The organism is Rugamonas fusca (assembly GCF_014042365.1).
Taxonomy (GTDB): domain Bacteria; phylum Pseudomonadota; class Gammaproteobacteria; order Burkholderiales; family Burkholderiaceae_D; genus Rugamonas; species Rugamonas fusca.
Map to the genome: position 1 here is coordinate 57,672 of NZ_JACEZS010000012.1, position 57,671 is coordinate 115,342.

At 67.5% G+C, this 57,671-nt stretch carries 47 protein-coding genes (2 of these 47 cut by a window edge); 20 read left to right on the forward strand and 27 right to left on the reverse strand.

All coding sequences use genetic code 11. The annotated features are described in order from the left end of the window. Positions 1 to 340: the 5' end (the start) of a glycerol-3-phosphate dehydrogenase gene (gene glpD, locus H3H36_RS14925; protein WP_182218885.1), read on the reverse strand. The gene continues 1,199 nt to the left of window position 1, outside the view; only the first 340 of its 1,539 coding nucleotides appear in the window; it begins with the start codon at positions 338 to 340; the stop codon falls past the left edge of the window. Between the two features lie 151 nt (positions 341 to 491). On the opposite strand from glpD, the gene H3H36_RS14930 reads away from it, so the two are divergent. Then, complete coding sequence (locus H3H36_RS14930; RefSeq protein ID WP_229219926.1) at positions 492 to 2,828, forward strand: penicillin-binding protein 1A; 2,337 nt, start codon at positions 492 to 494, stop codon at positions 2,826 to 2,828. A gap of 64 nt (positions 2,829 to 2,892) precedes the next feature. On the opposite strand, the gene H3H36_RS14935 is transcribed toward H3H36_RS14930, so the two are convergent. Continuing rightward, a complete protein-coding gene (locus tag H3H36_RS14935; RefSeq protein ID WP_182218886.1) occupies positions 2,893 to 3,549 on the reverse strand; it encodes a TetR/AcrR family transcriptional regulator in 657 nt (218 codons plus the stop codon). A 303-nt stretch (positions 3,550 to 3,852) separates the two neighbouring features. Here H3H36_RS14935 and H3H36_RS14940 point away from each other — a divergent pair, with 303 nt between their 5' ends. The 6 genes from H3H36_RS14940 (at position 3,853) to H3H36_RS14965 (ending at position 10,230) form a co-directional block, all read left to right on the forward strand. After that, the gene (locus H3H36_RS14940; protein WP_182218887.1) at positions 3,853 to 4,767 is read left to right on the forward strand and encodes a lipase family alpha/beta hydrolase; all 915 of its coding nucleotides are present in this window, start codon (positions 3,853 to 3,855) and stop codon (positions 4,765 to 4,767) included. Between the two features lie 10 nt (positions 4,768 to 4,777). Further along, a complete protein-coding gene (locus H3H36_RS14945; protein WP_182218888.1) occupies positions 4,778 to 5,704 on the forward strand; it encodes a lipase secretion chaperone in 927 nt (308 codons plus the stop codon). Between the two features lie 131 nt (positions 5,705 to 5,835). Beyond that, on the forward strand, positions 5,836 to 6,537 hold the full coding sequence (locus H3H36_RS14950; protein ID WP_182218889.1) for a hypothetical protein: 702 nt from the start codon (positions 5,836 to 5,838) through the stop codon (positions 6,535 to 6,537). Continuing rightward, the gene (locus tag H3H36_RS14955) at positions 6,534 to 8,540 is read left to right on the forward strand and encodes an MFS transporter (RefSeq protein WP_182218890.1); all 2,007 of its coding nucleotides are present in this window, start codon (positions 6,534 to 6,536) and stop codon (positions 8,538 to 8,540) included. The genes H3H36_RS14950 and H3H36_RS14955 overlap by 4 nt, the downstream gene beginning before the upstream one ends. After that, positions 8,537 to 9,571, forward strand: coding sequence for an ABC transporter substrate-binding protein (locus H3H36_RS14960; protein WP_182218891.1), 1,035 nt, complete (start codon positions 8,537 to 8,539; stop codon positions 9,569 to 9,571). The genes H3H36_RS14955 and H3H36_RS14960 overlap by 4 nt, the downstream gene beginning before the upstream one ends. Beyond that, positions 9,568 to 10,230, forward strand: a complete 663-nt coding sequence (locus tag H3H36_RS14965; RefSeq protein ID WP_182218892.1) for a hypothetical protein — start codon at positions 9,568 to 9,570, stop codon at positions 10,228 to 10,230. The genes H3H36_RS14960 and H3H36_RS14965 overlap by 4 nt, the downstream gene beginning before the upstream one ends. A 28-nt stretch (positions 10,231 to 10,258) precedes the next feature. Here the strand turns inward: H3H36_RS14965 and H3H36_RS14970 are convergent, their stop codons facing one another. Beyond that, complete coding sequence (locus H3H36_RS14970) at positions 10,259 to 12,970, reverse strand: serine/threonine protein kinase (protein ID WP_182218893.1); 2,712 nt, start codon at positions 12,968 to 12,970, stop codon at positions 10,259 to 10,261. 121 nt (positions 12,971 to 13,091) lie between these two features. Here H3H36_RS14970 and H3H36_RS14975 point away from each other — a divergent pair, with 121 nt between their 5' ends. Next, complete coding sequence (locus H3H36_RS14975; RefSeq protein ID WP_220459746.1) at positions 13,092 to 13,964, forward strand: PP2C family protein-serine/threonine phosphatase; 873 nt, start codon at positions 13,092 to 13,094, stop codon at positions 13,962 to 13,964. Here H3H36_RS14975 and tagF read toward each other — a convergent pair. The 5 genes from tagF to H3H36_RS15000 are packed head-to-tail and all read right to left on the reverse strand — an operon-like array spanning position 13,948 to position 20,068. Beyond that, on the reverse strand, positions 13,948 to 14,670 hold the full coding sequence (gene tagF / locus H3H36_RS14980) for a type VI secretion system-associated protein TagF (protein ID WP_182218895.1): 723 nt from the start codon (positions 14,668 to 14,670) through the stop codon (positions 13,948 to 13,950). The two genes, H3H36_RS14975 and tagF, sit on opposite strands and share 17 nt — an antisense overlap. 12 nt (positions 14,671 to 14,682) lie before the next feature. Further along, complete coding sequence (gene tssK, locus H3H36_RS14985; RefSeq protein WP_182218896.1) at positions 14,683 to 16,014, reverse strand: type VI secretion system baseplate subunit TssK; 1,332 nt, start codon at positions 16,012 to 16,014, stop codon at positions 14,683 to 14,685. Positions 16,015 to 16,046: 32 nt separating this feature from the next. After that, positions 16,047 to 17,654 (reverse strand): type VI secretion system-associated FHA domain protein TagH, encoded by a 1,608-nt coding sequence (gene tagH, locus H3H36_RS14990; protein WP_182218897.1) that lies wholly within the window; start codon positions 17,652 to 17,654, stop codon positions 16,047 to 16,049. A gap of 28 nt (positions 17,655 to 17,682) precedes the next feature. After that, a complete protein-coding gene (locus tag H3H36_RS14995; RefSeq protein WP_182218898.1) occupies positions 17,683 to 19,629 on the reverse strand; it encodes a type VI secretion system Vgr family protein in 1,947 nt (648 codons plus the stop codon). A gap of 49 nt (positions 19,630 to 19,678) precedes the next feature. Further along, positions 19,679 to 20,068, reverse strand: coding sequence for a DUF4280 domain-containing protein (locus H3H36_RS15000; RefSeq protein ID WP_182218899.1), 390 nt, complete (start codon positions 20,066 to 20,068; stop codon positions 19,679 to 19,681). 167 nt (positions 20,069 to 20,235) lie between these two features. On the opposite strand from H3H36_RS15000, the gene H3H36_RS15005 reads away from it, so the two are divergent. The 3 genes from H3H36_RS15005 (at position 20,236) to H3H36_RS15015 (ending at position 23,764) form a co-directional block, all read left to right on the forward strand. Next, complete coding sequence (locus H3H36_RS15005) at positions 20,236 to 21,711, forward strand: type VI secretion system contractile sheath domain-containing protein (RefSeq protein ID WP_182218900.1); 1,476 nt, start codon at positions 20,236 to 20,238, stop codon at positions 21,709 to 21,711. 72 nt (positions 21,712 to 21,783) lie between these two features. Further along, complete coding sequence (locus H3H36_RS15010; RefSeq protein WP_182218901.1) at positions 21,784 to 22,371, forward strand: DUF4337 domain-containing protein; 588 nt, start codon at positions 21,784 to 21,786, stop codon at positions 22,369 to 22,371. A 22-nt stretch (positions 22,372 to 22,393) separates the two neighbouring features. Next, positions 22,394 to 23,764 carry a tetratricopeptide repeat protein gene (locus H3H36_RS15015; protein WP_182218902.1) on the forward strand — a complete coding sequence of 457 codons (1,371 nt, stop codon included), beginning with the start codon at positions 22,394 to 22,396 and terminating at the stop codon, positions 23,762 to 23,764. Here H3H36_RS15015 and H3H36_RS15020 read toward each other — a convergent pair. The 12 genes from H3H36_RS15020 to H3H36_RS15075 form a co-directional block, all read right to left on the reverse strand. Then, entirely contained in the window at positions 23,761 to 24,903 is a 1,143-nt protein-coding gene (locus tag H3H36_RS15020) for a GGDEF domain-containing protein (protein ID WP_182218903.1), read from the reverse strand. The genes H3H36_RS15015 and H3H36_RS15020 overlap by 4 nt on opposite strands. Positions 24,904 to 25,133: 230 nt before the next feature. Next, positions 25,134 to 26,105 carry a choice-of-anchor A family protein gene (locus tag H3H36_RS15025; RefSeq protein WP_182218904.1) on the reverse strand — a complete coding sequence of 324 codons (972 nt, stop codon included), beginning with the start codon at positions 26,103 to 26,105 and terminating at the stop codon, positions 25,134 to 25,136. A gap of 185 nt (positions 26,106 to 26,290) precedes the next feature. After that, positions 26,291 to 29,014: a type VI secretion system ATPase TssH gene (gene tssH / locus H3H36_RS15030; RefSeq protein WP_182218905.1), complete on the reverse strand. Its 2,724-nt coding sequence runs from the start codon at positions 29,012 to 29,014 to the stop codon at positions 26,291 to 26,293. A gap of 9 nt (positions 29,015 to 29,023) precedes the next feature. Beyond that, on the reverse strand, positions 29,024 to 30,040 hold the full coding sequence (gene tssG / locus H3H36_RS15035; protein WP_182218906.1) for a type VI secretion system baseplate subunit TssG: 1,017 nt from the start codon (positions 30,038 to 30,040) through the stop codon (positions 29,024 to 29,026). Next, entirely contained in the window at positions 30,025 to 31,917 is a 1,893-nt protein-coding gene (gene tssF, locus H3H36_RS15040) for a type VI secretion system baseplate subunit TssF (protein ID WP_182218907.1), read from the reverse strand. The genes tssG and tssF overlap by 16 nt, the downstream gene beginning before the upstream one ends. After that, positions 31,914 to 32,417, reverse strand: a complete 504-nt coding sequence (gene tssE, locus H3H36_RS15045) for a type VI secretion system baseplate subunit TssE (RefSeq protein ID WP_182218908.1) — start codon at positions 32,415 to 32,417, stop codon at positions 31,914 to 31,916. The genes tssF and tssE overlap by 4 nt, the downstream gene beginning before the upstream one ends. Beyond that, positions 32,410 to 33,243, reverse strand: a complete 834-nt coding sequence (locus H3H36_RS15050) for a type VI secretion system accessory protein TagJ (RefSeq protein ID WP_182218909.1) — start codon at positions 33,241 to 33,243, stop codon at positions 32,410 to 32,412. Before H3H36_RS15050 ends, tssE begins: the two co-directional genes overlap by 8 nt. A gap of 81 nt (positions 33,244 to 33,324) precedes the next feature. After that, positions 33,325 to 33,816, reverse strand: a complete 492-nt coding sequence (locus H3H36_RS15055; RefSeq protein ID WP_182218910.1) for an Hcp family type VI secretion system effector — start codon at positions 33,814 to 33,816, stop codon at positions 33,325 to 33,327. A 104-nt stretch (positions 33,817 to 33,920) separates the two neighbouring features. Then, entirely contained in the window at positions 33,921 to 35,414 is a 1,494-nt protein-coding gene (tssC, locus tag H3H36_RS15060; RefSeq protein WP_182164040.1) for a type VI secretion system contractile sheath large subunit, read from the reverse strand. Positions 35,415 to 35,434: 20 nt separating this feature from the next. Then, positions 35,435 to 35,935: a type VI secretion system contractile sheath small subunit gene (gene tssB, locus H3H36_RS15065; RefSeq protein ID WP_182153339.1), complete on the reverse strand. Its 501-nt coding sequence runs from the start codon at positions 35,933 to 35,935 to the stop codon at positions 35,435 to 35,437. Between the two features lie 90 nt (positions 35,936 to 36,025). Beyond that, positions 36,026 to 37,078 carry a type VI secretion system protein TssA gene (tssA, locus tag H3H36_RS15070; protein WP_229219927.1) on the reverse strand — a complete coding sequence of 351 codons (1,053 nt, stop codon included), beginning with the start codon at positions 37,076 to 37,078 and terminating at the stop codon, positions 36,026 to 36,028. Positions 37,079 to 37,420: 342 nt separating this feature from the next. Beyond that, on the reverse strand, positions 37,421 to 38,221 hold the full coding sequence (locus tag H3H36_RS15075; RefSeq protein WP_182218912.1) for a serine/threonine-protein kinase: 801 nt from the start codon (positions 38,219 to 38,221) through the stop codon (positions 37,421 to 37,423). A 54-nt stretch (positions 38,222 to 38,275) separates the two neighbouring features. Between H3H36_RS15075 and H3H36_RS15080 the strand changes: the two genes are divergently transcribed. From H3H36_RS15080 to H3H36_RS15105, 6 genes are all read left to right on the forward strand, one after another. Further along, a complete protein-coding gene (locus H3H36_RS15080; protein WP_182218913.1) occupies positions 38,276 to 39,214 on the forward strand; it encodes a 5'-nucleotidase in 939 nt (312 codons plus the stop codon). 120 nt (positions 39,215 to 39,334) lie between these two features. Next, complete coding sequence (mfd, locus tag H3H36_RS15085; protein ID WP_182218914.1) at positions 39,335 to 42,778, forward strand: transcription-repair coupling factor; 3,444 nt, start codon at positions 39,335 to 39,337, stop codon at positions 42,776 to 42,778. Positions 42,779 to 42,841: 63 nt separating this feature from the next. Then, positions 42,842 to 43,684, forward strand: coding sequence for a phosphoserine phosphatase SerB (gene serB, locus H3H36_RS15090; RefSeq protein WP_182219001.1), 843 nt, complete (start codon positions 42,842 to 42,844; stop codon positions 43,682 to 43,684). Between the two features lie 135 nt (positions 43,685 to 43,819). Further along, the gene (locus H3H36_RS15095) at positions 43,820 to 45,940 is read left to right on the forward strand and encodes a cellulase family glycosylhydrolase (protein ID WP_182218915.1); all 2,121 of its coding nucleotides are present in this window, start codon (positions 43,820 to 43,822) and stop codon (positions 45,938 to 45,940) included. An 85-nt stretch (positions 45,941 to 46,025) separates the two neighbouring features. After that, positions 46,026 to 46,388: a DUF4870 family protein gene (locus tag H3H36_RS15100; protein ID WP_182218916.1), complete on the forward strand. Its 363-nt coding sequence runs from the start codon at positions 46,026 to 46,028 to the stop codon at positions 46,386 to 46,388. Between the two features lie 103 nt (positions 46,389 to 46,491). Beyond that, positions 46,492 to 47,472, forward strand: coding sequence for an AraC family transcriptional regulator (locus H3H36_RS15105; protein ID WP_220459747.1), 981 nt, complete (start codon positions 46,492 to 46,494; stop codon positions 47,470 to 47,472). Positions 47,473 to 47,493: 21 nt separating this feature from the next. On the opposite strand, the gene H3H36_RS15110 is transcribed toward H3H36_RS15105, so the two are convergent. Together H3H36_RS15110 and H3H36_RS15115 are read right to left on the reverse strand one after the other, a co-directional pair. Beyond that, entirely contained in the window at positions 47,494 to 48,660 is a 1,167-nt protein-coding gene (locus H3H36_RS15110; protein WP_182218917.1) for a cystathionine beta-lyase, read from the reverse strand. A gap of 136 nt (positions 48,661 to 48,796) precedes the next feature. Beyond that, positions 48,797 to 49,237, reverse strand: a complete 441-nt coding sequence (locus H3H36_RS15115; protein WP_182218918.1) for a cupin domain-containing protein — start codon at positions 49,235 to 49,237, stop codon at positions 48,797 to 48,799. Positions 49,238 to 49,426: 189 nt separating this feature from the next. Here H3H36_RS15115 and H3H36_RS15120 point away from each other — a divergent pair, with 189 nt between their 5' ends. Then, on the forward strand, positions 49,427 to 50,713 hold the full coding sequence (locus H3H36_RS15120; RefSeq protein ID WP_229219928.1) for a hypothetical protein: 1,287 nt from the start codon (positions 49,427 to 49,429) through the stop codon (positions 50,711 to 50,713). A 68-nt stretch (positions 50,714 to 50,781) separates the two neighbouring features. On the opposite strand, the gene rimO is transcribed toward H3H36_RS15120, so the two are convergent. Then, positions 50,782 to 52,191, reverse strand: coding sequence for a 30S ribosomal protein S12 methylthiotransferase RimO (gene rimO, locus H3H36_RS15125; protein ID WP_182218919.1), 1,410 nt, complete (start codon positions 52,189 to 52,191; stop codon positions 50,782 to 50,784). Between the two features lie 209 nt (positions 52,192 to 52,400). Between rimO and H3H36_RS15130 the strand changes: the two genes are divergently transcribed. Further along, a complete protein-coding gene (locus tag H3H36_RS15130) occupies positions 52,401 to 53,606 on the forward strand; it encodes a cyanophycinase (protein ID WP_182218920.1) in 1,206 nt (401 codons plus the stop codon). On the opposite strand, the gene H3H36_RS15135 is transcribed toward H3H36_RS15130, so the two are convergent. The 3 genes from H3H36_RS15135 to phaC all read right to left on the reverse strand — a co-directional run bounded on the left by H3H36_RS15135 (position 53,607) and on the right by phaC (position 56,684). Then, positions 53,607 to 53,954, reverse strand: a complete 348-nt coding sequence (locus tag H3H36_RS15135; RefSeq protein WP_182218921.1) for a PilZ domain-containing protein — start codon at positions 53,952 to 53,954, stop codon at positions 53,607 to 53,609. 103 nt (positions 53,955 to 54,057) lie between these two features. Next, a complete protein-coding gene (gene phaR / locus H3H36_RS15140; RefSeq protein WP_182218922.1) occupies positions 54,058 to 54,609 on the reverse strand; it encodes a polyhydroxyalkanoate synthesis repressor PhaR in 552 nt (183 codons plus the stop codon). Between the two features lie 332 nt (positions 54,610 to 54,941). Continuing rightward, the gene (gene phaC / locus H3H36_RS15145) at positions 54,942 to 56,684 is read right to left on the reverse strand and encodes a class I poly(R)-hydroxyalkanoic acid synthase (RefSeq protein WP_182218923.1); all 1,743 of its coding nucleotides are present in this window, start codon (positions 56,682 to 56,684) and stop codon (positions 54,942 to 54,944) included. A 45-nt stretch (positions 56,685 to 56,729) separates the two neighbouring features. On the opposite strand from phaC, the gene H3H36_RS15150 reads away from it, so the two are divergent. Then, positions 56,730 to 56,966 (forward strand): hypothetical protein, encoded by a 237-nt coding sequence (locus H3H36_RS15150; protein ID WP_182218924.1) that lies wholly within the window; start codon positions 56,730 to 56,732, stop codon positions 56,964 to 56,966. A 17-nt stretch (positions 56,967 to 56,983) separates the two neighbouring features. Here the strand turns inward: H3H36_RS15150 and pgeF are convergent, their stop codons facing one another. Beyond that, a protein-coding gene (gene pgeF / locus H3H36_RS15155) for a peptidoglycan editing factor PgeF (protein ID WP_182218925.1) crosses the window boundary here: on the reverse strand, positions 56,984 to 57,671 show its 3' portion. It continues 128 nt past the right edge of the window; 688 of the gene's 816 nt are visible here — the last part of the coding sequence; its start codon lies beyond the right edge, outside the window; it ends in the stop codon at positions 56,984 to 56,986.

Sequence of the window (57,671 nt, forward strand, 5' to 3'; positions counted from 1 at the left end):
ACAGCAGCAGGCCGGCCCGTATCATCCACGCCGGCCGCTGGCCCCGCGCGTGCGGCATCACGAAACGCAAGGGCCGCATGATGTGGGGCGCGCTGCGCAACAGCACCTCGCGCTCCAGCAGCGCCTTGCGCACCAGGCCAAATTCATAATATTCGAGGTAGCGCAGGCCGCCGTGGATCAACTTGGTGGAAGCCGATGAGGTGTGCGCGGCCAGGTCGTCCCGCTCGCACAGCACGACGGACAGTCCGCGCCCGGCCGCGTCACGCGCGATGCCGGCGCCGTTGATGCCCCCACCCACCACGAGGACATCGCAATCTATCGTGTGCCGCGGTTCTGTCATAAGGTTCCCGCCTGGTCGATCGCCGTTATCGCCGCCGCCATGGCGGCCCTTGAACCATTATAAGTACATCCCGCGCGCCACCACCAGTATCACGGTGCGGCGGGGCGATTGGTCTATAATTCCCCCACTTCGCAACCACGAGAATTCCGTCTTGAGTGCTTCCCTGCCCGCCGCATCCTCCCTGTTCAAGCGCCGCAACGTCGTGCGCGGCCTGATCGCCATCGTACTGGCCGGCCTGATCGCCGCCGGCCTGCTGGTAGCCTACCTGTTGCTGGTCATCGCGCCCAACCTGCCGTCGCTGGACACGATCACGGACTACCGTCCCAAGATCCCGCTGCGCATCTACACGGCCGACAAGGTGCTGATCGGCGAATTCGGCGAGGAACACCGCGACTTCATCCCCATCAAGGACATGCCGGAGATGATGAAGAAGGCCATCCTGGCCGTCGAGGATGCGCGCTTCTACGAGCACGGCGGCATCGACTGGCTGCGCGTGCCGGGCGCGATCCGCTCCAACCTGGGCGGCGGCTTCCGCCAGGGCGGCTCCACCATCACCATGCAGGTGGCCCGCAACTTCTTCCTCACGCGCGACAAGGTCATCGCCCGCAAGCTCAACGAAGTCATGCTGGCCTATAAGATCGAGGCGGCACTCAGCAAGGACCAGATCCTGGAGCTGTACATGAACCAGATCTACCTGGGCCAGCGCTCGTTCGGCTTTGGCAGCGCGGCCCAGGTCTACTACGGCAAGCCGCTGAAGGACCTGAGCATCGGCGAGATGGCCATGCTGGCCGGCCTGCCCAAGAACCCGGCCCACCACAACCCGGCCGTCAATCCCAAGCGCGCCAGGCAGCGCCAGCACGTGGTACTCAAGCGCATGCGTGAACTGGACTACATCACGGAAGAGCAGTACCAGAAAGCCCTGCACGAACCGCTGCGCGTGAACAACCGCGGCCAGGAGTTCGACACCCACGCCGAATACGTGGCCGAACTGGCGCGCCAGGTGGTGTACGCCAAGTTCAAGGATGAGGCGTACAACAAGGGCATCAGCGTCTATACGACCATCCTCAAGGCCGACCAGGACGCGGCCTACGAGTCCGTGCGCCGCAACGTGCTGGCCTACGACCAGCGCCACGGCTACCGTGGTCCGGAAGCGTACATCGAGCTGCCAGCCGGCGACGAGGAACGCGACGACGCCATCGAGGAAGCGCTGCAGAAGCGCCCCGGCAGCGACCGCCTGATCCCGGCCGTGGTGCTCGATGCGGGCCCGAAGAACGTGAAGGTGCAGGACCCGTTCGGCCAGGAGATCACCATCACCGGCGACGGCCTGCGCCTGGCCGCGCCCGCGCTGGCCGCCGGCGCCAGGGACGGCTTCAGGCTGCGCCCCGGCGCCATAGTGCGCATCATGCGCGGCGAGAAGAACGCCTGGGTCATCACCCAGGTACCGCAGGTGGCGGCCGCCTTCGTGTCGATCGACGCCGTCACGGGCGCCTACCACGCGCTGGTGGGCGGCTTCGACTACAACCTGCAGAAGTTCAACCACGTGACGCAGGCGTGGCGCCAGCCCGGCTCCTCGATCAAGCCCTTCATCTACTCGGCGGCGCTGGAAAAAGGCTTCTCGCCAGCCACCATCATCAACGACGTGCCGATCGAGCTGACGGGCGCCGAGACGGGCAACGAGACCTGGCGTCCCGGCAATGACGACGGCGTGTACGACGGCCCGATTACCATGCGCACGGCGCTGGCCAAGTCCAAGAACGTCGCTTCGGTGCGGATCCTGCGCAACATCACGGTCCCCTACGCGCACGACTACCTGGGCAAGTTCGGCTTCGACCTGGGCCGCCAGCCCAAGAACCTGACGCTGGCGCTGGGCACGGGCGCCGTCACGCCGCTACAACTGGCCGGCGCCTACGCCGTGTTCGCCAACGGCGGCTACCAGATCGAGCCCTATCTGATCTCGCGCATCGTGGATGGCAACGGCGCCGTGATCTCGGAAACCAAGCCGCCCGCCAGCCTGCAGGAAAATGCCCGCGTGATCGACGTGCGCAATGCCTTCGTCACCGACTCCATGCTGCGCGAAGTAACGCGCACCGGCACCGGCGCCGCGGCGGCCAGGCTGGGCCGCCCCGACATCGCCGGCAAGACCGGCACCACCAGCGACGCCATGGACGGCTGGTTCTCCGGCTACGGCGGCGGCATCGTGGCCGTGTCGTGGATGGGCTACGACGATCCCAAGTCGCTGGGCGGACGCGAATTCGGCGCCACGGTGGCCATGCCGATCTGGATGGACTACATGCGCGTGGCCCTGCAACAGCGCCCGCCGCAGGAGCGCGCCGTGCCGGCCGGCCTGACCCAGGTCGATGGCGAATGGCTGTACGATGAATTCATGGGCGACGCGGCCGTCCACTCGCTCGACATGGGCGACGCGGCGCCGGCACTGGACGCGCCCGCGGCCAACCAGGCCCCGGCCGAGAAACCGGCGATCAACTAGGCGGGCGTCCTGCGGGCGGCCCTGCAGGTGGCCGCCCATACACGGGAACCGGAGCGCGATCAGCTCACGCCGTGCGCGCCGCCGCCAGGTGGCTGCGCACGAAGCGCACCGTGCTTTCCGCGAACTGGTCGGGCGTGACCCTGGCGGCGCGGTACTTCCAGCGCTTGACGTACCAGTCCTGGAACATGGCCATGCAATGGGCCGCCAGCAGCGGCGCGGCGCCCTCCGGGCGTGGTTGCACGCGGTCGACCAGGCCCGTGATCAGCGCCTGCACATACAGCTCCGACTCCTTGGCCATGGCGCGCTGCTGGGGCGGCAGCGCGCGCGAGTCCATGAACACGAAATAAAACCACGGCTGCAGGATCTCGGACAGGAAAATGGAGGCGCGGATCAGCGCCTCGAGCCGGTCCAGCGGATCGTCCACGTGGGCGAACATGCGCGGCACTTCCTGGGTGGCGTGGCGCACCACGTCCTCGATCATTTCGGCCAGCTGGTCCTTGCCGCTGATGTAGCCGTACAAGCCACCCATCGACAAGCCCGTCTCGCGGCACAGGTCGCGCAAGTTCATGGCCCGGAACCCGACCTCGTTGGCCAGGCGGAAGGTGGCGTTGAAGATTTTTTCCAGGTTCTCCAGCGCCGGCTTGCGGCGCTTGACGCCGATGCGGTCGGCGTAACGGTCGAGCAGGAAGGCCCAGATATTGGCGCCATCGAGCGGCGTCATGCGCTGGAATTGCTGAAAAGTGAAGTGGACAGGCAAGGTCACCCCAAAGATTGATTTCGGGAACGATTATAACGCAGGAAAACAACTGTCCCGGCCGATTTTCCAATTTCGGGGCCTGAATTCGACCATCCCGGAAAGATTAATCTAACAACAATGTTACAGTCCAAAAACCGAGCGAGCGCTCGTTTTATTTTCACCGGAGAGTGGAAAGGAACGCGGGCCGCCGGGGCACGACGGCCGCCGCCCTGGCGCGTCGTGCGCGGCATGACGGCCGTCCCTACTCGATAACTTTACGGAGACAACATGAAACATCGCTTCTGGAAGACCCTGTCACTCTTGCTGATCGCGCTCACGGCGCTGCCCGCCCCCTCGTGGGCCACCGGCTACACCCAGACCAAATACCCCATCGTGCTGGTGCACGGCCTGTTAGGCTTCGACAGCCTGGGGCCGGTCGATTACTTCTACGGCATCGCGTCCGCCCTGCAAAGCGGCGGCGCCAAGGTCTACGTCACCACCGTGTCGGCCGCCAACAGCACGGAAGTGCGCGGCGAACAGTTGCTGACCCAGGTCCAGCAAATCCTGGCCGCCACCGGCGCCGCCAAGGTCAACCTGATCGGCCATAGCCACGGCGGCCCCACCTCCCGCTACGTGGCCTCCGTGCGGCCCGACCTGGTCGCTTCCGTCAGCAGCGTCGGCGGCGTGAACAAGGGGTCGGCCGTGGCCGACGTGCTGATCGGCGCCGTGCCCGACGTCACCTACACGGTGGCCAACGCTGTCGCCGGCCTGATCTCCTTCCTGTCCGGCAGCCCCACCCTGCCGCAGGATTCCGTGGCCGCCGCCCAGTCGCTCAGCACGGCCGGCACGGCCGCCTTCAACAGCCGGCATCCGGAAGGCGTGCCCACCACGGCCTGCGGCGAAGGCGACTACCAGGTCAACGGCGTGTACTACTTCTCGTGGAGCGGCGCCCAGCCCTACACCAACTTCTTCGACATCAGCGACCCCGTGCTGGCGCTCACCTCGCTGGCATTCAACGGCGCCAAGAACGATGGCCTGGTCAGCAGCTGCTCGAGCCACCTGGGCCACGTGATCCGCGACGACTACGCCATGAACCACCTGGACGAGGTGAACCAGATGATCGGCATCACCAACCTGTTCGAAACGAGCCCCGTCACCATCTTCCGCCAGCAGGCCAACCGCCTGCAAGGCCTGGGCCTGTAAGGGAGCGGCCATGAACGCACGCGCAAAACTGTTGCGGGCCGGCGCGCTGGCGCTGGCCGCCGGCGCCCTGTACTTCTCGCTGCACCAGCCGGAAGCGCCGGCGCAAGCGGCCAATTCCGACCCCAACTACTTCGCGTTCGTGCGTTCCATGGATGGCACCGCGCCCGATGGCGCGGTGCGCCAGGACAGCGCCGACAAGCTGGTGGTCGACGCCGAGCTGGCGCACCTGTTCGATTACTACCTGGCGGGCCTGGGCGAGCGTTCGCTCGACGCCATCCGCACCGAGATCGGGCGCGAGCTCGACCGGCGCCTGAAACCGGCGGCGGCCGCCGCAGCGCGCCGCCTGCTGGACCAATACCTCGACTACAAGCGCGCCCTGGTGGACGTGGAAAAGAGCTTGCCCAAGCCGGCCAGCCTGACCGATGGCGCGCGCGCCCGGCTGGCAGCCATGCAGCAGCTGCGCCACCGCTATTTCAGCCAGGACGAGATCGATGGCCTGTTCGGCGCCAGCGACACCTACGACACGGACGCCATCGCCCGCATGGAAATCAACGCCGACAGCACGCTGACCCCGGCCCAGCGCCAGCAAAAGCTGGCCGCGCTGGACGCCAGGCTGCCCGCCGCCCTGCGCGAGGAGCGCGAGGCGCCCACCCGCGTGCTGCGGCTGGAGGACGAGGTGCAGCAACGCCGCGCGCAAGGGGCGGGCGACAACGAGATCTACCAGCTGCGCGCGGCCACGCTGTCGCCGGCGGCGGCCGACCGGCTGGCGGAGCTGGACCGCGAGCAGGCTGATTGGCAGCACCGCATCGCCGCCTACCAGCAGCAGCGCCGCCAGTTGCTGGCGCGTGCCGCGCCGCCCAGCGCGGCCGAACTGCAGCAACTGCGCGACGCCGGCTTCACGCCGCTGGAGCAAAAGCGGCTGCCCGCCTACGAATAACCAGCCCATTTTTTGCGGCGCCTCAAGCTTGATGCGGCTGGCCGGCCACACCGGCCCCGCGCCGCGCCGCGCCTCGGAATTTCAATGCTACAATTCTTGCATATCGAACATCTTCCGGGTGCGGCATGGCGATGTCACGGCTCAGCGTCACCATCAGCGCGCCCATCATCCTGATCGGCGCGCTGGCCCTCGGCCTGAACGCCTATCTCAGCGTCGGCAAGCTCGATCGCACCCTCAGTGAGCTGGAGCAGTCGCGCCTGCACCTGATCCTCGACGACCTGCGCGACAGCCTGGAAACGGGCCTGGACCTGGGCCTGCCCTTGAAGGGTCTGGGCAACGCGCAGGCCGCCATCGATCGGGAAGCGCGCCAGGACGGCGCCATCGTCGGCATCCGCGTGCTGGACGCCCAGGGCGCCCCCGTGTTCAGCACAGGCGACTCCGCGCACGGCCTCGCGCTGCGCGCGCCCCTGTCCAGCAACCTGGGCGTGGCCATGGGCGCCATCGAACTGCGCTACGCGCGCCAGGCGCAGGACTTGTCGATCGCCGCCTACGCCAGCCAGCTGACGCGGGCCGCCGCATGGATCGCCGCCGCCGGCGCGCTGCTGGCGCTGGCCGCGATCCGGCTCTGGATGCGCCGCATCACCCGCACCATGGACAGCATCGCCTCCACGCTCGACCATCGGCCACCGCCGCCCCACCCCGATACGGAGGCGGCCGCGCTGGCTGGCCGCGCCCGTGAACGGGCCGACGCCGCGCTGCGGGAACTGGAACAGGCCAGGCGCGCGCTCGGCAATCCCGGCGACGCCCGCGGCCCGGCCGGAGAGCGCACATGACGCCGGACCAGCGCCTGACGGCGCGCCCGGTGCGCCAGTTGTTCGCGTTCGCGCTGGCGCTGCTGCTGGCCACCCAGCTGGCCCTGTCGTATTACGCCTGGAGCCGGGCCGAGGAACGCCTGCTGCCGGAACTTGGCAACAAGGCCCACACGGCCGCCCTGTCGCTGGCGGCCAGGCTGGAACGGGCGCTGGGCTACGGCATCCCGCTGCCCCGGCTGGTGGGCGTGCCCGAGTACTTCGCCGACGTGCTCCGGCAAAATCCCGACCTGGCCTACGTGCGCGTGAGCGGCACCGATGGCGCCCCCCTGTTTGGCAGCGGCGACGACGGCGGCCCGCCATCGGGCTACCTGGACCAGCCGCTGCCCCTGCGGCTGCATGGCGCCATCGTCGGCCAGCTGCACGTGGGCGTACACCGCGACTACCTGGCCGCGCGCGTGCGCGAACTGCGCTACGACGTCGGCATCGTGCTGCTGGCCAGCCTGCTGATCGCCTTCGAAGTGCTGTGGTTCGTCGTCACCCTCAATTTCACGGCACCCATGCGCCAGATCGCGGCCATGATGACGCGGCTGGCCGCCGGCGACTTCCGCCGCGCCCACCTGCGTGAAGGCAGCGAGCCGCTGGCCGTGCGCCTGGGCGCGATCGCTGCCGCCGTCAACCACGGCTACGAGAAGCTGGCGGCGCTTGCCTCCAGCGCCCGGCAAAGCCACGCCAGCGCCGCCTTGCTGGGCCAACTGCAGCGCGAGTACGCATTTGGCGATGCCGGCGCCGATGCCGACCTGACGCAGCAGCGCCTGGTGCTGGTGCGCGCCCTCAGCTTCCTGTTCATGTTCGCGGAAATGCTGTCGCGCCCCTTCCTGCCCGTATATGCGGCCGCGCTACCCATGCCGGGCCTGGCCCTGTCCGAGGGCCTGCGCGCCAGCCTGCCCGTGACGGCCTTCCTGCTGGCCGTGGCGCTGAGCATGCCCGCCGCCGGCCACTGGTCCGACCGCGTGGGGCGGCGCACCAGCTACATGGCTGGCGCCGTGCTGGTGATCGCGGGGCTGGCCGCCACCGCCCTGGTGCCGCACTATTGGGTGCTGCTGGCCGCGCGCGCCGTCACCGGCCTGGGCTACGCCCTCATGTTCATGGCTTGCCAGGGCTATGTCTTCGACAGCACCGACGGCGCCAACCGGGGCCGGGGCATGGCGCTGTTCGTGGGCGCCATCATGGTGGCCGAGATCTGCGCCCCGGCCGTGGGCGGGATCCTGGCCGACCGCCTTGGCTACCGGCCCGTGTTCGCCCTGGGCGCCGGGACAGGACTGCTGGCCGCCTGCATCGCCGGCGCGGTGCTGGACAACCGCAGCGCCACGCCCGGCGCCGGTCCGCCGGCACCGCTGCACAAGCTGGTGCCCAGGCTGCTGCATAACCGGCGCTTCGTCGCGCTGACCGTCTTGTCCGGGATACCGGCCAAGTTCCTCTACTCCGGCTTCCTGATCTTCCTGGTCCCCTTGTTGTTGCATGGCCTGGGCGCGTCCAAGTCCGACATCGGCCGCTACACCATGCTGTACGGCTTGAGCTGCCTGCTGCTGGCGCCCCTGTTCGCCCACCTGGCCGACCGCTACAACGCCTACGCCGCCATGGTGGCCGGCGGCGGCCTGCTGACGGCGCTGGCCATGCTGCCCGTGCTGCGCGGCGCCAGCCCGCCGCTGGTCTTGCTGGCTATCGCGGGGCTGGGCCTGGGCCAGGCCATGAGCATCTCGGCCCAACTGGTGCTGGTGGCGCGCGCCACCCGCGACGAAACGCTCGATACCGGCAGCGGCCCCGTGATGGGCGTGTTCCGGCTGATCGAGCGCCTGGGCGCGGCCGCCGGCCCCATCGTCACGGGCGCACTGGTGGCGCGCCACGGCGCCGCCGGCGCCATGCTGATCCTGGGTGCGGCGGGTCTGGTGACGTCGCTGCTGTTCACGGCCACGCTGTGGCCACACCGGCGCCGGCATGCGCGCGGCGCGGTAGGCCAGCCATGAACGGCGCCCGTCCGCCCGCCCCGCAGGCACAGGGCCGGCGCGCCGTGCTGGGTGCCGCCTGCGCCGCCGGCGCCTGGCTGGCCACGCCGGCCCTGCGCGCGGCCACGCGCCCCTACCGCATCTACATGATGCTGTACCGCGGCCAGAGCGCCGTCGAACAAGGCTTCCGCGACTACTTCGCCGTCAACGGCATCGCCGTGGAGATGGTCATGCGCGACGTGGCGCAGGATATCGGCAAGGTACCGCAACTGGTGGCCGAAGCGCGCGCCCTGCAGGCGGACCTGATCTACACCTGGGGCACGCCCGTCACCCTGGCCGTGGCCGGACGGGCTGGCGCCGTTGATCCGGCCGTCCACGTGACGGATATCCCGGTCGTGTTCACCATGGTCGCCTCGCCGCTGGGCTCGGGGCTGGTCACCTCGCTGGCCTCGTCGGGCCGCAACGTGACGGGCGCCTGCCATGTGGTGCCGCTGGCACAGCAACTGAGCGCCATCCGCGCCTACCGCCGCTTCGACCGGATCGCCATCATCTACAACCCGGCCGAGCCGAACTCCGTGCAGAACGTGGCCGAGTGGCGCGCCCTGGCCGCGGCCCATCAATTGCGGCTGGTGGAAAAGCCCGTGCCCCTGGACGCCAAGGGGCAGCCCGATGCGGCCGCCCTGCCCGGCCTGGTGGCCAGCCTGGCCAGCGCGGCCACGCAGTTGCTCTACATCGGCCCGGACAGCTTCCTGGCCGCCAACCGGCAAGCCCTGACGGCGGCCGCGCTGGCGCAGCGCCTGCCCACGTTCGCCGCCACGGAAGTCTACCTGCGCGACGGCAAAGCCCTGTTCGGGCTGGTGTCAGGCTACGACACCGTGGGACGGCTGACGGCCCACAAGGCGGCCCAGATCCTCGTCCACCGCATGGCGCCGGCCGCCATCCCCATCGAAACGCTGGCCCGTTTTTCCTACCTGGTCAACATGGCGGCGGCGGACCAGCTGCGCTTGTACCCACCGCTCAAGGTGATCAACTACGCGGAGCTGCTGCGATGAACGAGGACAGCCCGTTCCGCTGGCGCCCCTTGCGCCCGGACGAAGCCCACATGGCCTGGGCACTGCACGCGCAGGTGTACGCCGCCACGCCGGCCGGCATGGTGCGGCCGGACCAGCCTGACCATTTCGAACAGCACATCGAGGCGCTGGGCCGGATCCTGGGCTGCTTCATGGGCGACCAACTGGTGGCCTATGGCGTGCTGGGCCTCGACTCCGAGACGGTCGCGCACCTGGCAGGGCTGCTGGCGCTGGCGCCGGCCGACCGCCAGCGGGCCTGCGTGCTGGACGGCGCCGCCTCGCTGCCCCCGTGGCGCGGCCATAACCTGCACCGGGTGGCCATCGACGCGCGTGGCGCACTGGCGCAGTCACTGGGCCGCACGCTGATGCTGGCCACGGTGGCGCCGGAAAACATGCGCAGCCTGCGCGGCCTGCTGTTGCAAGGCTATGCCGTGCATGGCTACGCGACCGTCTACGGTGGCCTGCCGCGGCTGCTCATGGCGCGCGACCTGCTGCGCCCACCCAGGCAATGGCGCCTGGCGCGCCAGGTGCCGGCCCCCGATCACACCGGCCATCAACTGGCGCTGGCCGCCGGATTGCGCGGCTATGGCTGCCAGCAGGACGCCGCCAAGGCGTGGCACATCGAATATGGCGAGCCATAGGGACCACTCCCGGTGTCTGCCCCTGGCGCTACTGGCCGCGCCGCCGCCCCAGCCCGCCCCGCCGCTGCTCGCGCTCGCGCTGGCGCAGCACGTCGATCATCACGTTGAAGGTGCGGGCCAGCTGGCCGATCTCGTCGCCCGTGGTGACCTTGACCTGGACATTGGCGCGCTCATAATCGCCTTCCTTGAGCGCGTTGGCCGCATCCGTCAGGCGCCGGACCGGCCGCACGATGCCGCGCGCGAACCATAACGCCAGCAGCAGGAACACCAGGCCCACCACGCCCACGCTGTAGAGCACATTGTCGAACAGTTGCCGCAGCGGCGCCTCGAAGCGCTGGCGCGATTCCGTCACGGCCACCACCCAGTCATGGCCGGCCACGGGGGCGAAGCCGGCATACTCGTCCACGTCCGTCAGCGTGGAGTGGTAGCGGATGCTGCCCGGCGCGCGCGCGCCGACCATGGCCCGCGCCAGCGTCGGCATGTCCAGGCTCTCGATGCGCTGGCGCCGGAAGCGCTGGTCGGCCACGATGCGCGCCAGCGCCTCGCGCGGCAGCGGCATCAGGCTGCGGTACAACATGCGTTCATCGGGATACTGGACCAGCACGCCATCGCCGTCGATCATCAGCGGTTGCCGCGAACCGTGGGCGCGCACCTGGTTCAGGATCGCCGTGATCGTCGAACCCTTGATGCGCAAGACCACCACCCCGATCACGGCGTGGCGGGCGTCGAACACGGGATAAGCGTAGTACACACCGGGCTTGCCTTCCGTGGACCCGACGATCACGCCCGTCATGAACGGATGGCCGCCCATGGCCTGCTGGAAGTACTGGCGGAACTTGAAATTGAGCCCCGCCACGCCCGGCTCGCTCGACACCAGCGCATCGCCTTGCGCATTCATGAGAAACATCAGGTGCACGTCGGGATTGGATCGGACCACGCTGAGCAGCCGCGCATGGACGGCCTCGCGGCCTGCCGTGCCGGGCGCACGCAAGTAATTGATGAACACCGGATCGGCCGCCAGGTAGGCAGCCAGGTGGCGGCTGTCCCCCAGCAGCTGCGCCACCCGCCCGGCCGTGCTCCGGGCCAGGCTTTCCAGGTTGCGCAGTTCGCTGGCCGACACGGTGGCCACGCTGGCGCGCAGGTTGTAATAGGCCGTGATGGTCATCGGCAGCAGCGCCGCCAGCACCAGGGCCAGCGTCAGCTTCACGCCCAGCGGCCAGGAGGCGGGCCGCCACATGGCCCGGCCCAGGCGGCGCACGCCCTTGGACAGCCGCCGTTGCGCCTCCAGTTCGCCCACCCGCAGCGCATCCTGCAAGCCCAGGCTGCCGGCATGGGCCGCGAACAGGCCGTGGGCGAAGTCGGCCACCGTTTGCGGGCGCTGCGCGGGATCGAGCATCAGCGCCTGGTCGATCGCCTGCAGGAACGCCTCGCTGTAGCGGCCGGCCGCGGCCTCGCGCGCCGGCACGTGTTGCGCCACGCCGTGCTGGCGCTCGGGCGCGGGCGCGGGCTTGGCGCCGGTGACCATCCAGTACAGCGTGGCGCCCAGCGCGTAGATGTCGGTCCATGGCCCCTGCGGCCCGCCCGCGTATTGTTCCGGCGGCGCATAGCCGGGCGTGACCACGTCGGCCATGGCCTGCGCGCCGCCGGCCGTTTGCCGGGCGGCGCCAAAGTCGAGCAGCACCAGGCTGCCATCGTCCTTGCGCACGTAGATGTTGTCCGGCTTGATGTCGCGGTGCAGATAGCCCGATTCGTGCACCAGCGCCAGCCCGTCGAGCAGCGGATGCAGCAGCGACAGCAACTGCGCCTCCGGCATCGCCTTGCGCTTTTCCCACCACTGCTTGAGCGGCTTGCCGCGCTCATACTCCAGCACCATGTAGGCGGTGCGGTGGGCCTCGAAAAAGCGGGCCACGCGCACGATGTTCGGATGGCGGAAGGTGGCAAGCGTGCGCGCCTCGACCAGGAAGCTTTCCAGTCCACTCAGGTAAAAATCATTGTCCTCGGCCCAGCGCGGCGACACGGAATGGTCCGACGCCCGGGTCGCGTAATCGCCCGGCAGGTACTCCTTGATCGCCACCTTCGCGTTCAGGTTGACGTCCGTGGCAAGGTAGGTGATGCCAAAGCCACCCTGCCCCAGCACGGCATCGATGCGGTATTCGAACAGCTGGAAGCCGGGACTGAGCGCCAGCGGCAGTTCCTCGCCGGGAGCGGCGCGGGCCGGGGGCGGTGCGGCCGGCAGCACGCTGCGTGGCGGCGCGCTCGGCGCGGCAGGCGAAGCGGGCCCTGTGCCCGGACTGCCGGCGTTCGCGGCCAGGCGCAGCGCCGCCAGCGAGACGCTGGGGATCGCCGCCATCGGGCTGCCTGCGATGCGCGTCGCATCGTCGGCCGGCACCGGCATGGTGATGCGGGTGGCGTCATCGTCGGCCGCGGCGGGCGCGAGGCGGGTCGCATCCTCGTCGGCCGGCGCGGCCGGGGCCAGCAGCGTGGCGTCCTCATCGCGTTGCGCCGGCTGCCGGGCCGCAAGCTGGCCCATGCGCGCCTCCAGCGCCGCCAGCTGGCCTTGCGCGTTGCGGGCCGCGTCCGCGTGCACTGCGCGCAGCCGGCGTTCCAGCACCACCACCTGCTCCAGCGCGGCCACCCGCCGCGCCAGCCCGGCCTCGCGCGCCGCCGCGCCAGCCGCGGCGCCGGCGGCATCGCTGGCCTTGGCCTCATCTGGCTGGGGAAGATCGTCGCTGCGGTCCATGCGGCTCCACTTTTTTGGGGAATTTACATCGAACTAATGCGTGGCTCATGCTAGCATGGGATACTTCCCCACAGGCGGAAAGTCATCTTCGCGAAGTCGTTTTTTCTGGCCAGGAGACACCTTGGACAACTGGAAACAATTATCGCCATCCGTACCGCACCGGCTCGATTTCGGCGTGGCATTCGGCCTCACGGACATCGGCACCGTGCGCGAATCGAACCAGGACAATTTTCTCATCGCACCCGACCTGGGCCTGGTCATGGTGGCCGACGGCATGGGCGGCCACAACGGCGGCGAGATCGCCAGTGCCGACGCGCTCAACCTGGTCTACAACTTCGTGCGCGCCGCGCGCGACGCGCCGGCCACGCCGCCGGGCAGCGAGACGACGGTGCCGCTGTTCCGCGCCACGCCGTTCGATCCGGCCCTGGCCGACCCGGACGCCACCTGGTCCGACGCCGCCATGAAGGCCATGATCACCCTGCACGACGCGGTGGAATACGCCAACGACCGCATGTACCAGACCAACCTGGCCAACGACCGCGCCGATGGCAGCGGCATGGGCACCACGCTGACGGGCTTGTGGCAGCTGCCGCCCGACGGCCCCATGTTCGTGTTCCATGTGGGCGACAGCCGGCTATACCGCTATCGCCAGGGCCGCATGATGCAACTGACGCGCGACCAGACGCTGTACCAGCAGGCGCTGGACGCGGGTGCCCCCGCCCCGCTCCCGCCGCGCAACCTGCTGCTGCAAGCCTTGGGGCCGGGGCCGGAGCTGGTGCCGGAGCTGCAATCGCAAGTGATGATGCCCGGCGACGTCTACCTGTTGTGCAGCGATGGCCTGTACGGCGAATCGGCGCCGGGCCAGATCGAGACCATCCTGGCCAGCGCCACCGAGGACAACCTGGACGCCTGCTGTGCGGCGCTGGTGGAGATGGCCAAGCGCGACGGTTGCCGCGACAACATCACGGCCCTGCTGGTCAAGTGCACGGGCTGACGGCCGCCGGCCAGGCCCCGGCCAGCATGCCGCCGAACATTTCCGCCGTCGGCAAGCCGCGGCACATCAGCAACGACGGCGCCACCTCGGACGAACCCTCCGTCCACCACAGGCTATGGCCGCGCAGCGCGGCGGCCGTCACCTGCGGCCCCATGCCGGCCAGCGCTACGAACGACGGCAGCTCCACCCGCCAGTGCGCGGCGTCGGCCTGGCCCGCCAGCGGCGCGTCCGGCAACGGCGCCAGCGCCTGCACGGCGCGGTCGAAGCGCTCCAGCAGGAATCCCTCCTCCAGCGTGGACAAGGCCAGGGCTTCGGCCTGCGCGAACCAATCCTGTCCCGTGGCCAGCCAGTCCGGCAGCGCCGCCCCGCCGGGTGCGCCGGCCGCGATGGTCAGGGGGAAGTGGCGCCCGACCCGGTCCACGCTGGGCATCAGCACGCCGGCCCACGCATGCTCATCGCAGGCGCCCGGCGCCAGCGCGAAGCGCCACACGGGGCTGGTCAGGTAAACGTCGAGCCAGCGCGCGCCCAGCAGTTCGCGGCTCGCCTGCAAGCCCGCCTGCAACCACGCGTCCCATATGCCCACCAGGGCGGGCGGCAGCCGGCGCGACACGAAGTCGCCGTTCGACACCACCTTGCCGAAGAAACCGGCCGTGGTACTGAACAAGGCCGGTGGCTGGGGCGCGGCGGCGGCAGTCACATCGTCCATGGCCATGCCCCGTTATTTGCGGATCGCCCAGAACTCCATCTGCAATCCCGGAAAATCGCCCGCCACGTGCATGGCGAATCCGGCCGAGGTGGTGAGCTGTTGCCAGTATTCGCTGTTGCGGTCCAGTTCGAAATACGTGAAGCCCGCGTGGAACGGCAACTGGCGCGGCGCCACGGGCAGCGGCCGCAGGGCGATGCCGGGCAGCTGCAGGTTGACCAGGTCGCGGATCTTCTCGACGGAACCGATCTTGACCTGGCGCGGGAAGGTGGAACGGATGGTCTCGGGCGGCACCTGCGCGTTCACCACCAGCACAAAGGTGGACGACTTGACCAGCTCCGGGTCGCGCAGCACGGCCACGCGGATGCCGAACTGGCGCTCCTCGAGCGGGATGGGGACGGCGTGCGTATCGAGCACCATCGACAGCGCCTCGCGCAAATCGTCGATCACGGGCTGGAAGCTTTCGCGCAGCTGGTCGTGGCGATACACGGGATATTGCTGCGCGCGCTTGTTGACGGGGCTGAAGGTGGCCAGTTCGCCAGCCAGTTGCACGGCCTCGCGGAAAAACTCTTCCGGGTGTAGCCCCGTCATCGTGGCCAGGTGGCCGAACAGCGGTTCGCTGCGGTTGATCAGCTGCAGCAGCAGAAAGTCGGCGATTTCGGCCGCCCCGGCCGCCCCCGGTTGCGACAGGCGGTTGCCCAGCGCATCGCCGCGCTGGTGAAGCAGTCCCACCAGTTCGTCGGCGAAGGCGCCCAGCCGCGCCGCCACCCGCAAGTCCAGGCACGGCGGGCAGTATTCCGGGTCCAGCACGAGGCGGTTGTCGGGCCGCCGCTCGATCACGCGCGCCACCCCCAGGCAGGCGTAGGCGTTGGCCACTTCGGGCTCGAGCGCCAGCCGCAGGCGCAGCCGGCCCACCTGCATCAGCGCGCTGTTGTCGATGCCGTTGCTGTCCCACGCCTCGTGGTCCACGGTGCCGTAACGGGCGTAGTTGTCCGGCGCGGGGCTGTTGCCCGTCTCCGCGATGCCGGGCCGGCGCACCGGCAGCGCCAGCACCACCATCACGTTGCGGGCATCCTCGGGAATATCGAGCGGCAGCGGCAGGTCGTCGTCGGCCGGCAGCGAGAACGGCGTCCCGTCCGGCAGCACGGCGTGGCAGGACAGCAGCGCCAACTTGCCCAGCGCCAGCTGCTGCTCGTCGATGCGCAGCGAGGAAAAGCCCCACGCATAGGGCCGCAAGCGCCCCACGCGGGCCTCGAGCTGGGTTTGCAGGTAACGGTCGTGCTGTTGCAGGTGCTGCGGCTGCAGCAGCATCCCTTCGGACCAGATGACTTTACGATTCCATGACATGGTTTCTCGCTTCGGCAAAATGTTCAAGTGGTTCAGTGCTTGTGCTGCAGCCTTGCTATCTGTTCCTCATACGCGGCGGCGAACTTGTCGCCGAACAGGCGCTGGAAGTCGTCGTCCGCCTCGCGCGCGATGGCGCCGTACTGCTCCACCATGCGGTCCCACATGCGGGCCTTGCGACTGGCGCTCATCATCTTGTCCATCACCCCGCCCGGTTCCATGGCCGCCTCAATACGGGCCGGATCGAAGCGCGCCAGCACGCCCGCCAGCGCGGCCCGCATCCCCGCGATCACGGCCAGCTCGTGCGACTTGAGGTCATCGAAGGCGCTGGCCACGGCCTTCACGGGCGGCATGTAGCCACCCACGGAGCCGGTCAGCATCTGGGTGAGCGCCATCTCGGCGTCGGGGAAGAACTTGAGCGGGTTGTTGGCCTGGGCGCCCAGCACCGTCACTTCCAGCCGCGATTCGCGCTTGGTCATGGCGCGCGCCAGCAGCACGGCCATGGTGCCGGACATGGCTTCGCGCAGCATGGCGCCCACCAGTTCGGCCGTGTCGGCCGGTGCCCGCGATGGCGCGATGTCGGGCACGCCGAGGCCGCGCAGCAGCGCTTGCAGTACCTGCAGCTCCGCACCGTCCGGCGCGGCGGCCGGTGCGCTGCTGGCGGGCGGCCCAACGGGCGCCAAAGGCGCCGGCGGCACCACGGCCGCGGCGGCATATGGGACAGGGGCGACAGGGACGGCTGATGGAACAGCTGCGGCAGGCGGAACGGGTGCGACCGACGCGCCCACATGCACGTGCACGGCCACCGTTTCCTGCGACGGCACCTGGACCTGGACCGACACTGGAGCCGGCGCCGGCGTCATCGCGGGTACGGGAGCCGGCGCGTAAACCGTTTCCGCCTCCACTGCCACGCGGGGGGGCACGAAGGACGCTAACGGATCGAAATCGTCCGGAATCAGCGCGACGGGCGGCGCCGACGGCGCGTCCGCGGGGGCGGCAGACGGCGGCATCAGCACGCCCGGCATGGGCACGAACTGCGGCGCCACGTGATCCGGTTCCGAGCCCCGGAACGCCGATGCCGGCACGGTGATACCCTTGCCCCGCCCACCGTGCTGGATGTTCAGGCCAAGCGGATCGTCGGGCGACGGCGCCACGATGGGATCGAAGCTGCCCGTCGCCTCCAGTATCCGCGCGCCAGCCAGGGTATCGTGCCATTGCTCGTTTTCCATGCCCGATGCCGGCGCCGCGCCGGGCACGCCCGGCTGCGCCTGGAACGGCAAGGCGTCCGACGTCTCCGGCCGGAACACGGGAATGGCGGGCGGCGCCGCTTCATCCACCTCGGCCACCAGCACGTAGTCGCCGAGCAGCAGCACGTCCCCATGGCGCAGGCGCACGCTCTTGCCCAGTCCCACCGGCGCGTCGTTGACCCAGGTGGGATTGCTGCCCATGTCCGTCAGCACGAAATGGCCATCCACGTAATCGACCTTGCTGTGATTGCGCGAAATGTACTTGCCCGGATCGGGTAATTCCAGGTCGTTGCCGGCCGCGCGGCCTATGGTGCCGCCCAGGCGATCGAACGTGCGCGCCACGGGCAGCGCCGGTGCCTGTTTTTGGTAGGTTTGAACACGCAGGGTCAGTGGCATCGGCTTGATCGTCTTGCTCAGTAAATCCTCAGTTAATCTTCACCAGCGCGCCTTCGATGGTCATGATGGCGCCCGATTTTATCTGCATCATGGCGCCCGCCTTGATGGTGGTGTTGGCATCCGATTCGACCATGATCTCGGGCGACTTGACGGTGACCTTGGCCGGTTCGAGCTTGATGCTGCTGGCGCCCACCTTCAGTTCGATCGAGGTCGTGGCTTCAATCACGATGGTCTTGGAGACCGTCACCTTCTGATCGCCCGTGATCTTCTCGGTCTGGTTGCCCGTCACGTCCAGGCTCTGGTCACCCGTGATCTTGACGGTCTGGTTGCCGCCCACGTCCATGCTCTGGTCGTTCTTGATGGAGATGGTCTGGTCGCCCTTGTCGGCCTTCTCAAATCCCACCTTGAGCGTGTCGTTGTTCTTGACCACGCGGTTGAAATCCTTCTCGGCCTGGATGAAGATCTCCTCCGCGTCCTTCTTGTCCTCGAAGCGGATCTCGTTGAAACCGCCGCCGCCCTTGGTGGTATTGCTCTTGATGGTGGACCTGGTCTGCCCGGCCGGCAACTCGTAGGGTGGCATGGCGTCGCTGTTGTAGACGCAGCCTGTCACCAGTGGCCGGTCCGGGTCGCCCTCGAGGAAGCTGACGATCACCTCCATGCCTATGCGCGGCAGGAACATCGCACCCCAATTCTTGCCGGCCCAGCCTTGCGCCACCCGTACCCAGCACGAGCTGTTCTCGTCCTCCTTGCCGTCGCGGTCCCAGTGGAACTGCAGCTTGACGCGCCCATACTTGTCGGTCCAGATCTCCTCGCCCGCCTTGCCCACCACCATGGCCGTCTGCGGCCCCCGCACCACGGGCTTGTCGTAATGCGGCGGCGCGCGGTAACTGTGCTCCTTGCCGATGGCCGTGAAATGGCACTGCATGTCGAACGGCGTGTCGCCGCCCGTGCTGTAGTCGTCGCCCACGATCTCATACCGGGCCGAGGTGACCAGGTAATCGCGATTCTGGTCGCTGCGCGGGTGTTCCTTGAGCGCGAACAGGCCGCCCGGGTACAGGCCGCGCGCGTTGGTATCGGCGACGATCTCCTCGCACTGCCCGTGCAGCGCCTCCATGCGCCCGCGCGCCAGCGCCGTGCCGTCGCCGGCCACCACGTAGCCGCCCGGGTAATCGTACATTTCATAGGCCTGCTGCGAGAACGCGGCCGCGATGGTGGACTTCACGCGCAGGCCGCCGCTGTTGCTGGAGGCGGCCTTCTCGAAATCGAAATCGTTGAGCACATAGCTGCTGGCCTGGATCACGCCGGCCGCCTCCCAGCCATACACGGCTTCCTGGTCGACGATGCGCCGCCCCGCCTCGCCCGAATACTCGACCGTGTCGTAGCCGGGAATCGTCGTGTGGGCGCCGTAGGAATCGGCCAGCACCATGGTGTGCTTGCTCTCCTCGTGCGAGAAGAAGAAATAGATGCCGGCCGTTTCCAGCAGCCGGCACACGAACTGGAAGTCCGTTTCGCGGTACTGCACGCAGTATGGCAGCGGGTTGTAGGTGCCGCTAAGCGAGCCGGCATCGAGTTCCACCAGGCCGCCGTAGGCCGCATCGCCGCACACGGCCTTGACGATGTCCACCACTGACTTGTCCTGGAAGATGCGGCAGTTCGACGCCCGCGTCAACAGCCACAGCCAGGGATGAACCACGGCCTCGTAGCGGCACAGCGAACCCTTCCAGCCGCAACTGGCGAAGCGCGTGACGACGCCGCCGAAGTGGCGCTTGCCGCCGTTGGGCAGGTCCAGGTGCACGCCCATCGGCTTGCCCAGCACGTCGGCGATCTTGAGGTCGGACCGGGTGCTCACCAGCTGCACCCGGTATTCGGACAGGCGGCCCAGCTGCTCGGTGCCGCTCATGCGGTCGAACAGCAGCACGTCGGCGCCCAGTTCAGTGCTCACATCCACTTCGCGGTTGGCTTGGGTGATCGGCATGGCGGCGTCTCAGGCTGGTGGGCGGGTTCGATGTCGGGTCGACATCAGCTCAGGGTATCATGGTCTTGGTGGTCCCGGGGGTGGTGAATGCGATCACGCCACCCCAGTTGCACATGCACTGGGAGACGTTGTCGAGCGCCGGCATATTGGCGATCAAGACGGTCGGCGCGCCGGGCACCCATGGCGCGGCCGTGGCGGGAATGCAAGGCATGGGCGTGAGCACGCCCAGCGCGGCGGCCGTGGCGGCGGCCACGGTGGGATTGGCCAGCGAACTGCACACGCCAAACGGCATGATGTTGACCATGGGGATATGGTCCATGATGTTGGCGGCCGGCGGGCCTTCGGCCAGCACCTTGTTCTTGGGCAACACCACCAGCGACGACGGCGCCGCCCCGAAGCTACAGGTCATCATCGCTCCCATCGACACTTGATTGGGCATCGCATCCTCCCCCTGGGTTGTGAGTGTTGCTGCACGTTAGCTGGTGTGGTCTATTATGACCGATAAAACTGCAAGAAAGGAAAGGTTTTAGGGTAAGCTGGCAATCGATGACCCGCCCGCGCGTGGCGCCCGCACGACGCAAGGACAACGTACTTGAGGAGGCTGACATGGCAGGATCGCTGATCTTCGAATTCCAGCTTGAATTGCCCGAGCACGACGCGCAACCGGCCACGCCGGGGCGCCCCATGCGCATGCTGGTGCTGGGCGAATTCTCCGGCCGCGCGCCCGGCACGCCCCTGGCGCGCCGCCCCATCCACCGCATCGACCTCGATAACTTCGACCAGGTGATGGCGCGCTGCGCGCCAGCCGTGGAGCTGACGTTGGCCGACGCGCCCAACACCGTGCGCTTCCAGTGCCTGGATGACTTCCATCCGGACCAGCTGTACCAGCAGGCCGACGCATTCCAGTCCTTGCGCAACGAGCGCCAGCGCCTCAACTGTCCCGCCAGTTTCGCGGCGGCCGCCGCCCGGATGCAGGCGCCGCCCGCCCCCACGGCCACGCCCACGCCCACACCGGCTGCGGCGGCCGGCGATGGCGGCGATTTCGCCAGCCTGCTGGGCGGCTCCGTGCGCCCGGCCGCCCGCAAGAGCGATATTGACGCCCTGGTCAAGGCGCTGGTGGGCACGGTGCCGGGCGCGGATGTGCGCCAGTCCAGCTACGTGGCCGCCGCCGACGCCGTGATCGGCGAGCGCATGCGCGAACTGCTGCACGCACCCGCGTTCCAGCGGCTGGAGGCGGCATGGCGCAGCGTCCACCTGCTGGTGACGGAGCTGGAGCAAGACGACGGGCTGCAGCTGTACCTGGTCGATATCGGCAAGGATGAACTGGCGGCCGACCTGCGGGCCGCCGGCGCCAACCTGCAGCAAAGCGGGCTCTATCAACTGCTGGTGGAACAGCCGCGCCAGTCGCCGGACGGCGCGCCCTGGTCCATTCTGGTCGGCGATTACCAGTTCGACGCCGGCGAGGACGACGTGCAGTCGCTGTCGGCGCTGGCCGCGCTGGCCAGCCAGGCCGGCGCGCCCCTGCTCACGGGCGCGCACGACAGCGTGCTGGGATGCGCCCAACTGGCGGCCACCCCCGATCCCGACGATTGGCCGGCGCCGCCCCCGGCGGCCGGCGAACGGTGGCAGGCGCTGCGCGCCAGTCCCCATGCCAGCTGGCTGGGACTGGTCCTGCCGCGCATGCTGCTGCGCCTGCCCTACGGCAAACTGACGGACCGCATCGAGCACTTCAATTTCGAGGAAGCGGACGGCCAGCTCGATCACGCGCACTACCTGTGGGGCAACGCCGCCTTCGGCCTGGCCCTGCTGCTGGGGCAAGCGTTCAACGACGACGGCTGGGACATGGAGCCTGGCGACCGGCTGGAACTGGACGACCTGCCTGCCCACACCTTCCGCCGCGACGGTGAAGCGCACATGCAGGCTTGCGCCGAGACGTGGCTGTCCGATCGCGCCGCCGACGCCGTGCTGGCACGCGGCCTGATGCCCTTGCGCAGCGTGCGTGGGCGCAACGCGGCCCGCTTCCAGCGCTGCCAGTCGCTGGCCCAGCCGCCGCAGCCGCTGTCCGGCCCCTGGCAAAGATAAGTTAAAAAAATCGGACCGCGCCGCACCACCGGACATGCTACCGTAGCCGCTTTTTGCGCAACCGGAATTCACATGGAACCATTGGACATCGTCGACACCCAGAATGACAAGCCGGCCGGCGGCAAGCTCAATGCCGCCGTCGCCATCACGGTGGCGCTGCTGGCCACCTTCATGGGTATCTGCAAGGTCAAGGACGACAACATCAACCAGGCCATGCAGCAAGCCCAGGCCAACCGGGTCGATCACTGGAACTACTACCAGGCCCGCAACCTGCGCGAGGAAATGGCGCGCGCCACGCTCACCCAGCTCAAGCTGGCCGCCGTGGGCCGCCCGGCCGCCGAACAGGCGGGCTACCAGGGCGCCATCAGCGAATACCAGGCGCTGGCGGCCGAACAGTTCAGGAAAAAGGCCGAGGCCAAGGCGGCGGCCGAGCAGGACCAGAAGGATTACGACGCCCTCAACTTCCGCGACGACCAGTTCGACCTGTCCGACACCCTGCTGGCCATCGCCATTTCGCTGCTGGCCATCACCGCCCTCACCCAGCAGCGCGGCCTGTATGTCGCCGCGCTGGTGCCCACCGCCTTTGGTGTGCTGATGGGCCTTGCCGGCCTGGCCGGCTGGCCCATCCACCCCAATGGCCTGATCGCCTTGCTGTCCTAGCCACCCACTTCCAGGAGCCCGCATGCCGAAGTCGTCCCGCCCCACGCCCCGCCACGCCCGCCGCCCCTCGCAGCAGATCAGCGTGGCGGACGCCTTCCAGCTGGCCATGACGGTGCACCGGCGCGGCCAGCCGGGACTGGCGGCGCGCCATTACCGGGCCATCCTGCAAGTGGCGCCCGGCCATGCGGACGCGCTGCACTACCTGGGTGTGGCCCAGCACCAGCTGGGGCAGCACGACGATGCCTTGCGCCTGATTTCCCGCGCGCTGGAACTGGCGCCCGATTATGTGGACGCCCGCAACAACCTGGGCAACGTGCAGAAGGAGCACGGACATTATGCCGACGCCGAACAGTCCTACCGCAAGGTGATCGCCGCGCGGCCCGAATTCGCGCAGGCCTACAACAACCTGGGCGTGGTGCTCAAGGAACAGGGCCGCCATGGCGAAGCGATCGCCGCCTACCGGCAAGCGGTGGCGCTGGCGCCCGGCTTCGTGGAAGCCTGGACCAACCTGGGTCACGTGCTGAAAAAGACGGGTGCCCAGGAGGAAGCCTTGAGCGCCTACCGTGAAGCCATCCTGCTCAAGCCCGACGACGGCGCCATGCTGCACAGCCTGGGCCGCGCGCTGGTGGCCTATGGACGCGACGCGGAAGCGCTGGAAGTTTATCGCCGCTGGCAGGAGCGGGAACCGGACAACCCGGTGGTGGCCCACATGATCGCGGCCTGCCAGGGCGCCAGCGCGCCCGCGCGCGCGTCGGATGCCTTTGTGCAGACCACCTTCAACCGCTTCGCGGAGAGCTTCGACCAGGTGCTGGCGCGGCTGGAATACCGCGCCCCGGCCCTGTGCGCGCAACTGGTGGCAGCGCAGCTCGCGGCGCCGGCGCGCCAACTGGACGTGCTCGACGCCGGCTGCGGCACTGGCCTGTGCGGCCCCCTGCTGCGCCCCTACGCACGCGCGTTGCATGGCGTCGACCTGGCAGGGGCCATGCTGAAGAAAGCCGCCCAGCGGGGCGACTACGATACGCTGGACGAGGCCGAACTGACGGCCTGGCTTACGCAACATCCGGATGCCTATGACTTGATCGTGTCGGCCGATACGCTGTGCTATTTCGGCGCCTTGCAAGAGGTGCTGGCGGCAGCCCGCCTGGCCTTGCGGGCCGGCGGGCTGCTGGTCTTCACGGTCGAACAGGGCACGGACGATGGCGCGCCCCAGGGCTTCCACCTGCACGGGCACGGACGCTACAGCCACACGGAGCGCCATGTGCGCGCGGCGCTGGCCGCGGCCGGGTTCACGCTGGCGGCGCTCGATCCGGTGACCCTTCGGCTGGAGGCGAGCAAGCCCGTGGCCGGCTTGCTGGTGGCCGCCCACGCGTCAGCCACGACGGCCGCCAGCTAACCGGCCATCACCCGGTTGCGGCCGGCCCGCTTGGCCGCGTACATGGCCGCGTCGCCGGCCACGATCAGTTCCAGCAAGTCGTAGCCATGCTGGTCCGAGCACACCACGCCCATGCTGGCCGTGTAGCGCACCGTGTGGCCGGCTACGTCCACCTGTTCCCCTTCAACCTTGGCGCGCAAGCGCTCGGCCACGCGCAGCGCGTCATCCAGGTTGACCCCGTCCAGCAGCAGCACGAACTCCTCGCCGCCGTAGCGGGCCAGCAGATCGAGCGGCCGCAGTTCCGCCTTGATCTGGCGCGTCAGGTGGCGCAGCACGGCGTCGCCGACAGGATGGCCCCAGGTGTCGTTGATGTCCTTGAAATGGTCGGCGTCGAGCATGATCACGGCCAGGCAGCGGCCGGCGCGCAAGGTGCGCTGGGCCACGCGCCGGCCTTGCGTCTCCAGGCCCGCGCGGTTCAGCGCCCCGGTCAGGCTGTCCACCCACGACAGGTTGCGCAGGCGTTCGGCATAGCGCCGCATCACCATCAGGATCAGGCCGAACGCGATGCTGACCTGGGCCAGCGGCACCGTCAGCATCACGATCCCCAGCACCAGCAGCGCACTTTCGTCGCCTGGCTCATGCTGCAACAGGTACACGCCGCGCACGCACAGCGCCACCCCCAGCGCAGCAAATCCAGCCACGCTGGCGCCCACGCTGCGCCAGTCCGCGTGGCGCGCCAGCGTGGCGGCGCACAGGACGTTGAGCAAACCAAAATAGAAACCCGTCACGCTCAGGCGCGCATTCAGGCTGGGTTCCGCGTAAGTGAAAAAGCCGGTCGACAGCAGCGCGCCGGCGACGATGGCGACTATCCAGCGCCAGCTGAGCGTCTCGTTGCAGAACAGCCGCAAGCCGCGCAACACCAGGGCCAGCCCAAGGCCGAGCACACCGTAGCCGAGCACCGCGTGCAGCACCAACGGCCCGCTATCGAGGCTGGCCAGCGCCAGGCCCACGGACGACACCACGTTCCCCATGGCCCACCAGCGCTGCTCGCTCGCGCCTTCCGAATACAGGGCGGCCATGGATAACAGCACCGTCGTCAGCACGGTGATGCAGATCTGGACCAGTAAAAGCGTGTCGTAATTGAGCACGTTGTATCCCATGGATGCCTGTTGCCAATGTAACGCAGCAGCGCAGCACTGGCAATCACCATGCCTATCGCGCCATCATGCAGCGCGGGGTCAGTGCCAACATTCATACACAAGGTGGGCCGTTATCCGGTTCAGTTCGTGCACGCATGTTGGCACTGACCCCGCACCGCTTGAATGGCCACTGGCCGCGACATGAAAAAAGGCTCCCGCAGGAGCCTCGTCAGCGGGCGCGCGCCGCTTGCTTAGCCGCGCTGGCGGCGTCGGGTCAGCGCGCCGATCAGCGCCAGGCCGCCCAGCAGCATGGCGTAGCTTTCCGGTTCCGGCACGGCGCTGGCGATGTGGCCCTTGAACGGTTCGAAGCCGATTTCCACCTTGCCGTCCATGCCGGCCGCGATGATGTTCCCTTCCAGGTGGCCAGCGCCCTTGAGCACGGCGTTATTGGCCAGCACCGTGCCCCAGGCGAAGGTGTTGACGGCCACTTCGGTGGCGTTGACGAGATTGAACAGCACGCGGTCGCGCAGCGATTCCAGCTGGCCGTCCTGGCCGCCCGTGAACGACACGGCGCCGCCGCCCGTCACGTTGATGATGACGCTGGCGCCGGCCTTCACGTCCTGCAGGAACAGGTTGCCCAGGTGGCTCGAATCGATGGTGAACACCTGTACGTCCGAGTGCTGGTCGCCCGTCAGGTACAGGCCGCCCCACTTGCTCTCCACCGTGCCGTTGGCGTGCTGGCCAGCCAGCGTGGCGGACAGCGCGGTCAGCTTCGTCCTGGCCGCGCCAAAGTCGACCACGTTGGCTTGCTGGCGCAGGTCCAGATAAGACTTGGAGGTGTTGGCGCCGGCGTACACGCCATAGCCCAGCTGCTTGGGATACTCGGTGATGGGGCCGATGGTGGCGTTGGTGTCGACATTGGTGGCCGGGCCGGTGTAGATGGCGCCGTCGCCCAGCTTGACGTTACCACCGACGACCACACTCGGGCCGCTCACGCCATAGGGCGTGCGGTAGCCAAACGAGAAGCCGGATGTGGCCAGGGTGCCGCCGACGGCCAGCCGGCCCTCGACGTCGGCCACCTGTTTCACGTCGTGATAGAAAAAGCCGCTGTAGCCAGCGGCGGCGCCCAGGTCGATGGATTGCACGGCCGCCTGCGCCGAGCACATGGCACCGACACCCAGCAGCGCGGGCAAGATCCGGGTACGGAAAAGCGATAAGGTCATGGTATTTGATTGGTACTAACAGCGGTTGATCGGACTATCTTCGCGAAAACAACGCATTAACGCGACGAATTATATCCGAAAAACAACTACCACTGTCATATTTGCAAGACAAATTAACTATTGAAATACCAATCAAATACCAAAGAAAACCACTGTCATGCGACCAGAATACGCCCAGGCGCTGGCTACTCGAAGGCGTAGGCGAATTCGCCGTCCGGCGCCGTCACCTGCACCCGCTCGATCTGCCCGCCCTCCATCATGCGCGTGAGGAAGGCGCGGCTGATATCGGGCAGCATGGTGTTGGTGAGGATGGCGTCGATCATGCGCCCGCCCGACTCACCTTCCGTGCAACGCGACACCACCAGCTTGACCACGTCGTCGCTGTACTCGAACGGGATCTTGTAGCGCGCCTCGACCCGCTTCTTGATGCGGTCCAGCTGCAGCCGCACGATCCGTCCCAGCATCTGGTCCGACAGCGGATAGTAGGGGATCGTCACCAAACGTCCCAGCAGCGCCGGCGGGAACACCTTGAGCATTGGTTCGCGCAAGGCCTTGGCCATGCCGTCCGGGTCCGGCATCAGGTCCGGGTCCTTGCACAGGCCCGCGATCAGGTCCGTGCCGGCGTTGGTGGTCAGGATGATCAGGGTGTTCTTGAAGTCGATGAAGCGGCCCTCGCCATCTTCCATGAAGCCCTTGTCGAACACCTGGAAGAACATCTCGTGCACGTCCGGGTGGGCTTTCTCCACCTCGTCGAGCAGCACCACGGAATACGGCTTGCGGCGCACGGCCTCCGTCAGCACGCCGCCCTCGCCGTAGCCCACGTAGCCCGGTGGCGCGCCCTTGAGCGTGGACACCGTGTGCGCCTCCTGGAATTCGCTCATGTTGATGGTGATGAGATTCTGCTCGCCGCCATACAGGGCTTCGGCCAGCGCCAGCGCCGTCTCCGTCTTGCCGACGCCGGAGGTCCCGGCCAGCATGAACACGCCGATCGGCTTGCTCGGGTTGTCCAGCCCCGCGCGCGAGGTCTGGATGCGCTTGGCGATCATTTCCATCGCGTGGTCCTGGCCGATCACGCGCTGGCCCAGCAGGTCGGCCACCTTGAGCACCGTCTCCATCTCGTTGCGGGCCATGCGGCCGACCGGGATGCCGGTCCAGTCGCCCACCACGGCCGCCACGGCCTGGTAATCGACGGTGGGCAGGATCAGCGGCGTTTCGCCCTGCAGTTCCGTCAGTTGGGCCTGTACCGCGTGCAGCTGCTCCATCAAGGCCGCGCGCTCGGCCGGGTCCAGCACCGGGGCCACCGCTTCGGCCGCCTCCTCCAGCTGGCTGCCCGTGCCTTCCACCGGGTGCACGCCGTCGCGCAGGCGCGCGCGCAGCGCCAGCAATTCATCCACCAGCTGCCGCTCCGCGTTCCAGCGTTCCTCCAGCGCTGTCAGGCGCGCCTGTTCGCTGTCGAGCAGCACATGGGCTTCCGCCTCGCGCTTGCCGATATCGATCCCGATCGCCTTTTCGCGGGCGATGATGCCCAGTTCCGTCTGCAAGGCCTCGATGCGCTTGCGGCAGTCGTCCACCTCGGCCGGCGTCGCGTGCAGGCTCACGGCCACCCGCGCGCAGGCCGTATCGAGCAGGCTCACGGATTTGTCGGGCAACTGGCGCGCCGGGATGTAGCGGTGCGACAGCTTGACGGCCGCCTCCAGCGCCTCGTCCAGGATCTGCACCTTGTGATGCGCCTCCATGGTAGAGGCCACGCCCCGCATCATCAGGATGGCGCGCTCCTCGCCCGGCTCGTCCACCTGCACGGTCTGGAAGCGGCGTGTCAGCGCCGGGTCTTTCTCGATATGCTTCTTGTACTCGGCGAAGGTGGTCGCGCCGATGGTGCGCAATGTGCCGCGCGCCAGCGCCGGCTTGAGCAGGTTGGCCGCATCGCCGGTGCCGGCCGCGCCACCCGCGCCCACCAGCGTGTGCGTTTCGTCGATGAACAGGATGATGGGCTTGGGGCTGCCCTGCACTTCATCGATCACGGAGCGCAGCCGCTGCTCGAATTCGCCCTTCATGCTGGCCCCGGCCTGCAACAGGCCCACGTCCAGCGCCAGCAACTGCACCTCCTTCAGGCTCGGCGGCACGTCGCCGCGTGCAATACGCTGGGCGAAGCCTTCCACCACGGCCGTCTTGCCCACGCCCGCCTCGCCCACCAGGATGGGATTGTTCTGGCGGCGCCGCATCAGGATATCGACCACCTGGCGGATCTCGTCGTCACGGCCAACGATAGGGTCCATCTTGCCGCCGCGGGCCTGGGCCGTGAGGTCGACCGTGAATTTCTTCAGCGCCTCCTGCTTGCCCATGGCCGCCGGGGCGATGGCGCCGGACGCCTCGCCGGGCGCCGCGCCAGCCTCGCCGCCGGCCTGGAAGCCGTCCGTGGCGCCCATGATGGCTTCGGGCGAATCCTTGAGCAAGGTGCCGAAGCGCTCGCACAAGTCCTCGACCTTGACCCGCTCGAACTGGCGCGACAGGCCATACAGCGCGTTGCGCAGGCTGGCCGTCTTGAGCAAGCCCACCACCAGGTGGCCGGAACGGATCTGCGATTCACCGAACATGAGGGTGCTGTAGACCCAGGCCCGCTCCACGGCTTCCTCCAGCTGGGACGACAGGTCGGTGACGGAAGTCGAACCGCGCGGCAGCCGGTCCAGCGCGGCCGTCAGGTCGCGCGCCAGCGCCGCCGGATCGAGCTCGTACTGGCGGATGATGCGCGCCAGGTCCGAGTCCTGCAGCTGCAATATCTGATGGACCCAGTGCGCCAGTTCCACATAGGGATTGCCACGCAGCTTACAGAACACGGTGCTGCTTTCAATGGCCCGGTAGCACAGGGGATTGAGTTTGCCGAACAGGGCAACGCGACTGATTTCTGCCATGATGATGTCCTATAGGTAGGCACTGGGGTTGATGAGCAGATCGTCCGGATCGCGCGTGGCCGGCCCGCTCATGGGCCAGGTACTCCAGCCCAGCCGCGCGCCCGCCTCGCCACCACCCAGCCGCAGGGGCGGTATTTCGCCCTTGTCCAGGATCAGGCGCACGTCCCAGTCCAGTGCGCCGCCCACGTAATTGCGTACCCATGCCAGCAGCCGCTTCATGCTGTCGCCGCCGGGCAGCATGCGCCGGTAATCGGCGTAATTCAACGGCCCGATCACGATGCGGAACTTGTTCTGGCTGTCCCACACCTTGCTGCCCAGGACCGTGGACACGCCCAGCCGGTTGCCTTCGCCAAGGCCGCCCAGCCGCGACTGCACCTCCGGCGGCAGCCGCATCCAGTGGCCCACGAACTGCTCGACCCGCACCGGCAGCTTGAAATACTCGCGCAGGATGGACACCAGCCCGGACGCCGGCCGCGCGTTATTGGCCAGCAGGCCCGCGAAATGGAGCTTGGCGAAGTCGCCCACGGCGTCGCGCTCGCGCAGGCCCGGCGCGCCAATGCCAAACAGGCTGCCCACGAATTCGGCAAAGCGGTCCGTATCCGGCCGGTCCAGGTTCATGGCCGGCTCGGCCTGGGCCCGCGCCCGGTAGAACAGCGACAGCAGGCGGTGATGGAACACGTCCAGGAACGCCAGCAAGGTGCCATCGCCGCCGTTGCGCAGGCGGTCGCGCGTGTATTCGGTCAGGTGCAGCGGCAGCGGGCCGTTGGCCCCCAGCAGGCCGAAGAAATTGACGGCCAGCCGCGCGCGCGCCTCGCCGCTGGCGCGCGTGTAGCGGCCCAGCGCCGTGGGATGAAAGCACAGCGAAGGGTCCTGGCCGAGACGCACGGCGTCGTCGCGCGGGCGCAGCGAGGTGCCGATGCGGGGCTGTTCCGGATGGGCGGCCTCGATCAGCCGCAGCACCTGGAAGAAATCCATGCGGGCCGAATGGGCCTCCAGCTGCAGTTCGACTTCTACAGGATCGCGCATACGCCCCCCGCGGCCGGCCAGCGCATGATGTCGCCGCGCGCCAGCGTCCTGATGACCGTCTCCGTGAACGAATTGATCGACACGTACTGGGCGAAGAAGTGGCTGAGCACCGCGCCCAGCAGGAAGGCGCCCGTGCCTTCGAAGGCGGCGTCGTCCAGCGTCACCGTCACCTGCAGGCCGCGCCCGAACGTGATGGGGCCGGGCGACGGCATGCGCCGCGTGACCGGGCTGGTGGTGATCGAGCGCACGCCCTCCACCTGGCGCTGGGCATTGAGGTCGCCCGCGTGGCAGTACAAGGCCAGCATCTCACGCAGCGCCACGGCGCCCTGCTGGGGATCACTGTCGGCCAGCGACAGGTAATTGAGCGACAGGTGATTGAGCAGGCGCCACGTCACGCTGCCCTCCGCGAACGAGGGATGGGGCGCGCTGGGGCCGGCCACGCAGCGCACGGCCGTCACCGGCGCCCCGGAATCGAGGATGAAGTCCGTCTTGCCCACGCCAAGCGGCATGGACAGCGGCAGGTCGCGGTTGGTACACCACACGGACAGGCCAAGCTGGCGCAGGTCGCTGCGGTACGGCGCCTCGGCCGCATCCACGATGGCGATGAACATCTCGCTGCCGACGTAGCTGGAACGGGGCCCCACGCGGCGCTGGCGCTGCGAGATGGTGCGCGGCTCGCGTCGCACCTGGTAGAACGCCTTGTCCTGGTGCAGGCTGCCGATGTCGCGCGCCGTGTAGAAGGCGCGGAAGGTCTGCTCCGCTTCCGGCCCCGTGCCATAGCCCGTCACTTCCTCGACCTGGTACACCTCGTAGTCCATGGGCCGGGTGCGGTCCACCAGCACGTGGTGCTCGAACTGTTCGCCGGAGATGTTGATGCGGTCGGCCCGGCGCAGGAACAGGTTGACGGCGGGCGTGCAGTTGAGCGCGAAGTTGGAGGCGTCCAGCACCTGCTCCAGGTGAGGGTCGGCCCGGTTCAGCAGGATCACGATTTCGCATTCCTCGCCGCCGCAGCGCGCCAGCGCCTGGCGCAGCCCTTGCAGTTTGAGGAACTGGAAGCGCTGGGGGAAGGCGAAATACTCCTGCAGCAGCCGGTACCCCTGGAACGTGCGCTTGCCGGTGGGGAGCAGCGCCTCGCTTTCGTCGAAGCCCATGGGCGCGAGCACGGACTTGGGCAGCAGCGTGTGCGCCTGGCCTGGACCGCGCCCGCGCGGCGACGGCGGCGGCTGCACCAGTACGCCCTCCACGCAAGCGAGCAGCTTTTCGTAGATCCGCACCGGCATGTCGTCGCTGCCGCGCAGGTGCAGCACCAGGCTGTCCATGGCCAGCTCCTGCAGCGGCAGGCCGCCGCTGGTGCGCAAGCGCAGCCGCAGCCCGGCCTTGACGGCGGGCGGCAACTGCATGTCGCTACCGGCCTGTACCCCGCTGTGGGTGTAGAACTTCGCTTCGGCCAGCTCCACCGGCCATAGGGTCACGTCCTGGCCCGTGCGGTATTCGCAGGCCGTGGTGTCGCCCTTGCCCAGCACACTGCGCAAGGCGCTGCCACGCGGCACCAGGAAGCCTTGCTTGAGGCTGGGATTGCTCAAATCGGGCTGCAACTGCACCACCGCCATCGACGGCGTGGGCGCCAGGAAGTGGGGATAGACCAGCTCCGACAGGTGCTGGGTGAAGCGCGGGAATTCCGCGTCCAGCTTCATCTGCACGCGCGCCGTCAGGAAGCTGAAGCCTTCCAGCAAGCGCTCCACGTAGGGATCGGCGCATTCGAAGCCTTCCAGCCCCAGCCGCCCCGCCACCTTTGGATATTCGCGCGCGAACTCGCCGCCCACTTCGCGCAAGTGCTGCAACTCCTGGCTGTAGTAACGCAGGAAGCGGGGATTCATCGCGGCGCCCCCATGTCGCTGAGGCGGATGGCGGCGCGGTCCAGGTCCAGTTCCGTCTTCAGGTACAGCCGCTCCGGATAGGGCTGGGCCCACATGTCGGCCTCGATCTCGAACATCACCTTGTTGCTGCTGGACTGGGACGCGATGGCGCGCACCACCACGGAAGGGCGCAGCAGGCGCGGCTCGAAGTCCCAGATGGCCTGGCGTATGCCCCGCTCCAGGTCCGACAGGTTCATACCCGCCACGGAGAGGCCGGAAATGTCGGGCATGCCGAAATTGACGACGGAGCTGGCCACGTGCGGCAAGCCGCCCCCTTCCGTGACGGAAAACAGGTTGGTGGCGTTAAGCAGCCAGGCCAGGTCGCGCAGCACGCTCTCGCGCAGCGTACGCACCGACAGCACGCGCCGCTCGCGCGACTCCACCGTCTTATCGGGTTCGTCGTCCGTGAGGCGGTCCAGCAGCGAGGGCTGCAAGCGTTCGCGGGGCGCCAGTTCAGCCATGCTCGCCGTCCGCCCGGCCTTCGTCTGCGCCTTCGTCATCGCCCTCGAAGGCGATGGCGCGCACGTCCATCAGCGCATATTCGCCGGCATCCGTGGCCAGCAGGCGCTGGCCCAGGCCGTAGCCGCACAGCGGTCCCTGTTCGGCCCATTCCGTGCGCCGCGCCAGCAACAACGCATCTTCAGCGCCGGCGCGGGTGTCGACATAGCGGGTCGGAATCAGGCCCACGGTGGCAGCGCCATTGGCCCACGTGAAGCGGGCTGGCGTCCACACGGCGTCGCGCAGGTCGGCCGGCGCGTCGCATTCGATGCGGCTGATGCGCTGGAACGGAATCCAGAAATAGCGGCCATTGACGATGGCTTCGAGCACGGGACCCAGGCGCTGGTCGGCGTCGGCCAGCCAGGCGAAGGGCTCGCCGTTGATGGTGCCGGCGCCGGCTGGCGCATCCTCGAGCGCGCGGGAACGGGCATCGGCGGCGCGCTGGTACTGGCCTTCGCCATCGAGCCGCAGCGCTTCGATCAGCAGCGCCAGCCACGAGGGCGGCTCGCCGAACACGAGCGGCGCCCGCTTGCCGGCGAAAATCTCACCGCGCAGCGCCTCGCACTGGATGGCCTCGCGGTAGGTCTGCGCCATCGGCAACGCGGCCGCGTCCAGTTCGGCCGCCACGTTCAGCTGCGTCAGCGCGCGGTTCCACTGCCCCATCACGGCCAGCAGCTGGAACAGGAAAATCCGGTACTTCGCATTCGATGCGTCCTTGCGCACCTGGTCCTGCAAGGCCGCCAGCGCGGCGTCCAGCTTGCCCTCGGCGATCAGCTGTTGCGCATCCATTTGCGTGTTCTCCCCCGGCCCGTGGCGATGCGGTCTGTCGCGGGAACGGGGCCGGCGCTGCCGCCCCCGCGCAACCGTCTTTTACTTGGTGATATTGCCGGCGATATCGTAGTGGAACTCGCCGCCGGACGCCGTCACGCCCTTCTCGTTTTGCAGGAAGTATTCGAACTTCACTTCCGCGAAGTTGAGCGAGATGTTTTCCGTCAGCCGGTCCTCGCCGCCGCTGCCGCCGGTGGACACGGACGTCACCAGCACGTTGGTGAGCGTGATCTCCAGGTATTTCTGCTGCCCTTCGCCGGCCTTACGCACCAGCAGCTTGGCCGTGGGAATGTGAGAACCCTTGGCCAGGGCGCTCAGCAGCGCCGGCGAAGCCTTGTCCAGGTACTTGGTCACGGACAGGTCCTGGAAGTTGGCCTTGCCGGCCCCGCCGCCGCCGCCCGTGTGGAACGAGCCGGAGTTGCTGGCGCCCCAGCTCCATGCCAGCACGTCGATATCGCCCGCTTCCTTCTGGGCCGAGTCCTTGGTTTCGCCTTTGATGGTGGCGCCTAAATTGAGGAACATGTCTACAGCCATTTTGCTCTCCTTGTATGGCCGGCGGGGCCGGCACGGGTTGGAACTGACAATGCCGGGCGGCGCAACCGCCCGGCGCGACTGCCTGCGATGAAGATCAGCCGGCGTCAGGCGCCTTTACCTGACGGCAGCTTGGACACCAGCCGCAGCGACACCGTCAGCCCTTCAAGCTGATAGTGGGGCCGCAGGAAAAACTTGGAGGTGTAGTAGCCCGGATTGCCCTCGACCTCCTCGAGCTGCACTTCGGCCGCCGCCAGCGGCTTGCGGGCCTTGGTGCCTTCGCTGGAGTTGGCCGGATCACCGTCCACGTACTTGTTGATCCAGTTACTGAGCCAGCGCTCCATCTCGTCGCGGCCCTTGAACGAACCGATCTTGTCGCGCACGATGCACTTGAGGTAGTGCGCGAAGCGGCAGGTCGCGAACAGGTAGGGCAGGCGCGCGGCCAGGTTGGCGTTGGCGGTGGCGTCCGGATCGTCGTATTCGGCCGGCTTGTGCAGCGACTGGGCGCCGATGAAGGCGGCGAAGTCGGTGTTCTTCTTGTGCACCAGCGGCATGAAGCCGTTGGCCGCCAGCTCGGCCTCGCGCCGGTCCGAGATGGCGATCTCGGTCGGGCACTGCATGGCCACGCCGCCATCGTCGGTGGGGAAGCTGTGCACCGGCAGCCCTTCCACGGCGCCGCCGGACTCGATGCCGCGAATCCGCGAGCACCAGCCGTATTCCTTGAACGAACGGTTGATGTTGACGGCCATCGCATAGGCCGCGTTGGCCCAGGTGTAGTTCTTGCTGCCGGGCGCAGAGGTGTCCTCCTCGAAGTCGAATGCCTCCACCGGGTCAGTCTTGGCCCCGTAGGGCTGGCGCGCCAGGAAGCGCGGCATGGCCAGGCCCACGTAGCGCGCATCCTCGGACTCGCGGAACGAGCGCCAGGCCGCGTGTTCGGGGGTCTGGAAGATCTTGGTCAGGTCGCGCGGGTTGGACAGCTCCTGCCACGATTCCATCAGCATCACCGATGGCGCGGCGGCCGAGATGAACGGCGCGTGGGCGGCCGCGGCCACCTTGGCCATCGATGACAACAGCTCGACGTCGGGCGCCGTGTTGTCGAAGTAGTAGTCGGCCACGATGGAACCGAACGGCTCGCCGCCGAACTGGCCATACTCCTCCTCGTACATCTTCTTGAAGATCGGGCTCTGGTCCCAGGCCGTACCCTTGTACTTCTTGAGCGTCTTGCCCAGGTCGTTCTTGGAGATGTTCATCACGCGGATCTTGAGCATCTCGTCCGTCTCAGTGTTGTTGACGAGGTAATGCAAGCCGCGCCACGCCCCTTCGAGCTGCTGGAACTCGGGCGTGTGCAGGATCAGGTTGATCTGCTCGGTGAGCTTCTTGTCCAGCTGCGCGATCAGGCTCTCAATGGTGCCCAGCACGTCGCCCGACACCACGTTCGCGCCCACCAGCGCCTGTTCGGCCAAAGTACGCACGGCGTTTTCCACCGCCTCCTTGGCCTTGTCCGATTGGGGTTTGAATTCCTTCTGCAGCAGGCTGCTGAAATCGCTCATTTCGAGCGTGCCGGTCGCGCCTTGCTGCAATTCCGCTGTAGTCTCAGCCATGTTCTTCCTCCTCGTGGTCTTTATTCTTGGGGCTTGGGCGCGGCCGTCAGGGCCTGCATCAGGGTCGGCTCGGCCAGCAGCTTGGCGATCAGTTCCTCGGCCCCCGTCTTGCCGTCCATGTAGGTCAGCAGGTTGGACAACTGGCCGCGCGCCTCGAGCAGCTTGTTGAGCGAGCCCACCTTGCGCGCGATGGCGGCCGGCGTGAAGTCGTCCATGCTCTCGAACGTCATGTCCACGCTCAGGTTGCCCTCCCCCGTCAGCGTGTTGGGCACCTGCACGGCCACCCGCGGCTTCATCGACTTGAGGCGCTCATCGAAGTTATCGACGTCGATCTCAAGGAACTTGCGGTCCGCCACCGGCGCCAGCGGATCGGCCGGCTGGCCCGACAGGTCCGCCAGGACGCCCATCACGAAGGGCAGTTGCACGGCTTTTTCGGCGCCATAGACTTCGACGTCATACTCGATCTGCACGCGCGGCGCGCGGTTGCGCGCGATGAATTTCTGGCTACTTTCTTTGCCCACGATAGACTCCTCCACGTTGATAAACACTGCCCTGCACTGCTATCCCACTGCGCCGACGCAACGGCGGCGGCGCCGGCCCCCGTCCGCTTGCTACGATTCCGGTGTCTCGCGCGGCCCGCTCACCACCAGCAACTGGGCGATGCCGTCGGGCGCCAGGTCTTCCAGCACTTCGAAGAAATTCTTGGGCACCAGCCGCCTGGCGCGGCCCAGCAGCAACGGCACGGGACTGGCCGGCTCGTTCTGGGCGTAGTATTTGATGATCTTGTCGAGCATGCGCACCACGTCGGCGCGGCTGGTGATCTCGCCGCTGATGGCGGCCGGCGCCGCCGTGGCCCGGACCGCGCCCTCGGCCGGCGCGGCGGCCGCGGCGCCGCCCGATTCATCGGCCGCCGGCGCCACCGTCTCCTCGGCCGGCATGCCGGCATTGGCGAAATCGCGGGCGCGGCGCAGGTACTTGACCAGCACATCGAGGTTCAAGGCCTGGGAAGAACCCACCTGGCGCACGAGCAGGGTTTCGATATTGACGGCGCTGTCATGGGCCTGGGTGAGCGCCGCGCTGAGCGCCTGCACCCGCTCCGGGTCGGCGTCGCGCAGCGCCGCTTCGATGGACGACATTTCAAGCTTCGCTTCGCCTTCGGGCGGCGGCACTTCGCCGCTGGCGATATCGAGCGTGCGCAGGCTCACCGGCCCCAGCGCCGGCAGCACGATCAGCGGCGCCTCCTTCAGTTCGCGCAGCAGCGTGGCGCCGTCGGCCAGCACGGCCAGCGAATTGATGCGCAACATGGGGTCGTTGTCGTCATCCGGATCGAGCTGGGGATGGACGCTGTCCCAGCGCTGCACCAGCAGGCATTCGATCAGGCACAGGCCGTCAGCGCAGCCGGCCATGCCCTGCAGCGCCAGTTGGGCGCGCAGCATGGCCACGGCCAGTCGCAGGTCGCGGCTACGGTCGAGCAATTCGCTGGCCAGGCGCTGCACGTGCTTCCAGTCCGGCGGCACGGCCGGCGTGATGGTGTCGCCATACTGGACTTCGGGCTTGCCTTGCAAGGCCTGCTCCAGCTCCAGGAAAGCCGGGTCATACTCGAGATTGGGGCCACACGGGCTGGTGGGGTCCACGTCCTGCAATAGCGCATCTATATTCAACATACCCATCTTGATCCAGAACCTCGCGTTGACGATGATCAGAATTGCGGAATGAAGCAGTGAAACAGAAACCGGACTACTGAAACTGGCAGAACAGAAGCGGATACGACTCCCGCACCGGGCGCACAGCCTGGCGGGGATGCTTGAAGGCGGGTTGACGCTGAAACTGGTGTGGCTGTATTCGCCTGTCAAGTTTTCAACAATGTGTTCGACTATACTCGAAAACCCAATAAATATCGGAAAAATAATTTTAGGTCGATTCAAGCAGTTTGTGTGTCACCGTTGTAGAAAGGTAACTACCACATGCAGGGGAAGCCCGGCGCGCCGTGCTGCAGCGCAGCAGGCTCAGGCCGCCGCCATCTCGGCCAAGGCCATGGCAAACTGACGCGCGCTCTGGAAGCGTTGCGGCGCCGCGCGCGCCAGTGCCCGCGCCAGCACGCCATCAAAGCGGCAGCCCAACGCCGGATACCGCTGCGACGGCGTGGCCGGCGCCCCGGCCAGCGCCTGCTGCACCACGGCGCCGGCGTTGCCCTCGAACGGCAGGCGTCCCGTCAGCAACTGGAACAGCACCACGCCGGCCGCGTACAGGTCGGCGCGGGGGGCAGCCGGCGCGCCGCGCATCTGCTCGGGCGCCATGTAGGCGGGCGTGCCGGCCGCCCCGGCGGCGCGCCCGGCATGGGCGGCCAGGCCAAAGTCCGTCACCATCAACTGGCCTGCCGGGGTGATCAACAGATTCGAGGGCGTGATGTCGCGATGGACGATCCCGGCCCCATGCAGGCAAGCCAGGGCTGCCAGCAACTGGCCCATCCAGGCCCACGCGCGCGCCTGAGGCGGCACGCCTTCGGCCAGCACGGCGCGCAACGGACGGCCCGCCACCCATTCCAGCACCGACCACGGCTGGCCCTGCTCCTCGCCAGCCGCCAGCACGGCCGCGAGGTGGGGATGATGCAGCCCCGCCAGCAGCGCGTCGCCGGGGCTGCCCAGCTTGAGCAGCAGCGCCGCGCCGCTGGCCGGATCCACGCCCGCGCACGCGCAGCGGCCCGCCCGCGCCGACAACAGCGCCGTGACGGGAAAGCCGCCGATGGTGGCCGGCGGCGTGAACGAGGCAGGAGGCATGGGCGCGGCGCAGGATGGGGGATGCCCCATGATAGCCCGGATTTGCTTTACACTTGATCTTTTCGACAAGCTTAACGGCGCTCCATGGTTTATCCGATCCAGCACAAACTCGTCATCGGCATCGCTTCCAGCGCCTTGTTCGACCTGACCGATTCGCACCAGGTCTACCTGGAACAGGGCGAGGAAGCCTACCGCAAGTACCAGGAGCAGCACCACGACGTCATCCTGGGCAAGGGCGTGGCCTTCCCCTTCATCCGCCGCTTCCTCAGCATCAACAAGCAGTTCGCGCGCCAGTTGCCGGTCGAGGTGGTGCTGTTCTCGCGCAACTCGCCCGAAACAGGCTTGCGCGTGATGCACTCGATCGCCCACTATGGCCTCGACATCACGCGCGCCTGCTTCGTGACGGGCAAGTCGGCCCACGCCTACCTGCCCGCGTTTAACACGGCCCTGTTCCTGAGCGCCAACGAGGACGACGTGCGCAGCGCCCTGGCGGCCCACCACCCGGCCGGCCTCGTGCTGCCCTCGCGCACCGAGGATGACGAAGCGGATGGCGAACTGCGCGTGGCCTTCGACTTCGACGGCGTGATCGCCGACGACGAAGCCGAAACCGTCTTCAAGCGCAACAACGACGTCGACGAGTTCCACGCCCACGAGCGGCGCCACGTGGCCACGCCGCACCGCCCCGGCCCGCTGGCCGACCTGTTCCAGAAGCTGTCCCTGATGCAGCGCATGGAGGAAAAGCAGCTGCGCCGCGATCCAACCTACCGCAAGATCCTGCGCATCGCCATCATCACGGCCCGCAACGCGCCCTCGCACGAGCGCGTCGTCACCACGCTCAAGAGCTGGGGCGTGTCGGCCAACGAGACCTTCTTCCTGGGCGGGATGGAGAAGGCGCGGGTGCTGGAAGTGTTCCGGCCCCATATCTTCTTCGACGACCAGCTCAGCCACCTCAAATCGGCCGGCGGCACCATCCCCATGGTGCACGTGCCGTTCGGCGTGGCCAACCTGCGCCGCCCCGCCTGAGCTGGCCCGGCCAGGGCTCGCCGCCCCGGCGACGTGCCGGGGTGGCATCGTCTATAATGTGGCCAGCGGCATTGCCACGGTCGGCAGTGCGCCTAACCGTACTATTGTCTTGCAGCTTGCATGTCCTTCGACCTGAAAAAATCCCTTCCCAAGTCCGGCACCCGATACACCCTGCCCGCCCTGCATGGCTCGTCCGATGCGTATGCGCTGGCCCAGTGCGCGCTTGAACTGAAATCCCAGGGCCGCATGCTGGCCGTGGTGGTGGCCGCCGCCAGCGACGGCCAGCGCCTGCTCGACGAGATGCCATGGTTCGCCGAAGGCCAGTTGCGCTGCCACCTGCTGCCCGACTGGGAAACGCTGCCCTACGACGCCTTCTCGCCGCACCAGGACCTGGTGTCCGAACGCCTGGCCACGCTGCACGAGATCCGCTCCGGCCAGTGCGACGTGCTGATCGTGCCGGCCACCACGGCGCTGGTGCGCATGGCGCCGCCGTCGTTCCTGGCCGCCTACACCTTCTTCTTCGAACAGGGCGAGACGCTGGACGAGGCGCGCCTGAAGTCGCAACTGACGCTGGCCGGCTACGCCCACGTGGCGCAAGTGATGTCGCCCGGCGAATACTCGGTGCGCGGCGGCCTGCTCGACCTGTTCCCCATGGGTTCGGCCCTGCCCTACCGGCTCGACCTGTTCGGCGACACCATCGAATCGATCCGCACCTTCGACGCCGACACCCAGCGCTCGCTGTACCCGGTCAAGCAGGTGCGCCTGCTGCCGGGCCGCGAATTTCCCATGGACGACGCGGCCCGCACCACCTTCCGCAGCCGCTGGCGCGAGCAGTTCGAGGGCGACCCGTCGCGCTCCGTCGTGTACAAGGACATCAGCGCCGGCATCGCCTCGGCCGGCATCGAATACTATCTGCCGCTGTTCTTCGAGGAGACGGCCACCCTGTTCGACTACCTGCCCGACGCTGCGCTGGTGGCCACGGTGGGCGACATCGACAGCGCCATCCAGCGCTTCTGGAGCGACACCAGCTCGCGCTACCGCTTCCTGAAGGCCGACCGCGAGCGCCCCATCCTGGCGCCCGACGCCCTGTTCCTGTCGGACGAGCAGTTCTACACGCTGGCCAAGCCCTTCGGCCGCCTCGCCATCACGCGCGACGCGGGCGCCCCCGCCTCCGAGCTGTCGGCGCCCGTGCCCAACATCGCCGTCAACCGCCACACGGAAGACCCGCTGACCAATTTGCGCGCCTACCTGCTGCAAGCGGGCCGGCGCGTGATGATCTGCGCCGAATCGAACGGCCGGCGCGAAACGCTGCAGCAGTACTTCAACGAATACGACCTGGCGCTCACGCCGGTGGAAGGCTACGCCGGTTTCGCCGCCAGCGACGCCAGGCTGGCGCTGGGCGTGGCGCCGCTGCACGCCGGTTTCGAGCTGTCCACGCCGGACGAGAACCTGATCTTCATCACCGAGACGGAACTGTACGCGGGCTCGGGCCGCCGCGCGGGCAAGAAGAAGCAGGAAGGCGTGACCCAGGTCGAGTCCATGGTGCGCGACCTGTCGGAGCTGAAGATCGGCGACCCGGTGGTGCACATCAACCACGGCATCGGCCGCTACATGGGCCTGACCAGCATGGACCTGGGCGAAGGCGAGACGGAATTCCTGCACCTGGAATACGCCAAGGACACCAAGCTGTACGTGCCCGTGTCGCAGCTGCACGTGATCTCGCGCTACTCGGGCGCCTCGCCGGAAGACGCGCCGCTGCACGCGCTCGGTTCGGGCCAGTGGGAAAAAGCCAAGCGCAAGGCGGCCGAACAGGTGCGCGACACGGCCGCCGAGCTGCTCAACCTGTACGCCCGGCGCGCGCTGCGCCAGGGCCACGCCTTCGAATACTCGGCGCACGACTACGAGCGCTTCGCCGACAGCTTCGGCTTCGAGGAGACGCCCGACCAGGCCGAAGCCATCAACAACGTCATCAAGGACATGACCTCGGGCAAGCCGATGGATCGCCTCGTGTGCGGCGACGTCGGCTTCGGCAAGACGGAAGTGGCGCTGCGCGCCGCCTTCATCGCCGTCATGGGCGGCAAGCAGGTGGCCATCCTGGCGCCCACCACGCTGCTGGCCGAGCAGCACGCCCAGACCTTCGCCGACCGCTTCGCCGACTGGCCCGTGCGCATCGCCGAGATGTCGCGCTTCCGCACCGGCAAGGAGGTCGCGCAAGCCATCAAGGGCATGGCCGACGGCACGCTCGACATCATCATCGGCACCCACAAGCTGCTGTCGGACGACGTCAAGTTCACCCGCCTGGGCCTGGTCATCATCGACGAGGAACACCGCTTCGGCGTGCGCCAGAAGGAGGCGCTCAAGTCGCTGCGGGCCGAGGTCGACGTGCTGACGCTGACGGCCACGCCGATCCCGCGCACGCTGGGCATGGCGCTGGAGGGCTTGCGCGACTTTTCCGTGATCGCCACGGCGCCGCAAAAGCGCCTGGCCATCAAGACCTTCGTGCGCAGCGAGGGCGAGGCCATCATCCGCGAAGCGTGTTTGCGCGAGCTGAAACGGGGCGGCCAGGTCTACTTCCTGCACAACGAGGTGGAAACCATCGGCAACCGGCTGGCCATGCTGACCGAACTGCTGCCCGAGGCCCGCATCGCCGTGGCCCACGGCCAGATGCACGAGCGCGACCTGGAAAAGGTGATGCGCGACTTCGTGGCGCAGCGCTTCAACATCCTGCTGTGCACCACCATCATCGAGACCGGCATCGACGTCCCCACGGCCAACACCATCATCATGCACCGGGCCGACAAGTTCGGCCTGGCCCAGCTGCACCAGCTGCGCGGGCGCGTGGGCCGCTCGCACCACCAGGCCTACGCCTATCTGCTGGTCAACGACGTGCAGGGCCTGACCAAGCAGGCGCAGCGCCGGCTGGACGCGATCCAGCAGATGGAAGAACTGGGCAGCGGCTTCTACCTGGCCATGCACGACCTGGAAATCCGCGGCGCCGGCGAAGTGCTGGGCGACAGCCAGTCCGGCGAGATGCACGAGGTGGGCTTCCAGCTCTACTCGGACATGCTGAACGAGGCCGTGCGCGCGCTCAAGAACGGCAAGGAGCCGGATCTGGCGGCGCCGCTGTCGTCGACCACCGAGATCAACCTGCACGTGCCGGCCCTGCTGCCGGCCGACTTCTGCGGCGACGTGCACGAACGCCTGTCGATCTACAAGCGCCTGGCCAACTGCGAGGCGCAGGGCAAGATCGACGACATGCAGGAAGAATTGATCGACCGCTTCGGCAAGCTGCCCGACGCCGTCAAGGCGCTGGTGGAAACCCACCGCCTGCGCATCGCCGCCCGTACCGTGGGCATCGTCAAGATCGACGCCCACGGCGAGGCGGCCACGCTGCAATTCATGCCGCAACCACCTATCGACCCGATGCGCATCATTGAACTGATCCAGAAGAACCGCCAGATCAAGCTCAATGGCCAGGACAAGCTCAAGATCACGGCCGCCATGCCGGACCTGGCCGCGCGCGTCACCCACATCAAGAACACCATCAAACAACTGACCGCCTAGCGCGATCGGACTGACGAATCGACTGACAAATCTACCCACTCCATGACTGACGCCACCACCTCCATGAACCTGGTCCTGCAAGGCCTGGACGACTGCAAGGCCCGCCTGGAGCGCATCGCCGCCCTGACCGCCCCCACCAACCTCACCTGGCTCAGCGAACGCGCCGTGCGCTGCGAAGGCATCGCCTTCTCGCCCGCGCTGCGCCAGACCATCGAAGTGGCGGCCCACGCCGCCCAGCTCGACGCCACCTACATGGTCGGCATCCGCCACCTGAGCGAATTCAAGCTGGTGGCCATGGACATGGATTCCACCTTCATCACCATCGAATGCATCGACGAGATCGCCGACATGCAAGGGCTCAAGCCCCAGGTGGCGGCCATCACGGAAGCGGCCATGCGCGGCGAACTCGATTTCGCCGCCAGCCTCACGCGCCGCGTGGCCCTGCTCGAAGGGCTGGACGCGTCGGCGCTGGAACGGGTGTACGAGGAACGCCTGCGCCTGTCGCCGGGCGCGGAAACCATGCTCAAGGCGGTGCAGGCGGCCGGCCTGAAAACGCTGCTGGTGTCGGGCGGCTTCACCTTCTTCACCAGCCGCCTCAAGGCGCGCATGGGACTGGACTACACCCACGCCAACGAACTGGAGATCGTGGACGGCAAGCTGACGGGCAAGGTCATCGGCGGCATCGTCGACGCCGACGAGAAGAAGCGCACGGTGGAGCGGGTGTGCGCGGAACTGGGCATCTCGCCGGCCCAGGCCATCGTCATGGGCGACGGCGCCAACGACTTGAAGATGATGGGCATCGCCGGCCTGTCCGTGGCCTTCCGCGCCAAGCCCGTGGTGCGCGAGCAAGCCAGCGTGGCCCTCAACTTTGTCGGCCTGGACGGCATCCTGCCCCTGCTGGCCTGACCCCGGCGCGGGTGGCGTAACGCGCACCGCCGCCCGCCCCCGCCAGCGCGCGCTTGTTTGATTTAACATCAAACTTTCCAAAGAGATATTGAATATGTGATATTATTTTCGGATCGGCAACTGAAAATAATATCGATGGCACGTCAACTTCTTCGCCTGCTGGCGCTCCTCATGGTGGCGCTGTGCATCCTGCCAGCGATGGCCCGCGCGGGCGACGGCGCGACCTTCATCAGCCAGCAAGTGCCCAATTCGATGGAGTCGGGGCAGCGCTACACGGTTTCCGTCACCTACAAGAACACCGGCACCACCGTCTGGCAAGGCGACGGGCCCCACCCCTACCGGCTCGGCGCGCGCAATCCCATCGACAACCTGGACTGGGGCCTGGACCGGGTGGAACTGGCGCCGGGCGAACAGATCGCGCCGGGCCAGTTGAAAACCTTCACCTTCACGGTCACGGCGCCCGAACATGCGGAAGGCGCCCAGCTGGAGCGCAACTTCCAGTGGGGCATGGTGCGGGAGAAGCGCGGCTGGCTGCACCCTGGCGTGAATGTCGTCGTCGGCATCGCCTACGCGCCCCCCATCGAGACCCAATACCCGCCCATCCTGCCCCCGGTGCCGGTGGAGCCCGAAGCGTTCCGCTTCAATCACTTCAAGGGCGCCAACATCCTGCAGCGCACCTACCGGGACGACCAGATCTGCAACCACACCCAGGGCTTGCCGGATGCCGCCCAGATGCAGCTGATCGCCGAGCGTGCCGTCGCCATGGGCCTCAACGTGCTGCGCCTGCCCGTGGTGATCCCGCCCAAGAAGCCGGGCACCCCGGCCCGCTCCGGCCTGGGCGGCAACATCTGCCGCACGCCCGGCGCGCCCGAATGGGAAAGCGCCGACAGCGCCGTCATCATGCGCCGCGTCTATGCCAGCACCCAGTCCGTGCTGGACGTGGCCGCCGCGCACGGGCTGAAAGTGGTGCTGGCGCTGGACGGCTACACCAAGTACGACCAGGTCTGCTTCTGGAAGCAGAGCTTCCTCGACGTGCGCGCCAACGCCAGCGCCTTCGTCAACCGCTTCAAGAACCATGCCGCGCTGCTGGCCTGGGACATCATGAACGAACCAATGTGGAACGCCAGCGCCTACGGTTGCCTGGCCACGCCGGCCGACTACCAGTCCGTGGTGGATGCCATCCACGCCATGTACAACGTGGTGCGGGCGGCTGACGCCACCCACCCCACCACGGTGGGGGAGCACAAGGTGCCCTTCCTCAAGTACTGGAGCGATATTTCCTCCTATGCCAGCCCGCACCTGTACATCGACACGGATGAGAAAGTGGAACTGGGCGCCGACGTCACCGACCTGGACCAGATCAATTTCGTCCAGCAGGCCACGCTGAGCGAACTGGCCAGGGTCAACCCCGGCCTGCCGATGGTGATCGGCGAGTTCGGCGTGAGCGCCAGCGACCGCACGGCCGATCGCTACAAGGCCGACTACTACGAACGCTACCTGAACGGCCTGGCCCGCGACGGCCGCGGCTTCATGCTGTGGAACCTGTCGCTGTCACCGCTGGCCGCGCAGCAGGACTTGTCCCTGCTGGCGCCGGACGGCAGCCTGAAGACGGCGGCACGCGTGGTGGCCCGGCAGCAATGGTATCCCGTCGTGCAACAGCTATTTCTGGCCTACACGGGCCGCCCGGCCGACCCCGCCGCCTTGCGCACGCTGTCCAACGTGTTGCTGGAGGTGGCGCGCGATATGCGCTCCCGTTCGCAAACGCTGGAGCGCAACGTGGCCGCCGTCAACCGCGCCTACGGCACCGAGCCAGCCTTGCGCGACGCCATCGGCGGCCTGTACGCCAGCCGCGAATTCCAGACCCTGTACCAGCCCGACCAGTTGCCTGCATTCATACGCGCCATCTACCGCACCGCCCTTGGCCGTGAGCCGGCCGAGGCTGGCCTGGCCTACTGGCGCGAGCAGATCAATTATGGCGGCCTGAGCAGGCAGCAAGCCCCGCTGGCGATCCTGGCCACGGCCCACGCCGCGCCCAGCGCCCAGGGCAAGACCGACCTGGCTACGCTGCGCAAGAAGGCCGACGTGGCGGCCTACTTCTCGGCCAGCCTCAACACCCAGGGCCGGATCGACTGTTTCAGCGGCCCCGGCCCGGCGCGCGCGGCGGCCGACCTGTTACGGCACGTGGACGCGGGCACCGACGTGCAGCGCTTCCTGCCGGTGGTGGACGCCAGCCTGAGCGCCTTGTGCCAGCTGTGAGCGGCCCCCATGCGCGCGCCGGCGGCGCTGTGCGACAATACCGTGTGCATTCCATAACATTAACATTTGCAAGAAGGAAGCAATCATGTCCCAACAACTGATCCTCGACGAGCGCCTCGACGCGGCCAAGAACCTGGCCTGGTGGCTGTACCTGGGCCACGCGCTCAGCTTCGTGTTTTCGCTGGGCGCGTTCTCCTTCATCCCGCTCATCATCAACTACGTCAAGCGGCCCGAGACGGAAGGCAGCTTCGTGCACAGCCACCACAGCTGGCAGATCCGTTCGTTCTGGTGGTACCTGGTGTGGATGGCGGTGGGCGTGGCGCTGTTCCTGACCATCATCGGCATCCCGCTGGCCTGGCTGGTATGGGTCGGCGCGTGGCTGTGGAAGGCCTACCGCCTGATCGCCGGCATCAGCGCCCTGAACCAGAACCGTCCCATGCCCGAATAAGCTGGCGGCGCGGGCATGGGGCGCGCACGGCCTGCCATGCCGGCGACGGCATGCCGCAGGCCGCCGCCCGGCAAGTCGCGCCTCTCCCGCCCGCTCAAGAGCCATGCCGACCACCCCCGACGCCACCACCCATCGCGCCGAATACGCGCGCCGCATGAACCTGGTGCTCGACTATATCGACCGCCACCTCGACACCCCGCTGGCACTGGCCGAACTGGCCGACGTGGCCCATTTCTCGCGTTTTCACTTCCACCGCATCTTCACCGCCTGGATGGGCGAGACGGTGGGCGACTACACGCGCCGCCGGCGGCTGGAAGTGGCGGCCTTCCGGCTCGCGTGCGGCACGGGCGAAACCGTGCTCGACATCGCGCTGGGCACGGGCTTCGGTTCCGGCGAAGCGTTCGCGCGCGCCTTCAAGCTCAAGTTCGGCTGCACACCCAGCGCCTGGCGGCTGGCCACGCGCGCGCGCATGGCGCAGCAGGTGGCCGCGCTGGGCGAACGTAAATTCACGCTGCACAGCAATCTGGATCAGGCCTTGGGCAAGCCCGATCAGGCGCCCGGGCGCCGCCTGGGCGAAGATGGCCACTCCCATCCAACCCAAGGAGCAAACAGCATGCAAGTACAAGTGATCGATCTGCCGGCCGTGCGCGTCGCCTGGCAGCGCCGCATCGGCCCCTACGGCCCCGGCATCGGCGCGTTCTGGCGCGACACCATGGCGCCGTGGATGCAATCGCACGGCCTGATGGCGCAGCCCTGCTACGGCGTGGGCCTGGACGACCCGGTGCTGACGCCGCCCGACAAGTGCCGCTACGACGCCTGCGTGGCCCTGCCCGAGCACTTCCAGGGCAACGGCAACACGGCCATCAGCGTGCTGCCGGGCGGGCGCTACGCGGTGGCCCGCTTCCAGGGCCCCACCAGCAACATCGCGGACGCGTGGATGACGCTGACGCGCGAGTGGCTGCCGTCGAGCGGCCTGCAATGCGATGAGCGCCCCTGCTTCGAGCGCTTCCACGCCGCCACCGCGCGCGACCCGGCCACCGGCCAGTTTACCTGCGACATCTGCATCCCGGTGCGCCCGCTGTAGGGGCGCCCTGGCGGGCGCGGGCTACATGGCGGCCAGCGCCTGCTCGATGTCGGCGATCAGGTCCACCGTATCCTCCAGCCCCACGTTAAAGCGCACCAGGATGCCCTGCTCGCCCCAGGTCTGGCGCATGTGGGCGATCCGGTACGGCATCACGAGGCTGTTGGCGCCGCCCCAGCTGTAGCCTAGCTTGAACAGCTTGAGCGAGTCGACGAAGCGGTCGGTGCGCGCTTCCGGGATCGCAGGGTCGAACAGCACGGAGAACAGGCCGCCGGCGCCGCTGAAGTCACGCTGCCAGATGGCATGGCCGGGGCAATCCGGGAACGCCGGATGCAGCACCTTGCTGATCTCGGGCCGTGCCCGCAGCCAGGCGGCCAGCTTGCGCGCGCTCGCGTCGTGCGCGTCGAAGCGCAGCTTGAGGGTGGGCAGGCCGCGCGACACCAGGTAGGCGTCGTCCGCCCCCACGCCCATGCCCAGGCGCATGTGGGCCACGCTCAGGCGTTCGTGCAGCGCGCGGTCGCGCGTGATCAGGGCGCCCATCAGCACGTCCGAGCCGCCGGACTGGTACTTGGTCAGGGCCTGCATGATGATGTCGGCGCCCAGCTCGAAACCGCGCAGGGCCAGCCCGGCCGACCAGGTGTTATCGAGCGCCACCAGCACCCCGCGCGCGTGCGCGGCCTGGCAAATGGCCGGCAGGTCCGGCACTTCCATCGACACGGAACCGGGCGCCTCGGTCCAGATCAGTTTGGTGTTGGGCTGGATCAGGGCCGCGATGCCGGCGCCGATCAGCGGGTCGTAGTAGCGCGCCGTGACGCCAAAGTCGGCGCTGAGCCACTTGCCCAGTTCCCGGTTCGGGTTGTAGACGTTATCGGGCAACAGCACATCGTCGCCGCTCTTGAGCAGCGCGAAGTCCACCATGGCGATGGCGGCCAGGCCGCTGGGCGCCAGCAGGCAGTGCCGGCCATCCTCGATCTCGGCCAGGCGCGCCTCCAGCGTGAACGTGGTGGGCGTGCCGTGCAGCCCGTAGGTATAAGCGTTCTTCTCTTTCCAGTCGCCCGAGCGCATGGCCGCGACGTTCTTGAACAGCACGGTGGACGCATGGTGGATGGCGCTGGGGAAGGCGGCGAAACCGGCCGGCGCCTGGTAATCGGTATGCACCAGCGCGGTCTGCGGGGATTTTTTCACGGTCATGGCGGTGTGGGCTCGGATGCGGACGGTTGGGGAAATCGGCCGGCGGTGGGCCGGCCCGTGGGCGATTATAGGAGCTAACGCCGGATTTGTCCGCGCACCGCCGTGCCCGGCCGCCTCAGACTACTTGCGTACTCAACTATTTCGCGGCCGGCGTGAATTCCGGATGGGGTACGGTCAGCTTTTTCTCGGACGAGCCGGTGTACAACACCAGCAGCTTGACGGCCTTGCCGTCGAGCGCGCGGCCGTTGTGCAAGGTGTCCACCACTTCCGGCAGCATGTCGCCCACGTGCAGCACCTTGGTCTCGCCGGTGGCGCGGGTCACTTCCAGCGTGCCTTCCATCACGTAAGCGAACGATGGCACCTGGTGCTCGTGCCAGCCGGTCTGGCCACCGGCCGCGATCTCGACGATCAGGGCCGTCACTTCGGCCGCGCCGGCCGGATAGGCGATGGGCTTGGCGTCCCAGCTGGTGGAGGTCTTCAGCAACGGCGTGACCTTGACGGCAGCGGAATTGTCGAGCGCGTGGGCGCACTGGGCGGCGCCGAACAGGACGGCGGTGGCAAGCAACAGGTGTTTCATGGGCTTCCTTTCATGAGAGCGAGCCAGTCTATACGAAATACGCCACATTGCGCAGATAATAATTGCCGCAGGGGCAATATTGGCTCATCATGATTTGCAGACTGTTGCGTACTTGCCGACAGGCTTATGCTATGCACTCGGACGCGGCGCCACCCTACGGCGCGCACGCCCAGCGGGAGAGAGAACCGAATGAATGACCTGACATGCCACCCGGCCCCAGCCGCCATGCGCAACAGCGCCTGTTTCTGCGTCAGCCTCGATGAGGAAGCGCTGCGCCAGGCGCTGGAAACCCAACTGGGCCAGCCCGACATCCATGCGCTGGTGCGCGCGCGCTGCCCCTACCTGTTCGCGGCCCGTCCCGTGTTCCTGTCCACGGCGCGGCTGATGCGCATGGAGGAACTGGTGCAGGCCATCGAGTCCGTCGTCGCCCTGCCCGCCTACCGCGAGCGCGTGCTGGCCTGGGCGCCCGACATCGCCCGCCACGATACGGGCGCGCGCGGCGTGTTCATGGGCTACGACTTCCATACCGATGACGCACAATTCGGCCTCATCGAAATCAACACCAACGCCGGCGGCGCCATGCTCAACGCCGTGCTGGCACGCGCCCAGCGAGCCTGCTGCGCCGAGGCGGAGTTCCTCGTGCCGCCCGTGGCCACGGCCGGCGCGTTTGAGCGCGAGATCATCGCCATGTTCCGCCGGGAATGGGCGCTGGCCGGGCACGAGCGCCCGCTGCGCAGCATCGCCATCGTCGACGACGCGCCGGAGCAGCAATACCTGTACCCGGAATTCCTGCTGTTCCAGCAGCTGTTCGAACGCCACGAACTACGCGCCGTGATCGCCGCGCCGGACCAGTTCAAGCTGGAAGGCGGCGCATTGTGGCACGATGGCCAGCCCATCGACCTGGTCTACAACCGCCTGACCGACTTCGCGCTGGAAGCGCCGGCCAGCGCCACCTTGCGCGCAGCCTACCTGGCGCGCGCCGCCGTGCTCACCCCCCACCCGCGCGCGCACGCACTGTACGCGGACAAGCGCAACCTCGCCTTGCTCAGCGATGCGCACGCACTGGAAGAAATGGGCGTATCGCCGTCGCTGCGGGCCATCCTGCTGGCCGGCATCCCCCGCACGACGCTGGTGCGGCCGGAAGATGGCGAACGCCTGTGGAAGGAGCGGCGCGGCCTGTTCTTCAAGCCGTATGGCGGCTATGGCGGCAAGGCGGCCTACCGGGGCGACAAGCTCACCCAGCGCGTGTGGCAGGAGATCCTGGCCGGCGGCTACGTGGCGCAGGCGCTGGTGGCGCCCGGCGAGCGCACCATCTCATCGGAAGACCCAGCCCGGAAACTGAAGTTCGATGTGCGCAATTACGCCTACGACGGCGCCGTGCAATGGGTGGCCGCGCGCCTGTACCAGGGCCAGACCACCAACTTCCGCACGCCGGGCGGCGGCTTCGCGCCCGTCTACGAGAACGTCATGGCGTGATCGCGCCCGCATGAAAAAAGGCGGACCGCCTCGCAGCAGGTCCGCCTTGTGTCCGCAGCAAGCCGGGCTTACTCGGCTTCGCCCCACAGGTCGTGGGCGTCGGACGCGGTGATGGTCACGTCCACGAACTGGCCCACTGCCAGCTTCTTGTGCGGCTCGTACGGCGGCTTGACGTAGACCACGCCGTCGATTTCCGGCGCATCGGCGGCCGAGCGGCCCACGCCGCCGCTGCGCGTCACTTCGTCGATCAGTACGCGCACGGTCTTGCCGACCTTGGCCTTCAGGCGCTTCTTCGAAATCTCCTCCTGCAGCAGCATGACGCGGCCGCGGCGTTCCTCGCGCACTTCGTCCGGCACCTGGTTTTCCAGTTCGTTGGCCGTGGCGCCTTCCACCGGCGAGTAGGCGAAGCAGCCCAGGCGGTCGATCTCGGCTTCCTTCAGGAAGTCCAGCAGGTATTCGAACTCCGCTTCCGTCTCGCCGGGGAAGCCGGCGATGAAGGTGGAGCGGATGGTCAGGTCCGGGTTCATCTTGCGCCAGGCCTGGATGCGGTCCAGGTTCTTCTCGCCGCTGGCCGGACGCTTCATGCGCTTCAGGACTTCCGGGTGGGCGTGCTGCAGCGGCACGTCCAGGTACGGCAGGATATGGCCGCCGCTCATCAGCGGAATCACCTGGTCCACGTGCGGGTACGGGTACACATAGTGCAGGCGCACCCACGCGCCGTAGGACTTGGCCAGCTCGCCCAGCGCTTCGGTCAGCTGGGTCATGTGGGTCTTGACGGGGCGGCCGTTCCAGAAGCCGGAGCGGAACTTGACGTCCACGCCGTAGGCCGAGGTGTCCTGCGAAATGACCAGCAGTTCCTTGACGCCGGACTTGAACAGGTTCTCCGCCTCCAGCATCAGTTCCGCGATCGGGCGCGACACCAGGTCGCCGCGCATGGAGGGGATGATGCAGAAGCTGCAGCGGTGGTTGCAGCCTTCGGAAATCTTCAGGTAGGCGTAGTGCTTGGGCGTGAGCTTGATGCCCTGCGGCGGCAGCAGGTCGATGAAAGGCTCGTGCGGCTTGGGCAGGTGGGTGTGGACCGAATTCATCACCTCGGCCAGCGCGTGGGGGCCCGTCACGGCCAGCACTTTCGGGTGCACCTTGGTGATGATGTCGTCGCCGGCCGCATCCTTCTTCGCGCCCAGGCAGCCGGTCACGATCACCTTGCCGTTTTCGGCCAGCGCCTCGCCGATGGCGTCCAGCGATTCCTGCACGGCCGCGTCGATGAAGCCGCAGGTGTTGACGATCACGAGGTCGGCGCCGTCATACGACTTGGCCGTCTCGTAGCCTTCGGCACGCAGCTGGGTCAGGATCTGTTCGGAATCGACCAGCGCCTTGGGGCAGCCGAGCGAGACGAAGCCCACTTTGGGCGCAGCGCCGGACGCTGCGGGCGCGGCGGGCGTGCTGTCGTCCTTGGGAATACGGGAGATGGAATGCATGGTAACTTTGCTCAGGAAATTCAGGCCAATCGGGCATTATACAGTGTTCCTGCCCGTGCTGGACGGCAACAACAGCCGCGCTCGCCTGACGGGAAAGCCACAGTGGCCCGCCATTACCGCGCCAATTGAGCGCACAACGCTTGCGTGCGCCCCGAATGGTGCAACAATGACATGACACTTCGACCATAACAGTCACCACCGAGGCCACCATGCGCAAGCTGCCCCACCTGACTCCGCGCGCCGCCTGGCGCATCCTCACCACCCTGCTGCTGGCCAGCGCCTGCGTGGCGCCTGGCCAGGCCGGCGCCGCCAAGGTCGGCAGCAAGCCACCGTATGAATACTATGCGACGGGCGACCCGCAAGCGCCCGTCAACCTGCCCGCCTCCTACGCCACCACCTCGCTGGTGCTGATGGGCGGCGGGCCGGACGTGGACGAGGCCTTCCGCTGGATGATCACCCGGGCCGGCATCAAGCCGGGTACGGGCGGGCGCTTCGTGGTGATCCGCGCCACCGGCACGGATGCCTACGATCCCTACCTGTACTACAGCGACGCCGCGCTGAGCACCTCCAGCACCGTGGCCGACCAGTGGGTGGGCGGCGCCTCGCTGGGGCTGACGTCGGCCGAAACGCTGGTCATCCCCAGCGTGGCCGCCGCCAACGATCCCACCGTGAACGCCATCGTGGCGCGCGCCAACGCCGTATTCATCGCCGGCGGCGACCAGAGCGACTACATCAACTACTGGAAAGGCACGGCGCTGGACCAGACCTTGCGCGGCCTGCTGGCCCGTAACGTGCCGGTGGGCGGCACCAGCGCCGGCCTGGCCGTGCTGGGCCAGTTCGATTACGCGGCCCTGAAAGGTTCCGTGACCACGGCGCAGGCGTTATCCAACCCCTACCACCGCTACCTCACGCTGGACCCGAACCCATTGGCGCTGACGGGCGGCTTCATCGCTCCGCCGGCCCTGAACAGCATGATCCTCGATTCCCACCTCGATAGCCGCGACCGCATGGGCCGCCTCGTGACCTTCGTGGCGCGGCTGGTGGCGCAGAACGGCAGCACGGGCTGCCCGGGCGGCGTGCTGCCCGCCTCCAGCAGCGGCGCGGCCACGGCGCGCGGCATCGGCGTGGACGTGGAAACGGCGTTGCTGGTGCAAGGTACGCAGGGCACGGGCGGCGTCACGGCACGCCGCGTGACCAATGTGTCGACCACGACGGAGAGCGCGGTGTATTTCGTACGACCGGCCGTGGCGCCATCGAGCTGCGTGGCCGGCGCGCCGCTGGCCATGTATGGGGTGGAAATCAGGAAGCTGGCCGATTCGGCCACCGTCTTCGACCTGGGCAACTGGAGCGGCCTGCCCGTCTACAAGACGGTGGACGCCGTGGCCGGCCAGCTGTCGCCGGCCAACCCCTACTGATCAGGCCATCAGCATGGCGCCGGAGGTGACGTAGTCGACGATGCGCTCGACCACGTCGTCGGCAATGGAGAGGAAGCGGGCGCCGTAGCGGATGCGCCCTTCCGTGCCCACGGGCACACCGTGCACGATGGTCAGCAGCACTTCGTTGCGCACGCTGCTGCCGGGGAAGCAAAAACTGAACAGGAACGGCACGTCGCACGGGAACTGGTGGTGGCTGACGAAAGCCACGCCCATGCGCGCGATGTCGATGATCTGCACCGCCCATTGCTGCGAGCCGTGTTCGTCGCCGATTGACGCGTCGACCTGCAGCAGACGCCGTACGTGCGCTCTTCTTGGATCCGTTTGCACTGCCTGTCCCTGAGGTGTGGAATGGTTCTATGCCGGCGGCCGCCCATAACAAGAACGGCACAGGCACTCGCGTGCTGTGCCGTCTGGCCGCGCGGGACGAGGATTACTTCTTGTCGCTCGGCGGGGTCGGCACGAACGGGAAGGCGCCAAATATCGTCTTGCTCTGGTTTTGCATCTGTTCCTGCATCTGCACGAACAGGCTCTTGCTCTGGTCGATGTAGTTGTTCATCATGCCCTGCATCATCGGCCCCTGCACATTCATGAACTGGGTCCACATTTCCGGGCTAAATGGCTTGCCCTCGAAGGTGCTGCCCGTGAACTTGCGCTGGATGTCGGTGAATGCCTGGATATTCTTTTCCAGATACGAGCCCATCATACCCTGCATTGCATGACCGTAGTAGCGAATGATCTGGGCCAGCACGGCGCTGGAAAACATCGGCACGCCGCTCGCTTCTTCTTCCAGGATAATTTGCAGCAGGATGCTGCGGGTCAGGTCTTCATTGGTCTTGGCGTCGACCACCGTGAATTCTTCGTTGTCGAGCACGAGTTGCTTGACATCGGTGAGGGTAATGTAGGAGCTGGTCTGCGTGTCATACAGACGGCGGTTGGGATATTTCTTGATCAAACGGTCTGCATTTTTTTTCGCACTACTCATCACAAGTCCACTTATTGCGCCGCAGCGCGTACTTTAACAATTCGCAAAAAAAGCGAACTTCGGTCCGCTTTCCCACCCGCCTACTTTGCCTATTATAGAGTGGAAAAACTGGTATATGCACGTCCACTTATAACTTTTGAGCCTTTATTGCAACGCAACGGGAATTGCAGGCAACCAATTGACACGACGCACGCATTCCAAGAGGCTGGTTCAAAATGACCGTGGCGAGGCGTGGCGCCGAAGACAGTGCGCCTGCACGGCGAGGCGTCACAACGACGCCACGGGCTTCTTGAAACGGCCTCTAAGCGCGGCCCCACGCGGCCTGCCGGTGCTTAGCCCGCCTTGACCTTCACGTAGCGGCCGGGCGCCGCTTCGATCGGCTGGTATTTCGCGTTGCCGTGCTTGGCCGGCGCCTTCACGTCCTTGCCGCCATGCTCGGCCAGGAATTCGGCCCACTGCGGCCACCAGCTGCCCTTGTGCTCGGTGGCGCCGGCGAACCAGTCGTCGGCCGACATGGGCTTGGCGTTCTTGCCGCCTTTGCCGGGCGTGTCATTGACCCAGTAGCTGCGCTTGCCCTTGGAAGCCGGATTGATGACGCCGGCGATGTGGCCCGACGCACCGAGGATGAAACGGTTGGCCTTGGCCTTGCCGGGGTTGAGGATGCCCAGCGAACCGTAGGCCGAGGTCCACGGCACGATGTGGTCTTCGCGCGAAGCATAGATGAAGGTGGGCGCATCGATCTTGCCCAGGTCCACCTGCTGGCCGGCCACGGCCAGCTTGCCCGGTTCCTTGAGGCTGTTTTCGAGGTAGGTATTGCGCAGATACCAGCAGAACATGGGGCCTGGCAGGTTGGTGCTGTCCGAGTTCCAGTACAGCAGGTCGAACGGCGGCGGTTCATTGCCCTTCAGGTAGTTGGATTGCACGTAGTTCCACACCAAGTCGTTCGGACGCAGGCTGGAGAAGGTGCTGGCCAGGTCGCTGCCCTTCATCAGGCCACCCTTGCTCAGCATGTTTTCGCGCATGGCCACCTGGCTCTCATCGACGAACACACTGATCACACCCGTGTCGCTGAAGTCGAGGAAGGTGGTCAGCAAGGTCAGGCTGGCGGCCGGCTGTTCGCCACGGCCGGCCAGCACGGCCAGCGCCGTGGAGATGATGGTGCCGCCCACGCAAAAGCCCAGCATGTTCAGCTGGTCCTGGCCCGTGATCTCCTGCACCACGTGGATGGCCTCGATCACACCCTGGTCCACGTACTGGTCCCAGGTGGTCTTGTCGAGCGACGCGTCCGGATTACTCCAGGAGACGAGGAACACGGTATTGCCCTGCTCCACCGCGTACCTGACCAGCGAATTTTCCGGCTGCAAGTCCAGGATGTAGTATTTGTTGATGCACGGCGGCACCATCAGCAGCGGGCGCTGGTGCACGGTGGCCGTGGCCGGCGTGTACTGGATCAGCTGGAACAGCGGGTTCTCGTACACCACCTGGCCCGGCGTCGTGGCCAGGTTGCGGCCCACTTCGAACGCCGTTTCGTCCGACAGCGAGATATGGCCCTTGTTCATGTCGGCCAGCATATTGGCCAGGCCGCGCGTCAGGCTCTCGCCCTTGGTTTCGATCAGTTTCTGCTGCGCTTCGGGGTTGGTGGCCAGGAAGTTGGCGGGCGACATGGCGTCCACGATCTGCTGCACGGCGAACTGGATGCGCTGCTTTTGCTGGGGCGCCGCGTCCACCGCGTCGGCCAGGGCCGTGAGGAAACGGGCGTTGAGCAGGTATGATGCTGCACTGAACGAGGACAGCGCGTTACCCTGCCAGGCCGGCGTGGTGAAGCGGCGGTCGGCCATGGCAGGTGGTTTGCCGGCCATGAACTGCTGCCACAGCTGGCCCACATTGGCCATGTAATCGTTTTTGAGTTGCTCGATGGTTTCAGGTTCGATGGCAGCGCCCACTTCCTTGAGCAGTGCGGCGACCGGGTTGGCTTCCGCCTCCGGCACCATTTTGAACCAGGATTGCCATTGACCGGGGTCGCGCAGGTGCGACATCCATGCGTTGGCAATGACTTGAGGATCGGGCAAATTCATGTGTGATTCCCTAAAAATAGTTAAATTTTCTTACCAAGACTGCTTATGCTGATTGTCGCTATCGCATGGATCTACGTCGTCGGGCTGATGGCCCTGACGGAACCCACGGTTGTTGCTGGAATTGTAACGTTTTTGTTCTACTGCGTGGTGCCACTGGGCATATTGTTCTATCTGGCCGGCGCGCGCAAGCGCAAGGCGCGCCGCGTGGCGCAGGAACAGGCCGCCCATGCGGCACGTATGGCGGCGCGCGAGGCCGGCGGGGATCGGCCCGCCGGCGACTGAAGCGGCCGCCGTCGCCATCATTTGAGCCACACCAGGCTGGCTTGCCGGCCTGTTATGCCGTCGCGCCGGTAGGAATAAAAGCGGCGGGCGTCCGTGACCGTGCAATCCTCGCCACCGGCCACGCGTTCCACGCCGTCGGCGCGCAGCATGTGGCGCGCCAGCGCATAGATGTCGGCCAGGTATTTGCCGGGGTGGCCGGGCCTGGCGACAAATGCCGATTGCACCTGTTGCCGGCCTTGCGCATCGGCGGCGCCGGCCATGAAGGCTGCCAGCACATCGGCGCCCACTTCAAACTGCGTAGGGCCGATCGCCGGGCCCAGCCAGGCCAGGATCTCGCCTGCGCCGGCAGCGCGCATGGCCGCCACCGTGCGGCCCAGCACACCACCTGCCAGTCCGCGCCAGCCCGCGTGGGCCGCCGCCACCACGGTGCCGGCGCGGTCGCAGAACAGCACGGGCAGGCAGTCGGCCGTCATCACGACACAGACGGCGCCGTGCGTGGTGGCCATGCTGGCGTCGGCCTCGAACGCGCCGGCGTAGCTGTCCGCGCCGGCCGCCTGGGCCGCCGACACGGCCGCCGCGTCGGCCACCACCGTGCCATGGACCTGCGTCAGCCAGGCCGGTTCGGCCGGCAGCACGGCGCGCAGCCGGGCGCGGTTTTCCAGCACGTTGGCACGCGCATCGTTGACATGGACACCGAGATTGAGG

Excerpts from the sequence above, each read along its gene's own strand:
- H3H36_RS15015 (WP_182218902.1), top strand. The coding sequence starts at position 22,394 with ATGCCGAAGTCGTCCCGCCCCACGCCCCGCCACGCCCGCCGCCCCTCG.
- rimO (WP_182218919.1), bottom strand. The coding sequence starts at position 52,191 with ATGCATTCCATCTCCCGTATTCCCAAGGACGACAGCACGCCCGCCGCG.
- tssK (WP_182218896.1), bottom strand. The coding sequence starts at position 16,014 with ATGTCATGGAATCGTAAAGTCATCTGGTCCGAAGGGATGCTGCTGCAG.
- phaC (WP_182218923.1), bottom strand. The coding sequence starts at position 56,684 with ATGAATTTGCCCGATCCTCAAGTCATTGCCAACGCATGGATGTCGCAC.
- H3H36_RS15115 (WP_182218918.1), bottom strand. The coding sequence starts at position 49,237 with ATGAAACACCTGTTGCTTGCCACCGCCGTCCTGTTCGGCGCCGCCCAG.
- tagH (WP_182218897.1), bottom strand. The coding sequence starts at position 17,654 with ATGCCACTGACCCTGCGTGTTCAAACCTACCAAAAACAGGCACCGGCG.
- tssC (WP_182164040.1), bottom strand. The coding sequence starts at position 35,414 with ATGGCTGAGACTACAGCGGAATTGCAGCAAGGCGCGACCGGCACGCTC.
- H3H36_RS15075 (WP_182218912.1), bottom strand. The coding sequence starts at position 38,221 with ATGGGGCATCCCCCATCCTGCGCCGCGCCCATGCCTCCTGCCTCGTTC.
- tssF (WP_182218907.1), bottom strand. The coding sequence starts at position 31,917 with ATGAATCCCCGCTTCCTGCGTTACTACAGCCAGGAGTTGCAGCACTTG.
- H3H36_RS15105 (WP_220459747.1), top strand. The coding sequence starts at position 46,492 with ATGCCGACCACCCCCGACGCCACCACCCATCGCGCCGAATACGCGCGC.
- H3H36_RS15120 (WP_229219928.1), top strand. The coding sequence starts at position 49,427 with ATGAATGACCTGACATGCCACCCGGCCCCAGCCGCCATGCGCAACAGC.
- H3H36_RS14965 (WP_182218892.1), top strand. The coding sequence starts at position 9,568 with ATGAACGAGGACAGCCCGTTCCGCTGGCGCCCCTTGCGCCCGGACGAA.
- H3H36_RS14960 (WP_182218891.1), top strand. The coding sequence starts at position 8,537 with ATGAACGGCGCCCGTCCGCCCGCCCCGCAGGCACAGGGCCGGCGCGCC.
- H3H36_RS15095 (WP_182218915.1), top strand. The coding sequence starts at position 43,820 with ATGGCACGTCAACTTCTTCGCCTGCTGGCGCTCCTCATGGTGGCGCTG.
- H3H36_RS15110 (WP_182218917.1), bottom strand. The coding sequence starts at position 48,660 with ATGACCGTGAAAAAATCCCCGCAGACCGCGCTGGTGCATACCGATTAC.
- phaR (WP_182218922.1), bottom strand. The coding sequence starts at position 54,609 with ATGAGTAGTGCGAAAAAAAATGCAGACCGTTTGATCAAGAAATATCCC.
- H3H36_RS15010 (WP_182218901.1), top strand. The coding sequence starts at position 21,784 with ATGGAACCATTGGACATCGTCGACACCCAGAATGACAAGCCGGCCGGC.
- tssG (WP_182218906.1), bottom strand. The coding sequence starts at position 30,040 with ATGCGCGATCCTGTAGAAGTCGAACTGCAGCTGGAGGCCCATTCGGCC.
- H3H36_RS15150 (WP_182218924.1), top strand. The coding sequence starts at position 56,730 with ATGCTGATTGTCGCTATCGCATGGATCTACGTCGTCGGGCTGATGGCC.
- H3H36_RS14935 (WP_182218886.1), bottom strand. The coding sequence starts at position 3,549 with ATGACGCCGCTCGATGGCGCCAATATCTGGGCCTTCCTGCTCGACCGT.
- tssH (WP_182218905.1), bottom strand. The coding sequence starts at position 29,014 with ATGGCAGAAATCAGTCGCGTTGCCCTGTTCGGCAAACTCAATCCCCTG.
- H3H36_RS15100 (WP_182218916.1), top strand. The coding sequence starts at position 46,026 with ATGTCCCAACAACTGATCCTCGACGAGCGCCTCGACGCGGCCAAGAAC.
- tssE (WP_182218908.1), bottom strand. The coding sequence starts at position 32,417 with ATGGCTGAACTGGCGCCCCGCGAACGCTTGCAGCCCTCGCTGCTGGAC.
- tssA (WP_229219927.1), bottom strand. The coding sequence starts at position 37,078 with ATGTTGAATATAGATGCGCTATTGCAGGACGTGGACCCCACCAGCCCG.
- H3H36_RS15005 (WP_182218900.1), top strand. The coding sequence starts at position 20,236 with ATGGCAGGATCGCTGATCTTCGAATTCCAGCTTGAATTGCCCGAGCAC.
- H3H36_RS14995 (WP_182218898.1), bottom strand. The coding sequence starts at position 19,629 with ATGCCGATCACCCAAGCCAACCGCGAAGTGGATGTGAGCACTGAACTG.
- H3H36_RS14955 (WP_182218890.1), top strand. The coding sequence starts at position 6,534 with ATGACGCCGGACCAGCGCCTGACGGCGCGCCCGGTGCGCCAGTTGTTC.
- H3H36_RS15080 (WP_182218913.1), top strand. The coding sequence starts at position 38,276 with ATGGTTTATCCGATCCAGCACAAACTCGTCATCGGCATCGCTTCCAGC.
- tagF (WP_182218895.1), bottom strand. The coding sequence starts at position 14,670 with ATGGACGATGTGACTGCCGCCGCCGCGCCCCAGCCACCGGCCTTGTTC.
- H3H36_RS14940 (WP_182218887.1), top strand. The coding sequence starts at position 3,853 with ATGAAACATCGCTTCTGGAAGACCCTGTCACTCTTGCTGATCGCGCTC.
- H3H36_RS15130 (WP_182218920.1), top strand. The coding sequence starts at position 52,401 with ATGCGCAAGCTGCCCCACCTGACTCCGCGCGCCGCCTGGCGCATCCTC.
- mfd (WP_182218914.1), top strand. The coding sequence starts at position 39,335 with ATGTCCTTCGACCTGAAAAAATCCCTTCCCAAGTCCGGCACCCGATAC.
- H3H36_RS14945 (WP_182218888.1), top strand. The coding sequence starts at position 4,778 with ATGAACGCACGCGCAAAACTGTTGCGGGCCGGCGCGCTGGCGCTGGCC.
- H3H36_RS15000 (WP_182218899.1), bottom strand. The coding sequence starts at position 20,068 with ATGCCCAATCAAGTGTCGATGGGAGCGATGATGACCTGTAGCTTCGGG.
- H3H36_RS14970 (WP_182218893.1), bottom strand. The coding sequence starts at position 12,970 with ATGGACCGCAGCGACGATCTTCCCCAGCCAGATGAGGCCAAGGCCAGC.
- H3H36_RS15050 (WP_182218909.1), bottom strand. The coding sequence starts at position 33,243 with ATGGATGCGCAACAGCTGATCGCCGAGGGCAAGCTGGACGCCGCGCTG.
- H3H36_RS15020 (WP_182218903.1), bottom strand. The coding sequence starts at position 24,903 with ATGGGATACAACGTGCTCAATTACGACACGCTTTTACTGGTCCAGATC.
- H3H36_RS14950 (WP_182218889.1), top strand. The coding sequence starts at position 5,836 with ATGTCACGGCTCAGCGTCACCATCAGCGCGCCCATCATCCTGATCGGC.
- H3H36_RS15025 (WP_182218904.1), bottom strand. The coding sequence starts at position 26,105 with ATGACCTTATCGCTTTTCCGTACCCGGATCTTGCCCGCGCTGCTGGGT.
- H3H36_RS15055 (WP_182218910.1), bottom strand. The coding sequence starts at position 33,816 with ATGGCTGTAGACATGTTCCTCAATTTAGGCGCCACCATCAAAGGCGAA.
- serB (WP_182219001.1), top strand. The coding sequence starts at position 42,842 with ATGAACCTGGTCCTGCAAGGCCTGGACGACTGCAAGGCCCGCCTGGAG.